We start from the raw sequence: 57,671 nt of genomic DNA, 5'->3' as shown, positions 1-57,671 counted from the left end.
TTCCGTATATAGTCCGCCACACTGTCGACATATCCGGTGATGATGATGGAAGGGTCCTTGTCCGCCAGAGCGGCAACCTCCGGATGCACATCCCGGCCGACGATATACCATTTGATGCCCGGAACCTTGGCTTTGATGAGCGGATAGATCTGACGGTAGAAATAGGTAGCTGCATTAATGTTCGGGAAGTAGTTCATATTGCCCGGGAGAATAATCCACGGCTCTTTCGGAAAAAGCGTATTTGTCCGATAATCGCCCATACGTATGAAGTTAGGAATCACGTGGACCTTAAAGGAATTTTTAAAGGAAAGTGCCTTGAAGCTCAGCCCGTCCTGTTCGGATGTTGTAAGCAGCAGATTGGTCTTGTCCATCAGCTTAAGCTCATCTCTGCGCGTCCATACCGCATTAAGGGAATAAAAGAGTTTGGCGATCCCCCTCTTCCTGCGGGCAAGCTGTGCAGACAATCCGCTCTCGAAGTTATGCGCGTCCGTGATTATAACAGTGCCAGGCAGGGAACGGCGCACAATGTCAATGCAGCAGCCGAGCAGACTGTGCGAAATAAAGACATGGCTGTATGCATGCTGTACGCAGAGCTCTGTAATCTTCTCCTTCATATCCACATCTACATGGCTCATATAAGAGCAATTGCGCCATTTGTACAAGGAGCGAAGCATCGCCCTGCGGTAATTCATTGTGCGCTTCACCTCATGCACGGTAAGCGACGGTATGGCTTCCGTGTCTTTGGAACCTGAATACGTTAAGAGATCCACATCGTATTTGGCGAGTAAAATATTCAGAATATTGCCCGTTCTCAGCTTGCCACCGCTATCCTGCGGAAATGGATTCTCTGCAGATATGAACAGCAATTTTTCCCTCATGGCTTCTTCTCCTACTCTCCATTTATCTGTCTGTGTCTGGCAGTGCCAAGTATCTAGCATATATTACCCCAAAGTTCAGCGGAGTTTTGTCGTTTCTTGGCTAATGCAAAAATAATTTCAAAAAACTGTCATTTTACGAAGCCCGGATACAAAAACAGCGCTGCTCCAGTAAAAGGAGAAGCGCTGTTGTTCCTAATTTTGTGATTTTATTTAAATTGCAGTTTAGACTTATGGTCAGTACACTCAGGAATGTACTTCAAGCTCCCTCGCTGCATAGCCGTGGCTTCGGACCACACAATTGCGTCCGCGCTGCTTCGCCTGGTACAGAGCGGTATCGCTCAGCTTGTACAAAGTATTGAGCGGGACGCGCTCGCCCGAGACGATCGTAATCAGACCGATGCTCACTGTATAAGAGAGCGTTATCCCATCAATGGTGGCGTCCAGCACGGACCGGCGCAGCCGCTCAGCCACTTCCTCACTCGCTTCCTCATCCGCCCGGTGCAGCAGCACAGCGAATTCTTCCCCGCCGAACCGTCCGAACAGGTCCCCGTTGCCAAGCTCGCGCTCAATTCTGCGGGCAAAGTCGCGCAGCACCTTGTCACCCGTGTCATGGCCATAGGTATCATTCACCTGTTTGAAATGGTCCACATCCAGCAGCAGGAAAGAGAAGGGCGCCATCTCCTTGGCAGCCGCAGCAATCAGGGGCCGGGCACGCAGCACGAAGGCTCTGCGGTTAAGAATGCCGGTGAGCTCATCGTATGTGGCTGCACGCTCAAGTTCCGCATAGGACTGCTCCCTGGAGAGCAGCATGAAGCCGGCGGTTCCGAGAAACATCAGCAGGTATATTCCAATATAGAAAAAGACTTGCATCCACTCACCAATGGGTGAGCCCTCAGGCGGAGGATATACCAGTCTGCTTGCATTGCAGAGCATCGAGAGGATAACAATTCCGTAGAGCAAGCCCATAATTTCCTGAAGCGGTGTTTTTTTCACTTTCCAGCATAACATATACGCAGGATAGATCAGCAGCAGTGCCCCGGCAAGCGAGGCAGCTGCAATTAGCCGCGGTACGTCCGGAGACAGCAGATACAGGAGGAGCAGAGCAAGTGCGGCACATCCGGTTAGTGTATAATAAATCCGCTTTATCCGTTCGGAATAGACCTCCAGCATCTTGAGCAGTGCGAAGATTTCTGCGGTTCCACCGGCCAGATTCAAGAGAATAATGCAGGGAAGGACAACCTTAAATTCACGATATTCCCTTAACAGCAGAAGGATCATAATCACCAGCTGCAGAATTTTGGCGGTCAGGAACAGCAGGGATGTACCATCTTTCGGATAACGCGACCGGTAAGCCAGAGTGAGCATAACCGTAAAGAAATTACCAAAAAAGAGACACGCCAGCAGTGTCTTGAAATCCAGACTGGCAGCCATAGCGTCCACCCCCTTGCTCATCGATGTCATATGTATGATGTGTATAATCCCGTTCTTTTACCCGGCTCTGACCACACGGTCCCGTCCGTCCTGCTTCGCCTGATACAGGGCTCTGTCACTAAGCTTGTACAGGGTATTCAAGGCTGTCTGCTGATCCGGAAGCACTGTAATCATTCCGATGCTTACGGTGTACCCGCCGGCAAGACTGTCTCCCGAAGCCTCCTTGACGGCTTGGCGCAGTTCTTCCGCCTTGCGGCTGCTGTTCTCCGCATCCTGCCCATAGAGCATAATGGCGAATTCTTCGCCGCCAACCCGGCCGAACAAGTCACCGATTCCCAGCCGGCTCTCAATGGTAAGCGCGAAATCCTGAAGTACTACATCGCCTTTGTCATGTCCATATGTATCATTCACTATTTTGAAATGGTCCAGATCCAAGAGTAGCATTGAGCAGTATTCCCGCTTTCTTGCCGCCATCGCCAGCTTCAGCTCAGCCTCTATCAGAAAAGCCCTGCGGCCAAGGATTCCGGTAAGGCTGTCATAAGCGGCTATGCGCTTCAGCTTCTCATATGAATGCTCATTGGAGAGCAGGATGAACGCCGCAATTCCCCCGACCAGCATCAAAAACATCCCCAGGTAATACAAATACTGTGCCGGATTAGCTGTCAGCGGTCCCATTTCCGGTTCCAGAATCAGCGCGACAAAGGACCGCAACAGCATCACGGCAGCAATGGTATAAAATACGCTTCCCATTATTTTCTGGAGCGGAGAACGTTCTTTACCCGCCGTCAAACGGTAGCCGGGGTAGATCACAAACAGCATTACCCATAGCGAGGTCGTGGCCACCCGCAGGTTCGCATGGTTGAAGAACAGGGCGATGATACAAAAGCTCAGAACACTGCCCGCAACCAGCCCCGAATAATAGAGCTTCGCCTTACGGTCCATCATCCCCATCATCATCAGCAGGGCCGAAATTTCCAGACCTCCTCCAGCCAGAATGAGCGCATTGCTTAGAGGTACGGCGATCCAATGGGGGATATAATCCCATAGCAGAATAGAGCCCCAGAAGACGACCTGAAGCCACTTTGCAGTTATAAAAAGGACCGAGGCGGTATCCTTGGCGAAATGGTAGCGGTAAAAGGTAATCAGCAGGCCGGAAAACAAGTTCCCCAAGATGAACAAGTACAACAATGTATTAATATCAAGCTGAAAGCTCATGAGTACACCACCAAATATGCGGGAATACCTTCTCTTTTAAGGACAATATCATTCACAAGCTATATCGGCAAAATGTTGGTTTAATTTCACTTCTAATTTCTCAGACCGCCAGATACCTCCTGACATAAAAAGAAGAAACGGCTTCGTTGTCCTTATTCAAGGAACGGAAACCGTTTCTGTTAAAATACCTAGCTATCCTATTACTGTAAAGAGATATGTGTTATCTGCATAGAATGGCCTAAGCCCTATTAACGATTCTTCAGATTATCCGCCAGTGCATACCCGACCTTCCAGATATCACCCGCACCCATTGTAATCACCAGATCACCGGGAGCAATGCGGTCCTGCAGGTCAGCCAGCACAGCTTCCTTCGTCGGCAGATGCCGTGCACCGGCGTTGCTGTTCTGCACAATGAGCTCCACCAGCTTCGCGGAGGTGACTCCCTCGATCTGCTTCTCTCCGGCAGGCGAGTAGATATCGGTAATAATCACTTCGTCCGCTTCGCTGAACGCACGGCTGAACGCATCCAGCAGGAAGAAGGTACGCGTGTAGCGCTGCGGCTGGAACACGGCGATAATCCGTTTGCCTGTAGCCTTGGCAGCACTAATGGTAGCCTGAATCTCCGTTGGATGATGCGCATAATCATCAATGACGAGAATCTCGTTGATCTCTCCCAGCACCTGGAAGCGCCGCTTGGCACCGTGGAATTTCACAATTGCTGCAGCGATCGCTTCAAAGGCAATGCCGGATTTCAGACAGGAAATTACCGCCGCCATTGAATTATACAGATTGTATTGCCCCGGAATGGAAAGCTCAATACGGCCCAGAACCTCCGTACCGCGATTCATCGTGTACGACACCTGGCGGTCGCCCAGAACGATGTCGGTCGCCGTGTAATCTGCAGTCTCCGAATAAATTCCGTAGGTGATAACCGTACCTTTTACTTGAGGCAGCAGAGATTTCACATTCTCATCATCCGCGCACACAATAGCCGTTCCGTCCTCACGCAGCTGGTTCATAAACTGCACATAAGCTTCCTTCAGCTGGCCGAAATCACCGCCGTAGTTCTCCAGATGGTCGGCTTCAATATTCGTTACAATCCCCAGCCAAGGATGGTACTGCAGGAATGAGCCATCACTCTCATCCGCTTCGGCTACGACGAATTCCCCTTGTCCTGCCTTGGCATTCGTACCGACGTTCATGATCTCCCCGCCAATAATATACGTAGGATCCACGCCGCAGTCTTCCATAACCAGAGCAATCATCGACGAGGTGGTAGTCTTGCCGTGCGCACCCGCAACAGCCACACCCTTGCGCTCATTCAGCAGACGGGCAAGCATCTGCGAACGGTGAAGAATCGGTATTTTGAGACGCTCCGCTTCTACCCATTCTACGTTATCCGATGCAAGCGCCGTAGAATATACGACCAGATCTGCGCCTTTGACCTGTTCGGCCGTATGTCCAATGTAGACCTTGGCACCTTTGGCAATCAATTTCTCCGTTAACTCTTGGGCAGCTACGTCAGAACCCGTAACTGTATATCCCATCTCCAGCATCACCCGGGCAATCGCGCTCATACCGTAGCCGCCGATCCCTATAAAATGCACACGTTCAGTAGTATCCAACAGTTCGTCACCAGCCTTTTTCAGAATCGGGTTGCCGTAAAAGCGTACTGCGTACATCAGAAATCAAATACAGCGTTCCGGACACGACCGCAAGGTCATCGTCCGCTGTGATCGTCTGCAGCAGATGCAGCGCTTGGCCCCAATTACGTTCTACTATGATTTCCAAGTTTTCCTTGGCATATTTATTCCGCAGACTTTCTGCGATGGCCTGCAGATCTTCCGCGTCCATTTTCTTCCGGAAATCCGGTTCGGTCAGGATGAGCGTATCCACTATAGGCAGTATATGCTTGAGATACGACTCGTGATGCTTATTTGCCAGCATCCCCATGAGCAAATTTAATTTACCGTATGGCCCAAACTGCGGAAGACTCTTAGCCAGGCTCTCTGCACCTTCCGGATTATGCGCTCCGTCCAGAATAATTCTGGGCGAAGTGCCTACTTCCTCCAGCCTTCCGGCCCAGAAGGTACCGCGGAATCCCTCCAGCACATCCTCGTCCTCCAGCATGAAGGCCATATACTGACGCAGCACCTCAAGGACCATCATAGCTCCCGCTGCATTCTCCAGCTGATGTTCGCCTTTCATAGCTATATCCAGCTCTAACGAGCGGAATGGACCCTGGAAGGTGAAATGCTGGTGGCCGTCCCTGAGCTCTACGCCACTATAGCTGAAATCTTCTCCAGCCAAATATAGAGTAGAACGGGTAGCCGCCGCTTTCGCCTTAAGCACGGCAACGGCCTCCGGCTGGCTCACACAGCTGACTGCGGGAACGCCCGGCTTAATAATTCCGGCTTTCTCACCGGCAATCAGCTCCAGCGTATCTCCCAGCACATCGGTATGATCATGCCCCACATTCGTGATTACAGACACAACCGGGGTAACGATGTTCGTTACATCCAGCCTTCCCCCAAGACCAGTCTCCCATACGACTACATCCGGATAACAGACTTCGCCATAATAGAGAATGGCCAGTGCTGTCGACACCTCGAACATTGTCGGCGAACCCAGCTCACCGCCCGCGATCTCTTGAACCAGCGGACGCAGTTTATTAACCAGTTCCAGCAAAGTCTCTTCGGAAATATCTGCTCCATTGTACTGGAAACGGTTCGTGAATTTCGTGATATAAGGAGAAGTAAAGGTCCCCACCGTGTAACCGCTCTGAATAAGCACACGGGTCAGAAAAGCACAGGTAGAGCCTTTGCCGTTCGTCCCCGCTACGTGAATGAACTTGAGCTTGCGGTGCGGATGACCCAGCTTCTCCATCAGAAGCTCTATCCGTTCTAGACCCGGCCGGATACCGAAAGGAATCAGGCTGTTAATCCAGTCTACTGCTTCTGTATAAGAACTTAAGGGAGCGGCACTGCCGCTCCGTGTGATCTCTTCCATGTCCCTTATCCTCTCAGCTCTGCGATACGGGCCAGCACTTTCTCGCGTCTATCGGAATAGTCCGCCTGCTTCGCCCGCTCCTCTTCGATGACTTTAGCTGGCGCCTTGGCGACAAAGCCCTGATTGCCGAGCTTTTTCTCCACGCGTTCAACTTCGCTGTTCAGTGTCTGGACTTCTTTTTCCAGACGGGCAATTTCCTGTTCAATGTCGATCAGTCCTGACAACGGCAGAAGCAGCTCGGCTCCTGTAACCACAGCGGACATCACTTTATCCGGTGTCTGCGGCGCAAGTCCTGCTTCGAAGGAAGAGGTGTTGCAGAAGCGCCCGATGTAATTGTCGTTGCGGGAAATAATGTCCAGGGTTTCCTGACCCCCGGCTTTGATAATCAGTTCTACCTTCTTGCTCATCGGCACGTTCACTTCCGCACGGATATTACGAACGGCACGGATAACATCCATCAGGAGATTCATTTCTGCTACTGCCTGCGGATTCTCAAGCGCAGAATCATACTTCGGCCATTCGGCCAGCGTGATGGTGTCGCCCTGATGCGGCAGATGCTGCCAAATCTCTTCCGTAATGAACGGCATGAACGGATGAATCAGGCGCAGCGTGCGGTCCAGTACATAGGCCAGAACCGATTGTGTCTTGGCCTTGGCAGCCGCGTCCGCTCCGTACAGCGAGAGCTTGGCGAATTCGATATACCAGTCGCACAGATCATCCCAGATGAAGTTGTACAGCAGCCGGCCGGTCTCACCGAACTCGTACGAGTCAATTAGACGCGTAATATCGCGGGAAGTTTCGTTCAGGCGGTGCAGAATCCAGTGGTCCGCCGTGCTGAGCTCACCTGTAATGTCAATATCTTCAAAAGAAAAACCTTCTAGATTCATCAGTGCAAAGCGTGAGGCATTCCAGATCTTGTTGGCAAAATTCCGCGCCTGCTCTACCTTTTCCATCCGGAACCGCAGATCCTGACCGGCTGTGCTGCCTGTAGTAATCATATAGCGCATAGCGTCTGCGCCATACTGCTCGATTACATCCAGCGGATCGATACCGTTGCCGAGTGATTTGGACATTTTGCGTCCTTCAGCATCGCGTACGAGACCATGCATCAGCACGTCGGAGAATGGCTTCTGTCCGGTGAATTCCAGAGCCGAGAAGATCATGCGGGCTACCCAGAAGTAGATGATATCGTAGCCGGTAACCAGCACATTGTTCGGATAGTAACGCTGATAGTCGCTGCTGTTCTCATCAGGCCAGCCCAGTGTGGCGAACGGCCAGAGGTTCGAGCTGAACCAGGTGTCCAGAACATCCTCATCCTGCTTCAGGTCGGACAGTCCGCTGATGCGGCGTGCTTCTTCTTCATCATGTGCAACTACAATCTCCCCGGTAGATTCGGAGTACCAGGCCGGGATGCGGTGGCCCCACCACAATTGGCGGGAAATACACCAGTCGCGTACATTCTCGATCCAGTTCAGGTAAGTCTTCTCGAAGCGGTCCGGTACGAAGTTAACACCGCTACCATCCTTCTGCGCTGCGATGGCCGCTTCTGCCAGCGGCTGCATCTTCACGAACCACTGGGTGGACAGGTAAGGCTCAACTACGGCTCCCGAACGCTCGCTGTGTCCAACCTGATGTACGTGGTCCTCAATGGATACAAGCACACCTTGCTCCTTCAGGTCGGCAATGATCGCCTTGCGGCAGTCACTGCGGTCCAGTCCCTGGTATTTGCCTGCTTCCGCATTCATAATTCCGCCTTCATCCATCACATTAATCTGTGGAAGACTATGGCGCACGCCCATCTCAAAGTCATTCGGATCATGTGCCGGGGTAATCTTCACCGCGCCGCTGCCGAATTCCTTATCTACATAATCATCAGCGATAACCGGAATTTCCCGCAAGGTAATCGGCAGGATCAGGGTTTTGCCGATAAGATCCTTGTAACGGTCATCTTCCGGATGCACGGCTACCGCAGTATCGCCCAGCATCGTTTCCGGCCGGGTTGTAGCTACAGTAATATAGCCGCTGCCGTCCTTAAGCGGATAGCGCAGATGGTACAGATAGCCATTTACCTCTTTATATTCAACTTCGATGTCCGACAGAGCCGTGCGTGCAGCCGGATCCCAGTTGATAATGCGTTTGCCGCGATAGATCAGGCCCTTCTGGTACAGCTCAACAAACACCTTGCTTACCGCCTTCTTCATTCCATCATCAAAGGTAAACCGTTCGCGGGAGTAATCCAGAGACAGGCCCATCTTGGCCCATTGGTCATGAATCGTCTCTGCATACTGGTCTTTCCAGGCCCATACCTGCTCCAGGAACTTCTCGCGTCCCAGATCATGGCGGGAGATTCCCTGCTCGCGCAGCTTCTGCTCTACCTTGGTCTGCGTAGCGATTCCCGCATGGTCCGTTCCCGGCAGCCACAGCGTATCATAGCCCTGCATCCGTTTGGTACGGATCAGAACATCCTGCAGTGTGAAATCAAGCGCATGCCCGATATGCAGCATTCCTGTTACATTCGGCGGGGGAATAACAATGCTGTAAGGCTGCGCATCCGGACGTTTGCCTGCTTCGAAGAAGCCGTTCTCCATCCAGTAAGTATACCATTTCTTCTCCGCCGACCCCGGATCATAGGTAGTCGGCATATCGCTTTGCTTGTGATTTGCAGTAGCGGTGTCTTCTGCCGCTTCCAGCTGGTTCGTCAGCTCTGCTGCTGTATTGTTGTTATCAGCCATTGTGAACCCTCCATTAGAGAAAATGATGAGAAGCTTTTTGTATTCTGTAACAATCTGACAAGTGGAAACGGCTTTGCCGTCCTGTCTAAGGACGGTACCGTTTCAGCGAGAAATATAAGGATAATTGATAGAGTGAAACATATAAATCCTTATATTTAAATACAAAAAGACCCTTCGTCTCAAAGGACGAAAGGCCATTCTTTCGCGGTACCACCTTTGTTTCGCGCTAACAAAAAATAAACCCCTGCCTCAGACCCCTTACAGGTCCGGAAGCTTAGCGCGACACTCATGCAGATAACGGCTGCGTCCGGCCACATCCTAACCTGGTCTCCATATATATGGAGGCAAGCTCAGAAGGGCGACTCCGGGGCGACTTCGGGGGCTGCATCCTGCGGAAATTCACAGCAACTACAATTCCGCTCTCTGAAGGGCTGACCGCCTACTCTTCCCGTTCCCAGTCTTTATGCTAGTTATTACTTATGTCAATAATACATTCAGTCCTATTCCTAGTCAACCAGCATACACACAAAGGGCAGAGTTTATACCGCCCGGTTCAAAAAAATATCTTACTTCCCGCTCCAGATCACGTTGACGATATTGTAGCCTCCATAGCTGCCAGTTCCCAGGTAGGCGTCCAGCGTAACCGAAAACGTGCTTCCGGCATCGATAATCGAGAAGGCTTCCGCGGAGATCTCCTCGGATTTGGCGGTGGCGCCTTTGCGCACAAAATACTCTTTGTACGTATTGCCAAGCGTCTCCAGGTCCTGCTTCGTCAGATAGCTGAACGTCGCAGACGGCGTGCCGGTCGCCGAGCCTTCGATCAGATTGAATACTTTGGCATCGGACGGAAGCGGGAAGTCGGACGGCAGGCTCTTCGGACGCTGTACCGGTACCGCGGCCGGTTCCGGAGAGGACGTGCCAGGAGAAGCGGAGCCGCCGATGACGACCCGGCTGTTTGCGGCGTCATAAGTGACAGAGGTGTTCAGCGCTTCACTGATTGAGCGTACAGGAAGGTACGTTGTGCCATTGTATGTGATCGGGGCAAGCGTTTTACCGTTGCCGTCTTTCATCGCATAGACCTGACCGTTCACGATGATCCCGAGCTTGTAATTCAGCGATGCCCGAATCTCCTGCAGGTTGCCCGCGGCATAGACGCCGGCTGAAGCAGTCAGCGCCACGCCCAATGCGATCGCAGCTGCCGTCACTTTTTTCTTCATAAATATCCCATCCTCCCAAGAAGTAGTGTATACCGGCGCACAGCTGGTTGAATCTGCAAGTACATAAGCCGATAGTGACCATTAACCCTGCCTAAGCAAATATGAACCCGCAACAGGCCGGGCCAAGATATATATATCCTATGTAAAAAAATAAGGCTGCCCCAAGCAGCCATGTCATGGCTTGTGGGACAGCCCCCCGCAACTTCCTGCCGCATTCCCCTGTCCATCCTAGGGAATATACAAAACCTGGCCTTCTTCTACATTCTGTCCGGAGAGCCGGTTATACATGGACAGCTCTCTGGTACTGAGCTGATATTTCTCGGCAATCGTATCCAGCGTTTCTTCCCGCTGGACGATGCAGAGCCGCACTTTGCGGAATAGCTCTGTACCGCCAAGACCGCCGATGAACCGGCTTTTCCATTCGGTATCATTCCCTGCCTCAGGAATAACCGCCGCTTTGGAGGCTACCTCCTCGGAATGGAGAATCTCCTGCTCCTTGCGCGCACGGCTGGAGCTGAGCAGCGAAGAGAAGGTCAATGGCTCCTGCTCGGCAATTGCCGGATCTTTTTTGCTGCCCAGCGCAATCTTGAGATCCTGCTTCTCCTCCTGGGGAGGTAAGAATTCCTCGGACACGAAGCTCTCATTGTCTATAGCCTGAACCTCTTCAGGCACTTCTTCATTCTCGGCCAGCACCGCTGCATCATCACTGGCTGCGGATGTGAATACCGGCTCTGCCTGATTGACTGCATGAAGACTGGCAGTACCCCAATGATCCACAGTATTCAACGCGGCTGTCCCCGTCTGGAAACCGGGCTCCTCCGTACCTGCCTTGAACGAATCATTTACCGCAGCAGGCTCTTCTGTCTTCTCCCGGGAAGGAAGAAAATGACTGGAGACCGGCTCAGCCGCAGATTTGCTGTAGCTCTGCCCGGAATCCGCTGTTCCGGATGGAGAGGTTGCGGGTGAGGAATCCAGGCTATGCGTTCTTACCTTGGGTTCCTTGTCCTTCAACTGAGCGGATACTAAGGCCGAAGGCTGAGTGTATAAAGAGCCTTCCAGGAATAGCGGATTACCCGCGGCTTCCACGGAATCCGCATATTCCTGATCCTCCACTGAAACCTCCGCGACACCTTCCCCGTAGGTCCAGAGCGAATTTTCATATAGCGCATCATTCTCCGGCCCGCGGTTATCCGCTTCAGCCTCAGGGGAGTAGGCTACTGTATATTCCTCCTGCTGCCAGGCCGGCTGGGCATCCGCGTTTCCGATTCCGCGCAGCGAGAGTACCCCTGTTATGTTGACGGTTCGCATCGTAAGCAGGTCAATATCGAAATTCTCGATCTCAACCCCTATGTCTTCAAGTGAGCTGACCCGGGTCAGCGGGACTGTGATTTCAACAGGAATCGCATGCTCCAGACGCTGTGTGCGATCATCTTCCCCCCGGTAGAGTCCGGTGAGCAGCAGTTGCCCGTGCAATTCCGCCCGGTCCTCCCGCTGGATTACCTGGATGTCGGGAATCAGCTCGACTTCCTCCAGCTCAGCTATTCCCGGAAGCTCTTCCGAAAGGTGAATGCGTTCATAAATATCAAACCGCAAGCCGTGTGACTGGTCAAACACGGGAAATGTCCTCCTTCTTGGCATAATCTATCCCTGAGACAAGCCCAGAGCATAAGCCCAAAATGTTACTCCACTCATGTATATGCTTCAATCAGGAAGGCATGACAACTTTGCCGCCTACTTCGGCGGACAGGAATTTATTTCGGATCGGTGAGTACCGTAAGAGGATCAGGAATGGAATAATCCTGCGGGAGCCTTGCCCGCATGCTCGCCGCAAGCGGAATGCCGGGATACATCGCATTCAGCACATCGGCCGGATGGAAGGCTCCGGGAACGGGTCCTGCCGCCGGCTCTGCTCCCAAGGTGGAACGGACTGCCGGGCTTTGTACGCTCTCCCGCATACTTATGGCTTTACGGTATACATTCAGCGTTCCGGCCGCCATGACATCCAGTGAACGGCTGCGCTGCGCCCACTCCCTTGCCTGGAAGCCGGTACGTACTCTCAGCTCCTCATTATCCAGCAGCTGTTCCAGCAGCCCGGCCAGCCGGGCGGCATCACCGGGCGGAACGATCCAGCCCGTCTCCCCGTGGCGGACCATTTCCGGCATACCTGAAGTGCCGGCAACAATCGGGGCAATGCCGGCAAGCTGAGCCTCGGTGACCGAGAACGGCTGAGTATCCTGCAGGGAAGGCTGTACATAAATATCAGCCTCGCTTAGTGCTGCCGGAATATTATCCAGCTTCCCGGCAAATCGGATATGCTCCAGAATCCCAAGCTGGCGCGCCTGTTCCCTGAGCTCTTCCAGCAGGCTGCCTATGCCGGCCACTACACAGGTCCAGTCTGTGCGGTGCTTCTGCAGCATTCCCAGAGCCTCGATCAGCACATGTACACCTTTGATATATTCGAGGCGTCCGGCATACATGATTACTTTGGTTCCGCCTCCGATCTTAAGCGGTGAAGGCTTCGCCGCCCTGGCCGCATACTGCTCCAGATTCACTCCATACGGCAAAGTATGAATCCGTTCTCTGCTTACACCGAGCTCCTGGGTCAGCTGACCAATCCAGTTCGAAGAGACCATAATCAAGTCAGCCGACCGGGCCGCGAGCGCCTCCATCCGCCGGAAATACCGCCAGATCGGCCGGCGCTCATATTCCTCGCGGGTAAGTTCAGGCTCAAGCCCTTTGTATTCATAATAAGCTTCCCGGGACAATGCCCCGTGCACACTGGAGACGAGAGGAACCGGACGGCGCATAATCCGCCGCAGCGCGTAGGAGGCAATGGGGTCCTGGGCATGAATGACATCGTAATTCTCCAGCCCCAGAACCGCCGCTCCACCCTCAAATACATAACGCCCCAGCTCAAAGCTGAATATCCCATGCTCCAGATGCAGATGCGGGAATAAGGTAATATCGAGGTGCGGGAGCAGCAGGGTATAGAAAGCTTTTTTATCAAAAGAAGCATTCTGCCCGAGCAAATACAAGGTGTTGTTCTCCACATGGCTTCCCATGAGTGTAACGGAGTGTCCCTGTTCGCTCAGCTTATCAGCAAGCTGTTTCATATACGTCCAGATCCCGCCCATATTGGTAAGGCCCCAGTAGGTAACCAGCAATATTTTCATAACTTCCTCTCCCCGGCTTATAGATTCACTTCTGCACGAGAGCAGACGGCTCCACATTAACAAAGTATTATATGACCGCTGCCGGATATAGGACATGGGTGTATGGTTCAATCTATAAAAATTCCAAAATAACTTTATAATCAAAAAACGTCTTTTCGGTTATAATCGGTATAAATCCTGAAAGGAAAACTTCTGTCATGTCTAAAGCACGGGTATTTGACCTTTCCCTGTTTGCCGCTTCCGTTGCTATAGCCTTCATTCCCAAACATGCTATAGCTCTGGACGATACATATATCAAAGCGCTGGTGCTCTATACGATCTTCTCCAGCTTCTACTTTCAATTGCGCATCGTGACCCGGAGCGGGAATTCTACGATAGATTATGCTATCAGCTATACCTCTTCGTTCGGAATTTTCGCCGGACCGCTAGGCACCTTTCTGTTCGAAACCGTATACCGCTTCATTGTGTTTTTCTATAAAAAGAAGACAAAAACCGCCGATCCCGGCGAATTTCTCGATACCTTCTACAACATCGGGTCCTTCACACTGGGCGGCTCGGCCGCGTATTATCTGTACACTGTGCTTCACCCTTTTGCGGAGAGATTTCCGCTCGGATACTGGCTCCTGTTTCTCCTGGTCGTCTGTGTCACCACATTGCTGTCCTCCACGTTCCTGATCATAACCTTCGCGCTCTCTGGAGACATCAAGACACGTAAGGAAGCCCGTCACCTGCTGTTCCGGAGCCGTAACCTGCTTGATTTCAGCAAGGTAGCCCTGACCAATGCGCTGCTCCTGCGCCTGCTGCAAATGGAGAAATGGGAAATGCTGATTGCCCTCTTCCTGCTCAATTACATCGTCAGCCTCTCCTTCTATTCCAAATCGCAAAGCGCCCAGCACAAATATGAACGCGACAAGTTCGAGCAGATGGCTTACCGCGACTTCCTGACAGGAACCTATAACCGGGCCCACATGGACAAGATGATGAAGGAGCTGAACCAGAGCGGGGAATATATCGGAATTGTAGTGGCGGATATCGACCGTTTCAAAAAAATCAACGATTCCTTCAACCACGCCGTCGGTGACCGCGTCATTATTGATTTTGCCGATACACTGAAGCAATTTCTGCAGGAGGAAGACATCCTGTTCCGCAGTGGCGGAGAAGAGTTCACCGTGTTTCTCAGGAACAGAACCTTTGAGGAGTGCCAGTCACAGATTCAGGCAATCCTGGACAGCCTTCACGGACACAGCGTAGCCGCAGAATTCGAGGAACAGATGATCCGCGTGCCGTATTCCGCCTCTTTCGGACTGTACTATTACAAGGCAGACCCCGGCCAGAAGACTTCTATGGAAAAAGGCTATGTCTACGCCGACCAGCTTCTGCTTGAATCCAAAAAACTCGGCCGCAACCGGCTCTCGTACCGCAATGACCTTCGTCCGTAGCCGGACTTTAGAACGGTGAAGATCAGGTACGGGAGCGCTGTGCATTGCAAGCAAGAGGGAGCTGTCCCAAAAGCCATGAAATGGCTGCTTGGACAGCTCTTATTTTGGAGTAGGATCAACGTGAGCACTTGGGCGGACGCTCCGCTGTTTAAGCGGGAAGTAGTTTCTTCAAATCTTTCTAAAATCACAAAAGAAACCGTCCTTTGGTAAAATGGAGTTACCACACAACCTCCCGCCAAATGGTCAAAGCGGCACGTTAGAATATCCCTAAGCAAGCCGCAAATGAAAGAAATCACCCTAACGGGTGAATCAGCCCGAGCTATGCAGCTGATGTAGATTTTAAGCCCATCTCACATTGTTCTATTCTGACTGCTTTGTTTGGGGCAGCCTCCGGTAAAATCAGGGGCACTTTTGCCCCTCATTCCCACCTGCCGCCCACTTTTGGCGGATTCAGGGGCACTTTTGCCCCTCATTCCTGCCTGCCGCCCACTTTTGGCGGATTCAGGGGCACTTTTGCCCCTCATTCCCGCCTGCCGCCCACTTTTGGCGGATTCAGAGGGATTTATCCCTTTGTTTTTCCAAGCCTCCGACTTCCGGGAATTCTGTGGAATTCCGGATACAAGAACACATTCGTCTTTCAGACGGACCTGCTCCAATTTCCAGAGAAGCTTATCCACAACAGAGGAATATCGTAATTTCCTATACAAGAACAAAAACGCAAAGCAGCGATCCTCCAATGACCAAGAGAATCGCTGCTTTATTACATTTAAAGCTTTTGAGAAGACAGAGGGCCTGTCTTCGCCAGTAAAAACCAACATTGGGACGGATACGCTTGCCTCTACCGTTCAGTATCTACAGCTTAGCCTCTACAGCTCAGTGGCATTAAAAGTATCTCCACCTTCAATGGTGCCGGAGTTGAACCCTTTGTAGAACCAGCGTTTGCGCTGCTCGGAGGTGCCGTGAGTGAAGCTGTCAGGCACCACATAGCCTTGTGCCCGCTTCTGGATCGTGTCGTCCCCCACTGCGCTCGCTGCGGTTAAGGCTTCCTCCAGATCCCCTTCCTCCAGCAGGTTCATTCCTTGGGCATGCTTCGCCCATACCCCGGCATAATAATCGGCCTGCAGCTCAAAGCGGACCTGAACTTTGTTGAATTCGGTCTCGCTCAGGCTCTGGCGCAGCGAATTCAGCTGCTCGGAAGCCCCCAGCAGTGTCTGCACATGATGACCCACCTCATGGGCAATTACATAAGCCATGGCGAAATCGCCCGGCGCATTGAATTGCTGCTGCAGCTCGTCGTAGAAGCTGAGATCGATATACAGCTTAGCGTCCCCGGGGCAATAGAACGGCCCGACTGCCGAACTGGCGGTTCCGCAGGCAGAGTCCACGCTGCCGCTATAGAGTACCAGCGTAGGATCCTGGTACGTTTTTCCCTGCTCCTGGAAGACCTCGGACCAGACATCCTCGGTATCTGCGAGTACGACAGACACAAATTCCGACAATTCCTTCTCCTGCGCTGTCTGCTCATATGGTGCGTTAGAGCCGGTGCTGGAGCCTGTGGAAGTCAGATTGCCCATAATGTCACCGATATTCCCGCCGCTCAGCAGCGTAACGATCACCACAATAATAATCCCGCTAATTCCGCCGCCAATCAGCTTGCCGCCTCCGCCTCTGCTTCCTCTGCGGTCTTCTACATTCGAACTGCCTCTTCTGCCCTGCCATTTCATGGCCCAACCCCCAGTTATGAATTCCGGTTTACAGGATGTATTTCATCTTAATACTGTTATACCCATAAACGCAGGGGTCCCACTCGCCTCTCCCCGTAAAGCGGACATAAAAAAGACTCCCGCACAGCCGCAGCCGTGAAGGAGTCCCGTAAGCAAATATTAAAAGGGCAATTATTTGGCAGCTTTAGCAGCGTCCAAAATTGCTTTCAGATAGTTAGAGGTATCCACCAGAGTAGCACCGCTTACAGCATCAACTACTTGCTCTGCGGATTTCTTGCTAAGCGTCATTTCAAGGGATTTGATTGTTTTGCCTGTAGCGAATTTCTCAACGGCAGCAATGTTCTTGTCATAAGAAACTGTGGAGCCTGCTGCTTCAGCCATATGCTCGCTGTAGTATTTAGCGTTAGCTTTCTTGGAAGCCAGAACTACGTTAGGGTCTTTGTAGCCGTTCAGGCCAAAGTCTTTGTCGGAGTTAGGAACGCCAGTTGCTACATCTGTACCCAGGAATTGATAATCATCCAGCGAAGCTGCAACGATTACACCGTTCTGTACTACAGCAACAGCTACTGTGAAGCATTTGGTACCATGGGCAGCCGCTTCCACCCGGCCTACCTTAAGTGGTGCGCTCGCTGCAGATGTTACACTGTTCAGGGCGCCGCTGTTGCCTACCCCTACAAGTGCCAACGAGATACCAGCTACGAGCATTAGTTTTGTTACTTTTTTCACAAAGATTCCCCCAGTTAATGTTATGAGATACGCTTACATACTATATTTATCAATATATTGGATATCCGTCTGTTACAAATGTTACTAGTAAACTGCAAATAATTGGGATATGTAATTTTAACAGGGAAATGAAGGGATAACTGGAGGTGAAACGCGCTAAAAAGCAGATCGCCCCCATAATATCAGCAACAATATCAGCTGCAATTCTCTTTCACAGTCACTTTATTATTCGTTATCGTAACCTTGGAATATCCGGATAAAGATTCGGTGTAGGAGCATATTCCAACAGTTTGAGCTACCTCCGGCGCCCTTGGATCTGTATATTTCAGATAAATGCCCCCTTCGCCGCTTAAGCTAAGACGGGGTCTGATTTTGATTGTTTTTCCGCTGCTGAGCGTTTTCCCTAGTTCATCTGTGGAGGCACCGGCAGCTGCGTTCGTAACCACACCAGTCTCAAGGATGCTCAGATCAAAGTCTGACTCATTGTTTACTGTCACCTTGAAGCTCTGGAACTGGGCAGCCATACTCAAAATGCCGTATTTGCTGTTCAACTGTGCGGCCAGTATCAGTCCGGTGGCAATAACCGCTGCACCCAGTGCTGTTGCCAGGATTACTCTGCGACTCTGTCTCATAGACTCATCTCCTTTACAGTAAGACGAACAGCAACGCGGAAATGTATCAGCGGGACCCTGCGCTCCGCCGGAATATTTACAGCCGGATAGGCTTGGGTAACAGACCAGCAAGAGCTGGAGAAGAAATAGCGGCGTTGGCCTCGTTCTGCCAATCTCTGTCACTTCTATCAGACTGTTCTGCAGAAAGCAAAAAAAAGCAGCAACCTCCTATGGGAGAATCGCTGCTTGGTTAATTTACATAGCTTCGCGGATGACGATCAGCTGCTATATGAAATTCCATTTCAAATGGAAACTCGGTGATAGTTGTATTATGTACAATTAAAAACAGCGAAAAGAGCTGCTTGCCGCTTATAACTGTATTCTGTACAACTAAATTCGCACGAATCGGTGAAAATCTTCTATAACCGGCAGTTTAATTGCACGAAATACAACTAAACGGATAACCGGTTACTATTCAGCCGATTTAGTTGTACAAAGTGCAATTAAGCATGCCGCATACTCCTAAGCGTTATACTAGTTCAGCGGCTCCCCGCCTAATTGCATGCGAAGCTTCCGCATATCCTCCGGCCATGGATCGGATACTTCAACCCTGCTTCGGGTCCAGGGGTGGGCAAAAATAAGCTTCTCGCCATGCAGCGCCTGCCGGTCTGCACCTGCCGGCTTCGCCTTGGCCTTAAGCTTAATCTCCGGCCGGCCCGGACCAGCCAGCTTGCCTGGCTCCTGAAGTCCCGGTGTAATGCCCGCCTTCTCCTGCTCTTCGAACCAGGCTGTAATCGCCGACTTCACCTTACCCGGCTCCGTACGCAGCGGCAGCTTGTCGTTCTTGCTGCCGCCCGCACGGACACTGGCCGTATGCCAGCCGGGTCCGCCGTAGAGGTCATCCCCGTACAGCGGATGGCCCGCATGACTAAGATGGACACGGATCTGGTGCGTGCGCCCCGTCTCCAGCTGCACCTTCAGCACAGTTCCGCCAGGCAGCGCTTCCCGCCCTATGATTCGCGTGACTGCCGCCTGTCCTCCCGGAGAGACCCGCCGGCGCGCCGCATGATGGCGGTCACGGCCGATCGGGGCATCAATCACGGTAAGCTCAGGCGGCACAATGCCTTCCACAATCGCCGCGTAGAGGCGGGATACGGTTTTGTCTCGCATATCCTCGTCCAGCACAAGCTGGGCGTATTCGTTCTTCGCATAGAGCACAGGTCCTGTTGTATCCTTATCCAGGCGGTGAATATGGCGGACGGCTACTCCTCCGCCGGAAGCGGCGTAATGCGCTGCGACGATATGATCCAGCGTTACGCCTGCTCCGCTGCCATCCGGATGAACCGCCATGCCGGCCGGTTTATGGACCACGAGGCAGAAGTCATCCTCGTACAGTACTTCAAGCTCCTCCCATACCGGCTCAATACCTGCTTCCCGGTAAGGGAACAGGGATAGCATCAGCCGGTCGCCCTTCCACTGGATGCCGCCTTCGCGGCGCAGCCGTGCGTGCAGCTTCTCCGGCATCCCGGCCGTGCCGAGCAGCCAGGCGTCAATGGCTGCCTGCCTGTCGGCCGCAGCCGTAATCACCCGGCCCGGCATGACTTGAAGCCACTCTCCGCGCCGGATCCATTTGCCGCCGCCGGTGATGTTCCTGATGACCGCGCCAGTATTCCCTGCGTCTGCATCCGCTCCACCAGGGATACTTGTGCCGGACAACTCCTCCGGCCCGCCTGTCATAGCGACTTCAGGGCATTATAATGGCCCTCAATCGTATCATCAATATCCTGCTCGCTGTGCACAGCGGATACGAACATGCCTTCAAACTGGGATGGGGGAACGCTGATGCCCTGATCAAGCATTTTGCCGAAATAACGCTTGAACAGATCCAGGTTGCTGGTCTTGGCCGTCTCGAAGTTGACAACCGGTCCTTCAGTGAAGAACGGGCAGACCATAGAGCCCACACGGTTAATCGTGAGAGGGATGCCAGTTTCCTGCGCGTTACGCTTAAGGCCCGCTTCCAGACGTGCACCCAGCACCTCCAGACGGGTATATACTTCAGGTGTCAGCAGCTTCAGCGTGCTGTAACCAGCCGCCATGGCCAGCGGATTCCCGCTGAGCGTGCCTGCCTGGTAGATCGGACCAGAGGGAGCGATCTGCTCCATAATCTCTCTTTTGCCGCCATAGGCACCTACCGGGAGACCGCCGCCGATAACCTTGCCGAAGCAGGTCAGATCAGGGTCCAAACCGTACAACCCTTGCGCACAGCCGCGGTCCACCCGGAAGCCGGTCATCACTTCATCAAAAATCAATAGCGCGCCATACCCGGTCGTCACCTTGCGCAGACCCTCCAGGAAGCCCGGAAGCGGTGGCACTACGCCCATATTCCCGGCAATCGGCTCAACAATCACAGCGGCAATCTCATTGCCGTAACGTTCGAACGCGATTTTGACCCCTTCCAGGTCGTTGTAAGGTACTGTTATGGTATTGATGGCTACACCTTCAGGCACACCGGGGCTATCCGGCAATCCCAATGTGGCAACCCCGGAACCGGCTTTGATCAGCAGACTGTCGGCGTGGCCGTGGTAGGAGCCTTCGAACTTGAGGATTTTGCTGCGTCCGGTATATCCGCGGGCCAGCCTTATGGCGCTCATCGTAGCTTCTGTTCCCGAGTTCACCATGCGCACAATGTCCACCGATGCTACACGTTCCACGACAGTCTTGGCCATTTCGGTCTCCAGGAGTGTCGGTGCGCCGAAGCTTGTCCCTTTAACCGCAGTCTCCTGCAGCGCCTTCACCACTTCCGGATGGGCATGCCCCATAATCAGCGGTCCCCACGAGCAGACGTAGTCGATGAAGCTGTTGCCGTCGATATCGTAGATACGTGAGCCTTCGCCTCTGTCTACATAAACCGGGGTCAATCCTACGGATTTGAACGCCCGGACCGGGCTGTTGACCCCTCCCGGAATATACTGTTTCGCTTCTTCAAAAGCTGTGCGGGAAGCCTCTTCCCTGCGTGTAAGCGGCACATTGCCCATGCTTCTTCACTCCTGCTCTGCTGAATTATACAGCTGAATATAGTCTAGCCGCGCAGCCAGCGGGCTGCATCCTTGGCGAAATACGTAATAATAATATCTGCTCCGGCGCGCTTCATGCCGGTCAGCATTTCCAGGACAACTGCCTGCTCATCGATCCAGCCCTGCTGTGCAGCCGCTTTTACCATTGAATATTCACCGCTCACGTTGTAAGCCACCAGTGGCAGATCGAACTGGTCGCGGATCGTCCGGATGACATCCAGATAAGCCAGCGCGGGCTTAACCATCAGCATATCAGCGCCTTCCAGTACATCAGAATCGGCTTCGCGGATCGCTTCCCGCAGATTGGCCGGGTCCATCTGGTACGTCTTGCGGTTGCCGAATTGCGGTGCAGAATCTGCTGCTTCACGGAAGGGGCCGTAGAAGGCGGAGGCGTATTTTACCGAATAGGACATAATCGGCACATGCTCAAAACCATTCTCGTCAAGGCCGCTGCGGATCGCCTGCACGAACCCGTCCATCATATTGGAAGGCGCGATAATATCCGCACCGGCCCGGGCCTGGGATACCGCCGTGCGGATCAGCAGCTCCAGTGAAGCATCGTTGATAACATCACCGTGAACTACGCCGTCTACCGTATGGGTATGCACCATGCCGCAATGGCCGTGGTCGGTGAATTCACACAGACAGGTGTCGGCGACAACCAGCAGCTCGGGATACCACTGCTTAATCAGCCGGGTAGCCTCCTGCACAATGCCGTCCTCAGCGAATCCGGAGGAGCCGATGGCGTCCTTCGTTTCGGGAATGCCGAACAGCAATACGGCCGGAATTCCCAGGGAGGCAATCTCATCCACTTCCGCCTTCAGGGTATCCAGCGAGAAGTGATACACGCCGGGCATGGAGCCAATCTCATTCTTCACACCGGTACCGTAGGTTACAAATATCGGCTGGATAAAGTCCAGCACGTTCAGGACAGTCTCCCGCACCATTCCGCGGATTCCGGCTGTACCGCGCAAGCGGCGGTGTCTAGTTATTGGAAAGCTCATTGCTGTTTCCTCCTGTACAGTAAGTATTTAAACACATCTATCTGTCTCAAGCCTTATTCGAATATGAAAACACAAAATGCAATATTGAAATGCATTGTTCAAAATTGCAGGGCCCAGACTACATTAGCGGAAACCAGGCCGCAGGTTATCTGAGCCTCGTTGTTTCATTCCAGCGGCAGAGCTCCTGCACCAGCCCTTCGATCGTCGCTTCGTCCGGGAGCAAGCCCGGAGTCAACCCGGCCTCCACAGCAGTCTGTTCGGTTACCGGACCTATGCAGGCGATTTTGACCCCCGCCAGCAGCGTCAGCGGATCTTCCAGGCCCATCCGTTTCAGGATAGAGATGAAGTTGCGCACCGTGGAAGAGCTGGTGAAGGTGACCGCATGAATCCGTTTCTCTTCGAGCAGCTTCACCAGTTCAATATCATCTTCACCAGTAACCACAGTCTCATACGTATCCACTTCAGTCACTTCCAGCTCCAGCTCCTTCAGCTTGCCGGGCAGCCACTCGCGCGCCAGATCGCCGCGCGGCAGCAGCACCTTCTGCCCCGGCTGCAGCTGATCGCCGAAGGCTTCAATCAGTCCTTCTGCCTGGAACCGTCCAGGCAGCTCTTCGGCAATCAGCCCGCGCCCGGCAAGCGCCGCAGCTGTACCGGGTCCCACCGCGCATATCCGCGCGCGGTGCAGACCGCGCAGATCCGTCTTCAACTGCGCCAGATGGCGCATGAAGAAGTCCACGCCGTTCGGACTGGTGAAGAACACCCAGTCGTACTCTGGAAGCCGGCCAAGCGCTGAAGCAATCTCAGCCTGCTTGTCCGCATCACGCTGCATAACCGTCTCAATGACAGGGAACTCATATGGTTCGCCGCCAAGCTCCTCGATCCGGTCTACCAGTTCGCTGGCCTGGCTGCGGGCCCGCGTCACCACAATCCGCTTGCCGAACAGCGGCATCGCTTCAACCCACATGAGGTGCTCCCGCTGGAGCACTACATCGCCGACAACGATAACGGCCGGCGGCTGGAAATCCGCCGCCTTGACCTTCGCTTCAATGTCGGCAAGCGTGCCGGTTAGTGTCTCCTGATCGGCACGTGTCCCCCAGCGCACCAGCGCCACCGGCGTTTCCGGCGGACGCCCGTGCTTCATCAGCTGGGCGCTGATATATCCGATTTTGGCGACGCCCATCAGGAACACCAGGGTTCCCGTGGCATTCGTCACCTTATCCCAATGAATGGAGTGATCCAGCTTATCCGGACTCTCATGCCCGGTAATGATCGACAGGGAAGACGCAGCCTCCCGGTGGGTTACCGGAATACCGGCGTACGCCGGGACGCTGATAGCCGAGGTAATACCCGGCACAATCTCGTAGTAGATGCCATGCCGCCGCAGCAGCTCCGCTTCTTCACCCACCCGGCCAAAAATCACCGGGTCTCCGCCCTTAAGACGCACTACCGTTTTGCCCTCCAGAGCGAGATCGACAAGCAACTGATTAATGTCCTCCTGCTTCATCGTATGGCGGTCCGGCAGCTTGCCTACGTATATTTTCTCCCCGCCCGGCTTCATCCACTTCAACAGCCTTGGACTCGCCAGCCGGTCATAGACCAGCACATCTGCCTTCTGGATACACTCCAGACCTTTAACCGTAATCAGCTTGGCATCCCCCGGACCTGCACCTACAAGATAAACCTTCCCCGCCATCTCCGTCATCCCCCTATCACCTTATCCCTAAATATCCTGTCCCTTTACATCCGCCAAAATCTTCTCTGCGCCCCTGGCAATCAGCTTGCGGGCAACCTCCGCACCGAGCTGCACCGGATCCTTCCCGGTACAGGTTTCTTTAAGGATTACCGATCCGTCCGGTGTTCCCACCATTCCGGTTAAAGTGATTGACAGGCCGCCTTCTCCAGAAGTCCCGCCGGAATGAATAGTCCCGGTTGTTCCCGTTGTCACGGCTTCCTCCGTGTCCAGCACAGCGTAGGCGCCGATCGGCACCTGACAGCCGCCGTTCAGTGCGCCGAGGAATGTGCGCTCCGCCGTCACCGTAAGAGCGGTGCGCTCATCATTGTAGAGCGCGAGCAGCTTGCGCAACTCCTCATCGTCCTCACGGCATTCGATGCCGAGTGCTCCCTGGCCTACAGCAGGCAAGCAGACCTCCGGCGGCAGATAAGCCGTTACCCGGTCTTGCCAGCCCATCCGCGATAAGCCTGCCGCTGCCAGCAGAATCGCGTCGTATTCGCCGTTCTCCAGCTTCTTCAGCCGCGAGTCAATATTGCCGCGTACCGGCTCAATTACCAGATCCGGCCGGAGCGCGGCCAGCTGGCTGGAGCGCCGCAGGCTGCTTGTGCCTACGCGCGCGCCCTGCGGCAGCTCCTCCAGGCCAGCTCCGCTGCTTGAGATCAGGCAGTCCCGCGGATCTACCCGCTTCGGTACTGCACCATTAATCAAGCCTTCCGGCAATTCGGAAGGCATATCCTTCATACTATGTACTGCCATATCGATTTCTTTGGCCAGCATGGCCTGCTCAATTTCCTTCACAAAAAGACCCTTACCGCCCACCTTGGACAGTGTGACATCAAGAATCCGGTCGCCTTTGGTAACAATCTTATGCACCTCAAAAGTAAAATCAAACCCATGCTCCCCGCTAAGCCGCTCCAGATCGGCAATCACATGCCCTGTCTGCGTCAGCGCCAGCGCACTCTGTCTGCTGCCCACAATAATCTTCCGCATGAACCATTCCCCCTGTTCAAGTTACCTGCACCCGCCCTGTTTCCTGCACGATACCTCTCATTTGCTCAATTGTGTCACTATTGCTGGAATCAAGGGCACTTTTGCCCTTCATTTGCTCATTCGCGCTACTATTGCTGGAATTAAGGGCACTTTTACCCTTCATTTGCTCGTTCGCGCCAATTTCGCTGGAATCAAGGGCACTTTTACCCTTCATTTGCTCATTCTGGGCCACTATTGCTGGAATTAAGGGCACTTTTGCCCTTCATTTGCTCATTCGCGCCAATTTCGCTGGAATCAAGGGCACTTTTACCCTTCATTTGCTCATTCTGGGCCACTATTGCTGGAATTAAGGGGATTTATACCACTAATTTGTTCATTTCGGGCGGTTTTGCCCGAATTAGAGGGATTTATCCCTCTAATTTGCTCATTTCGGCGGATTTAGCCCGAATCAAAGGGATTTATCCCTCTATTTTACCGCACAACAGTCAGCTTTGGTCATTCCAGTCACATACCCGCGAATCCGCCCAGTTCAACGTCATAAACACATCCACTTATTCTACTTATTCGTCCATTTCTCTAATCATTCGGCGTTCGGCCGTTCGTCCATTTAATCGTCTATTCAATATGTGGACAGTCAGCATCGGCATCAGCCCGCCATTTCGTTTGTAGCAGCTTCAGCTGCACGATTCTGTCGGCAGCTTGAGTCAATTTCTGCCGCCGCTTAAGTCTTTGCAGACTTAGTTTTGAAGCAGTCTTAATGATTGATGAATTAGTTTTGAAGCAGCCATAGCAGATGCAAACTTACTCCACAATCGCAGCAGTTGTACTTGATGCTTGCTCTATCCGCTTGTTCGATCTACGTCTCCTGATGACCTGCTGCACCCGATCAATCGATCTACGCCTCCCGATGACCTGCTCCACCCACTCATTCGATCTACGCCTCCCGATGGGCCGACTCCACCCGATCATTCCGCCTACTCCTCACGGTTACACGCAATCCATGATTCTATAACCTCTGATGTCCATGGTAAAAAGGTGCCCTGTCTCATCTTATTCAACACATCCAGCTTCCCCAGCTTCCGGAGCAGCCGTGCGCGAACCTCGGGCGATGGCTCCAGCCGCTTGATTTCGGTGCGCAGCTCATACAGGAAATCCAGATAAGGCTCGTATTCCTCGCCTAGCAGCCCGGCGATCTGCGCCGTGATCTGTGCAGCAGCGGACGGTCCCGCCCCGGAGGTCGAGACCGCAACCGTCAACCGCCCCCGCCGGAGGATACCGGGCGTGATGAAGCTGCCCGCCTCGGCGTGGCTGGCCACATTGACCGGCAGGCCCAGCATCCGGGCCTCCCCGGCCACCGCTTCATTCACCGCCCTGTCGCTGCTGGCGGCATAGACCAAGACAGCTCCCTGGAGATCTCCGGGAGCATAGGGGCGGCTGACCCATTTCAGCCGCCCCTCCGCAGCCGCTGCGGACAACGTCCCGCTAAGCGCAGGACTGACAATCACCAGCTCCGCTCCTGCCTCCAGCAGCGGAGCCGCTTTACGTTCAGCCACAGTTCCGCCGCCGATCATTACCACCAGTCTGCCCTGAACATCCAGCATAATGGGCAAATATTTGCTCATCCCGCCTCACTCCAGCATCCGAAAATTAACTATACTCCACACCACAATACCCAGCTTGCTCAACTAAGAAATCAGTCCCCGGTTGCCACTACAGCAGGACAGCAGGACAGCGCACTAGAAAAGCTTTCTCATTAGGCCCATAGCACTTCAGTACAATAACTCGCTCATTAGCCACCATAGCACTTCAGACAATTGCCTGCGCTCCATAGCCGCCACAACCTGCCCGTATAACTTCCCGTTTCTTGCCTGTACATTCCAGCATAACCCCTTGCTTCTCATCCACCTGTGCTCTCGAGCACAATTCAGGCCACCACTGCACTTCAGCACACTACCGCCTCTGCACTTCAGCACACCAGCCACCACTGCACTTCAGCACACTACCGCCTCCGCACTTCAGCACCCAGCTTACAGCCCTACTACCCGCCCCATCCATGGAACTCAGACCATGAATTTAGCAGGAAATTAAGGATGATAAAGCCATAGCCGGTGATCGCCCAGCGTGCCATCGCAGTGCCGCTTCTGCGGCCGGAAACCTTCAATACTATATAGAGTATGTAGACTCCGAGGCCGATAAGCGTAGTCAGCACCTTCAGATCCTGAAACAGCGGCGTCCGCCCTTCCGCAATAATCGATAAGCCTGCCAGAATGAGCGAGGCCAGCAGCAGCGGCACACCGGCAAGGATAGCAGTATACGAATATTTGTCCATTGTCTCCAGGCTTGGGAGCCTGCGGACACGGTCATCCCACTTCTTATTCTTAAGCTTGGTATGCAGAAACAAATACATTATCGCAAATACGGTCCCCAGTGTCAGTGCGGCAAAGCTCAAATTGGCCAAAATCACATGCATCGCCAGCCAGCCGTGCACCGCACTCCAGCTCTGCAAGGCATGATCCTCTGCGGTCAGCCATACCCGGTTCAGCAGAAACACGCTGAACCCTGCCATGCTGAGCAGCAGAATCGTAAACTCGCCGCCCCGCGTGTACGCAACGGCAAGTGAGATCACCACCATACTGAAGGAGAACCAGAACAGGAAGTCGTACGGTGTGAAGATCGGCAGACCGCCCTCCTGGGAGAAGCGGATCGCCAGCCCTGCGAGCTGCAGCAGGCCCACAACAGCAAGAAGCCCTGTGCCCAGCCGCTTTCCGCCCGGATTGCGCCGAAGGCAATCCGAGAAAACAAACAGCAGGCTCAGGGCATATAGCAGCAGAGCGGCATCATATATTCCGTTCAGCAGTTGCATGTCGCTCACCCGCCCAGCAGGCCGGCCGGAGCAAACACCGCCCCCGGCACCGCGAACTTTCCGCCGGAGGATATTTCAGCAGGCGCCTCCTCAACCGGTACAGCACTACGGTCATCCGGACCCGGGTCCAGCTGCTCCTGCAGTGCAAAAATCTGGGTGAAGTACTCCAGAGCTTCATTCCCCTGCTTCCCGCCGGACAACTCCTTGATGACATTAATCGGATCATGCATCATCTGGTTCACAATACTTTTGGTCAGGCGTCGGATGACCTTACGCTGATGCTCATCCAGTTCAGGCAGCTTGTTGAACAGACTGTCCATCGTTTCTTCATAAATCCCGTTCGACTTGTCCTGCAGCGCACGGATCACCGGTCTGACACCGAGCGTCTTCAGCCACAGCTGGAATTCATCCATTGCCTCACTGATCATCACTTCAATCTTGGCCGCTTCACTGCGGCGCATTTCCAGATTGCTCTCCACAATGCCTTCCAGATCATCGATATCATAGAGGAAGACATCCGGCACACTTGCCGCAGCCGGGTCAATATCACGGGGCACGGCGATGTCGATCATGAACAGCGGCCGTGACGGCCGGCGCTTCATCCCTTCAGCCACTTGGGCAGCCGTCAGCACATAACCGTCCGCTCCCGTGGAGCTGATCACAATATCCACTTCATCCAGACGCTTCAGCGCTTCCTCAATCGTACTCGGCTTGCCCGAGAACTTCTCGGCCAGTTCCACCGCCCGGGACAACGTCCGGTTGGCGACGATAACCTCAGCCGCGCCGCTGCTGTACAGATGCTTCACCGTCAGCTCGCTCATTTTGCCGGCGCCGAGAATGAGCACTCTTTTGCCGGTAAACATCCCGAAGATCCGCTTGCCCAGCTCCACCGCTGCATAACTGACCGAAACCGCACTTTCGCCGATAGATGTTTCGCTATGTGCACGTTTGCCGAGTGTCACGGCCTGCTTGAACAGCCGGTTGAACCACGTTCCGGTTACACCCTCCGCCTGGGCAGTCAAAAAAGCACTGCGTACCTGTCCCAGGATCTGCGTCTCGCCGATCACCATGGAATCCAGGCCACAGGTTACACGCAGCAGGTGGGCAATCGCCTGCTCGTCTTCATATATATACATATGCTGCGCAAATACATCACTTTTTACACCGAACCACTGCTCCATGTAGCTGCGGATGAAATATCCGCACATATGAAGGCGGTCCACGACCACATAAATTTCCGTCCGGTTACAGGTGGCGACTACGACCCCTTCCAGAACGCTCTTCGTCTGCATCAGCTGATGAAGCGCAGCAGGCAGATCCTTCTCGGCAAAAGCGAACTGTTCTCTCACCTCTACGGGAGCCGTACGGTAATTCAGGCCAACGACGACAATATGCATCGCTTGTTCACCATCCTAATCTCTATTCATTGGTGTAGGCACTGTTACTGCTTGTTAGCATGTATTAGTATCAATTTCACAAGATCTCAAATCGCTGTGTTAAGTATATCACATCAAAATACGGCTTTTTACAAAACCTTTGAACTATTTATGAATTGCAGATAATAATTATTATAAATAAAAATCCACCAAAGCACCATGCTTTAGAATGGGTTATTTAGAGTTTTTTTATGAATCCGCAGGTTATCTGTATTAAATATAATCCGGTGAGGGTCCGGAACAAATAAACCGGCTTAAAAATCATTTCGATCACACGCACGTCACCTTACATAACATTAAAACAAGATGTTGACACACATTATTGCGGATGATAGCATATAACAAATGAACCGCGTAATATTATATAACACAGTAGTCGAAAACAATCATTCATAAACTATCCGAGTCATTAATATGTCATATTATCTAATTAAATATCTCTTGTATAAGCTCGTTAATTTGGAATGAGCGTATCTACAGGCAACCGTAAATTGCCCCAGGCTACAAGAGGCCAGACAAGACACTGGAGCAACCAGTGAAGGGAACACGGCTATGCCCGGCTTCTCCTCCTGACGTACCAGTCTTGTCCTGCGCCTCTTGGTCCTGGGGTTTTTGGCATCTATAATAGAAGGAGTGAGGGCAATGAGTGCATCCTACGCACGGTTAAGTGAATCGATCAGCCAAGCCAAGAATGTGAGGATCTACAAGAATAAAGATACCGCCTATGACTTTAAGCTGTACCCTTTCGGAGAACGCGGAACTTACATTGCCCCTGAGCTGATCAGCGAGATTACCGACAGTCTGGCAGAGGCCGTTACGGAACAATTCCCGGAGTTCGATTACATCGTATCGCCTGAACCGGGCGGGCATACCTGGGGCATGCTTGCAGCCTACAAGCTGATGAAGCCGATGAATATCCTGCGCCTCAGCACGGAGCTGTATGAGAATTACGAGGTCAGCATCAAACGCGAGACGGCGTATAACGAAAATTATATTTATTTTGACGGATTCTCCGCCGGTGACCGCGTGCTGCTGCTGGATGATGTGATTAGTTCAGGCGCTACCATCCGCTGCATCGCTGAGCAAATGTCCGTTATGGGCATTGAGCTTGTCGGTGTGCAGGCAATTCTGGCCAAAGGGGAACACTACAAGCAGCTGGAAACGGACATCGGGGTGCCGGTAAGGTTTCTATCCAAGGTATGAAGTGTATAAATCAACAACCGCAGAATTGATGAAACTTTAGCAGGGGAGTGACAAGCCATGGCTTATTATTATGAGCAGCCTTCAAGAACCTTCAGTGAGTTCCTGCTGGTGCCCAGTCTGACCACCAAAGATTGCATCCCGGGGAATGTCGATCTCCGGACGCCAGTAACCAAATTCCGCAAGGGCGAGACTCCGGCGCTGACCATGAATCTGCCTGTTACCTCAGCGGTCATGCAGGCCGTATCCGACCATAACATGGCGATTGCTCTGGCCAAAAGCGGCGGCATCTCCTTCATCTATGGCTCGCAGTCGATCGAGCAGCAGGTCGAGATGGTCCGCCGGGTCAAGAAGTTCAAAGCCGGCTTCGTCCTCAGCGACTCCAATCTGAAGCCGGAGGATACACTGCAGGATGTACTGGCGCTGAAAGCGCGCAGCGGCCACTCCACCATTGCCATTACCGACAACGGGGAACCGACAGGCAAGCTGATGGGCATTGTCACAAGCCGTGATTACCGCGAGAACCGTCTGCCGCCGGAGTGCCCGATCACTGAATTTATGACGCCGTTATCTTCACTGATCTATGCCGAAGAAGGCATCACCCTAACCGAAGCCAATGATATGATCTGGGATCATAAGCTGAACTGCCTGCCGATTGTTAATGCCAGCGGCCATCTCGTCCACCTTGTGTTCCGCAAGGATTATGACAGCCATCAGGAGTATCCGCTGGAGCTGCATGATGACAACAAACAGCTCATTGTCGGCGCGGGCATCAACTCCCGGGATTACAAGGAGCGCGTACCGGCGCTGGTGGAAGCCGGGGCGGATGTCCTGTGCATTGATTCCTCTGACGGTTATTCCGAATGGCAGGCCGAAACCATCCATTATATTAAGGATACTTTCGGGGAGAAAGTGAAGGTTGGGGCGGGCAATGTCGTCGACAAGGAAGGTTTCCTGTACCTCGTGGAAGCCGGGGCGGATTTCATCAAAGTCGGTATCGGCGGCGGCTCCATCTGTATTACCCGGGAGCAAAAAGGAATCGGACGCGGCCAGGCCTCCTCCGTCATTGAAGTCGCGGCCGCCCGCCAGGAATATTATGAGCAGACCGGCATCTATGTCCCGATCTGTTCCGATGGCGGGATTGTCCATGATTACCATATTGTGCTGGCGCTGGCGATGGGTGCTGACTTCGTGATGCTGGGCCGCTATTTTGCCAGATTCGATGAAAGCCCCGGACGCAAGCTGCTGGTCGGCGGGAACTTCGTCAAGGAATATTGGGGTGAGGGGTCGAGCCGCGCCCGCAACTGGCAGCGTTATGACTTCGGCAATGCCGACAAAGAGAGCAAGCTGGAGTTCGAGGAAGGCGTGGATTCCTTCATTCCCTATGCCGGCCGGCTTAAGGATAATCTGGATCTCAGTATCAGCAAAATCAAATCAACCATGTGCAACTGCGGCTCGCTGACCATTCCGGCACTGCAGAAGCAGGCGAAGATTACATTGGTTTCCTCCACAACGATCTTTGAAGGAGGCGCACATGATGTTATGCTTAAGGAAAAGGACAGATCATCCTCCTGATCACATCCTAATCCATAAGGAGCGTCAACCATGACACAAATTACCAAAGTTCTGGTCAGCAAGGACCAGCTGCAGCAAAGAGTTCAGGAACTGGGCGCTGAAATCTCGCGTGACTATGAAGGCAAAGAGCTTGTACTAATCGGTATTCTTAAGGGCGGCGCTGTATTCATGTCCGACCTGATGCGCGAAATCACCCTTCCGGTCGGCATTGATTACATGTCAGTTTCCAGTTACGGGGCAAGCTCCACTTCCTCCGGAGTGATCACGATCAAGAAGGATATCGATACCGATATCCGCGGCAAACATGTGCTGCTCGTCGAAGATCTGATCGACACCGGCCTGACTCTGCAGCATCTGAGGCAGCTGTTCGCCCTGCGCGAAGCTGCAAGCGTCCGTATCTGTACCATTCTAAGCAAACCTTCCCGCCGCCTGGTCGAAGTTCCGGTCGAATACTGCGGCATTGACATTCCCGATGAATTCGTTGTCGGCTATGGTCTGGATTACGCCGAGCAATTCCGCAATCTGCCTGAGGTGTGGATTGTGGAGACGGGCGATTAAACTAAGCTTGCTTCATAAGTTTAGTCCTCATCACTGTTGGATTTTAAGCTAATTCCTGTTTGTCATTGAAACACCTTAAGCGCAGCAAAAACACCCGCAGACTGGAGATCGGTTATCTCTGGCTGCGGGTGTTCGGTTAATTATGTTTATTCAGCTTGCCCTGTGGTCAGCCCTTTGGCGGAAAAGGATCATTGCCATAGCTGACCGATTCGGAGATTCTGCCATCCTTGTTGTGAATCTTCAGCTCGGTATGAGCCTTCTTCGCTTCTGCTCTACCGGCGCGTTCAACTTCTTCCTTGGTGTGGTGATGGCTGAGTTTCCCGCCTCCGCTCCCCTGAATGTCCCAGCCTCCGTCTTCCCCCGGAGTGATGTGGATGTTATGTTTGCGCTTATCTTCCATGGAGCCGCTCCTCCTCTCATACTTCTTATCCCCTGAGTTCATGCATGCCCTTTATTAACCGCATTAATTCTTGTGCAATCAACAAGACGCTGCCAGGGGATAACAAATTCAAGCCGAAGATAGCAGGCGCTCCTGCCGCCGGGCGCTAGTAACTGCGGCTGTCCTGAACATGAATATAGTTAACGCCTTGTGCGGTCAGTTTAGAGCCGCTCGTATTCGCAACGCGGACTGCTTTTTTCCCTTTGCCGCTGAGGGAGAAACTGATATTATTGGCCAGCTTATTCTCCACAATCTGTTCCAGTGCACTATGATATCCCCCGATTGTTATACCCTCCAGGTTCTCCAGCACCGGTTCTTTGCCCTCTTCAATCGTCTTGAGAATTTGATAGATCAACGACTTGCTTCCGTCCATCTTCCATTCGCCTCCCGGGTCTATTGTGAGCGTTTACATTCCTTTCAGCTGCGTACACAAAGTGAATACTTTTGTATATGTATGTCTTATTCGACAATGTATACCCATTACCTCTTATTGGAAAAGCGGAAAAAAGCACCGGTTAAGGTGCTTCTCTCATTAAAACGCGCTTATGCATTCTGCCGGTAAACCGGTGCACCCAGGGGAGAGCTGCCCGCTCCGCCGTCTACAGCGATATCGGCACCTTGGATATAAGAGGAATCATCCGAGGCCAGGAACAGCGCCACCTTGGCAATCTCTTCCGGATCACCCGCACGGCCCAGCGGAATGGAAAGCGACATGCCTGCTTCCACCTGGCTCCAGTTATCCATCGCGGATTGCCCCCAGATGGGTGTGCGCGTCACGCCAGGGGCAATGTTGTTAACCCGGATGCCCAGCGGGGAGAGCTCCGAAGCCAGCACTTTGGTCATGCTGCTGACCGCCCCTTTGCTGGCGGCGTATGCGGAGTTGCCAGGTCTGCCAGCCTTCGCCAGTACGGAGCCGGTCAGAATAACTGATGCCCCGGCCTTCAGATGAGGCAATGCGGCCTGAACGGTGAAGAAGACACCGGTCACATTAATCTTGAGCACTTCCTCGAAAGTAGCCAAGTCTGTGCTGCCGAGTGGTGTTGAAGCCGCTATGCCTGCATTGGCATAGACAACATCCAGTCTGCCGAATGCCTCCATGGCTGCATTCACAGCCGTCACAGCACTCTGCGGATCTGTCGCATCGGCCTGAACCGCAATGGCATGCTCCGCGCCCAGTTCTTCTACCGCCGCCTGCAAAGATACCGGATTGCGGCCGGTAATAACGACTCTAGCACCTTCAGCAACAAACAATTTGGCGGCAGACAACCCGATTCCGCTATTCCCTCCTGTAATCAAGGCAACCTTACCCTCAAGCTTCCCCATCGTGAACACTCCTTAAGTTATAAGTTTATTTGTTGTTACTTGTTACTGTGTAATCAGGCTTCTGGTTGTTTTTGAGACCGAACGTTCTACTATTATCAAAAAAAATTTATCCGCCTCACGTTTGCAATCTTAGCATATCGAGAACGAACGGTAAAGTATTAATTTCACCGTGTTCCCAATAAGCCCCTCGCTTAACTCTCTCCATGAATTTGCCTGGTCACCGAGACCTCCAGCTTCTCAATAAAGCGCAAAGCCTGATTGCTGCCGGGCTCAAGCTCCAGCAGTTTACGGGCTATTCTTAGTGCCATCTCATAGTCTTTCAGTTTAGCATGGCAATAGATGATGCCGGTCATGCACTCCGTTTCATCCGGCTGGATTTTGGCCGCCAGCCCGAATGCATCCAGCGCCGCCCTAAATTCACGCATTTCCAGAAGAACAAGACCTTTATTACGCACAGCATCATAAAAGGACGGATCCAGTTCAGAGGCTCTCTCAAACTCCTTGAAGGCCGACTTGGAATCAGACATCCTAACGTAACACATTCCCAGGTTCAGATGCGTTTCAGACTGCGCTTCATTGAGCTTCAAGGATTGTTCATAACATTGCTGCGCCTGGACATAGTCCTCAACCTCATAATAATAGGTTCCCATATAATATAGAGCATCTTCACTGGCCGGATTCATTCTCAGAGCTGTCTCATAATAATGGAACGCTTTGTCCAGCTCCCCCAGTCTGAAATACACCCGGCCGAGATTAAACACTGGTCTTTCCCACTCCTCCGTGAACAGTGCAAGCGCGCGAACGAAATCCCCGCTGGCATACGCTTCTTCACCCTGATCGTAATGACTATCCACTTCCATCCCCTCCCTTTTATCCAGCTCCTCTATATAGACAGCCATGCAAAAAGGAACAGATATCCCGCGATCCACAGCAGCGCAGCAATAATAATTAAAGCCCCTAAGTACCCCACCCAGCTGGCCGGTTTCCAGTTAAATTTAAAAATACAAAGCGAGACAACAATCAGAGCCGCCGATGGAATTCCAACAATTTGCAGCACTACCGTACTGATGATATCCATGACCCATCCCTGGGTAAGCCAATGATTCGTCAGCATGAAAAAGAACACGATTGATGCGATATTCAGCACAACAGCGCTGATCCATAGTATTTTAACGGCTTTAACCATGCTCCACCTCCCACCTCTATCTCATTACCCAGCATACGGGTAAATTTTTCACAGCACCAGATATTCTGCAAATTGGATTGAAACAGGGCATCTGCTATTTAACCCCCGTAACTACATTTGCCCCTACTCTAACTGTACTTTCTGCAACTAAAAGTGATTTTTAATCACTCTTGAGAACTTTAATTGCAGTTCGTACACTTAAAAAATCCACTTTTGCCATAAAGGTACACTTTCCTCAATTTTAGTTGTACAGAATACACTTCGCCCGGTAAATCGGGTTTTTCTTAGTCTTTTAATTGCAGGAAATACAGTTATCCATTGACGCTGAACGGATGCCGAACGAACCGCTTTATAATCTCCGTACGCAGGCTTCCGCTTTATAAGTCATGTACATTTTTCAGTTCAATCAATATATATATATCTATGGTGTACAAAAAAAACGGGTCCGCCCCTCGCCAGGACGACACCCGTATCTTCATTCATGAGAAATCTTACCGCCCCGTAGTCTCAAAAGAAAACTTGGACGTCCAAGTGGCACCTGCATCCTTCGTCACATAAAGTGTCGAGCTGTTCAGGTCTCTCACCGCAAGCCAGCCTTGATTATGATCGGTGAAGGAGATCGTTCCTTCGAAGCCGGGAACCGTCATCTGATTACTCCAGGCCTGCCCGTTATTCTTGGTGAATCCGATCCCCACTTGTTCCGCTGCAGGCTGGAATCCCACCAGGAAAGCCGTTGTTTTGCCGATCACCACCAGATTGCCGGGGCTGCCCGAAGCGGGCCCCTTCTTCACCTTGGCCGCGCCGCTTCCCGGAGCCGGACCGCCTCCAGCCGTCTCTTGGGCAATCACCCGGGTCCAGCTGCCGCCGGAGTTAGCGCTGCCGTAGAGCGAATACGAAGTCTGAGACATTCCGTAACCGCCGTACAGTACGGCATACACCTGACTGCCGTTCGCATAGATTTGTCCGAATGAGGGTTCAGCGTAAGAAGATTTCAGCATCAGCTTCCAGTTCGTTCCGCCGTCTGCCGTCCGCATCACCTGATACCCGCTGCCCGGTACAACGACCACGGCCCATCCGCTGCTCAGGCTGGTGAAATACGCTCCGCGCGTATTCGCAGGGGTCTTAATCAGACTCCAGCTTTCTCCGCCGTCATTCGTATAATAGGTGGACGCACGGTTGTAGCCGAATCCTTTGCTGCTGTCCAGAAACTCCACCCGCTCAAAGGTCACAGCCCTATTCGACAGCCTTTTCCAGGTAGAGCCTCCATCCGTGGTCCGGATCAGATATTTAGCCTGACCGTCATTGACCGCGGCAAGCGCCCAGCCATGGATATTATCAGGGAAGTCGATCTGTTGAAAGCTCCACTGCCCTTCATAAATCTTCTGGAAATGGCAGCCTCCGTCCGAGGTTCCAATCAGGAATCCGTTCCCGGCTGCCCGCCCCGTATCTGCACTCAGAAACTCTACATCAGAGAAGCTAAGTGGGATCGCATCTGCTCCGCTGTGTGCTGCCTGCAACTCCTGAAGCAGCCCATGATCTCCCGTGCTGCAGGACGGATCCGGGGTTGGCGCCGGCGCCGCCGCCTGCACCGGAGAAGCCGAGGTCCCCCAGCCTAGAGTAAGGAGACTAGCGGTAAGGAGAGTTAATGTGATCTGCTGCAATCTGGTTGTCCAATTCATTGGTGACACCTCCTAGAATATATATACCCTGTATGCGGACTGCTACTCTGCGCTGTGTAATTGCTTTTCCGGCACAAATCCATTAAATGGAGAAACAGCTTGCGTTAATCCCGGACCCGGATAACAATAGGCTTACATTAGCCCTGTCTATGCAATAAAGTCAAGTTGAAGAAAGGGAGTTGCACATGAGCATTCAAGATGAGATTGTTGCTTGTATGGCCATACATGGCGGCGATGTACTTACACAGGAGATTCAGACTGCCCACCGGCTGAGGCTGGCAGAATTCTGGGGGATATCGCCTGGAGACCAGATTCTGGAGATCGGCTGCGGGCAGGGGGACACCACAGCTGTTCTGGCATATATGGCCGGTGAGAACGGATATGTTCATGCCATTGACCAGGCTTCCCCGGATTACGGCGCTCCCTTGACCCTGGGTCAGGCAGCGGCTCATTTACAGCAGTCACCGCTTGGCGGCCGGATTCATTTCGAGTTCGGGAAGGATCTGCTGTCACCGGAGGTGGACTATCCTGAACATACATACGATCTTGTGGTATTGTCTCATTGCTCGTGGTATTTCCAGTCCTCGCAGCAGCTGGCGGCTGTCCTGCAGAAGGCGCGGAGGTGGGGCAAGAAGCTCTGTTTCGCCGAATGGGATACCCGGATCACCGACACTGCACAGCTGCCGCATTTGCTGGCTGCTCTCATCCAGGCCCAGATTGAAGCATTCAAGCAGGGGAGCAGCTCCAACATCCGCACTCTTTTCGTGCCAGCTGATCTTAGAGACCTTATCGCACAAGCCGGGTGGACAGTGACCGCCGAGGATACCATCCATTCCCCCTTGCTGCAGGACGGACGCTGGGAAGTGGGCTTCACCCTGCAGGAGAGCCTGCAGGAAGCAGCAGAGGCTCCAGGGATCCCGCCCAAGCTAACCGAACTGGTGCAATCGCAAATCCGGCTGCTGCAAGAAGTCTCAACCGTTCCGAATGTTCCCCCGATGCCGACGTTTCTATTGGTTGCCGAGTAACAGCAGAATAAGCAGAGAACGCTTGCTAAGACAAGCGTTCTCTGCTCCCATGGACCAGGGTCCAAGACCTGCGTTCAAGACGTGAATTCAAGCAAATCCGTATCAGGGCCTCTATACTTGTACACGCTGAGTCAGAATGCAGTATTGCACAGTCAGTTCCCGCAGCACAGACTTCAGCACGCCTTCCAGCGAATTCTCCCATACATACGTATCCTGCTTCAGGTAATTCAGCACCGTCTTGCAGCTGTGATCGAAGCTGTTAATATGGCAATGATTATCCTTGTCCTCGAAATCCAGGCGCATTCTGGTAACCAGTGTCATATAATCCTCAATTAGAGCTTCCCTTACACCATCGCCTGCCCGGACAACCTTGTCCCACATGTAGATGCCGCCTTCAATCATCTCAGAAGAATTCTCCACCAGCACAAGCCGTGAACTCACTCCGATCAGCAGCTTAATCCGCTCACTAATCTCCCGGTAATCCTCTTGTATCCCTTGTATTCCTTCTATTCCTTGTATCCCTTGTATTCCTTGATTGTTACTCACGCGTATTCCCCTCTCCGACTCCATAATTCGAGAAATCTACCTGTTAGCCTAACCTCGGAGGGTTGCGGGTCTATGTTCACTTTTATGAGTGTATTAAGAGTAAACCTCCTGTAATTCAATGTATATAATAAATGGTACAAAACTGTAACCAATTGAGCTGTTACATTATTGCTCTGCGGTTTAAATAATAAGTACAGAAGCTTACTAACATACAGCAACTAAGAGCAACTAAGGAAGTGAACGAGTATGATAAAAAAGGACATTCAACATGCGCTCCTCTCCAATCTGTGGCAACGCGTTCACTTGATCAGCGGAGAAACCTACACCGGAGTATGTAAAATAGATCACTCATCAGACGCACTGCATATCGCAACGAACCAAGGCAGCTTCACTGTCCCTTACTGGACAATCAAGCGTTTCGTTTAAGGCCTAGTTTCCGCGAACTGTCACCAAAATAAAGTATCTACCTCTGTTTCCTTCGCCGGACTCACTTTTGGCGGAATGACTCAGGGGTATTTACGCTTCTGATTCACGCCGGACTCATTTGGACGGAGTCCGGTGTTTTTCTGCTTCTCTTTCCTGCGCCGGACTCACTTTGGACAGAATCAAGTAACCATGTTTCCTGCAAGTGCGGAATTCTGACGGTTGGGCGGCTTCAGATCCGGTATTGTTGTACTTTTTGCAGGATTTCTGGCGGTCGAGCGCTTCAAATCCGGTATTGTTGTACTTTTTGCAAGATTTCTGACGGTTGGGCAGCTTGAAGCCCTTTATTGTTGTATTTTCTGCAAGATTACTGCGTATCGGCAGTTTTGAGTCCGGTATTGTTGTATTTTCTGCAAGATTCCTGGCGGCGACCTATACTCCCTCTCATTCCCGCGTCCTTCCCGCCTTATTCCCGCGCCGACGTATCCCGCTCCCGGCCAGCCCGCTTTCACTCCCCTTCCGGGGGAGTAGTTCCATATACAACAAAGACCCCATCCTCCACATGCGTGGATAACGAGGTCTTGTTGTCGTCAAAGTCAAACCACCGGATTCGGCACAATGCTGCCTCCGCGGCAATTCTTCAAATAATTCAGGGCATGTACCTGGCCGGTCATCTCCAGCTCATCACGGTAAACCGGATCATGCCAGCCTTCGATGTCGATCGTGCCCTTGTAGCCGCCCTGGCGGAGAATGGTGATAATATCGGTCCAGTTGGTATCGCCGAAGCCGGGCGTGCGGTCCCATACATAAGGCTTCGGACCATGAATCCCGTATTCCTTGATTATATCCCAGCCGACAGTGACATCCTTACCGTGCACATGGAAGATCTTATCCACCCATTTGCGCAGCTGCGGGACCGGGTCAATCAGCGCGGTCAACTGGTGGGCAGGCTCCCATTCCAGGCCGAGATTATCTGCCGGAACGCTATTGAACATCTTCTCCCAAGCTGTAGGGTTATGCGCGATATTCCAGTCGCCCTTCTGCCAGTCCCCGCCCATCGCACAGTTCTCAAAAGCAATCCGCAGACCCTTGTCCGCGGCCCGCTTCGACAATTCTCCGAATACTTCGGCGAATCTCGGCAGGGACTCGTCAATTGAAGAGCCGGGCAGCCGCCCGGTGAAGCCGCCGACAATGTCCGTGCCGAACAAGTGGGCATGTTCAATCAGCTGTTCCCAGCCGGCCAGTGTATCTGCGCTCTCAACGTTGCCGCCTAGCGGGTTGCCATAGATCCCCACGGCGGAGATGACGAAATTATGCTCGGCAGCAAGCTCGCGGAGCCGCGCAGCCGTCTCCACTAAATCTGTATCACCTGTCGTCTGCCAGAAATTCAATTGGAAGGATTCGAAGCCATGCTTCACAATCTGCGGAATGACCTGGACGGCTTCACCGCCCCGGACCAAAGTGCCTATTCTCAAAGATTCTTGCATCCTGGATATCAACTCCAATACGTTTATAGTCAGCGCCCTGCTGTTATCGGCTCTTAATCATTTTGCAGGAGCCCCGTTTTAGCAAGACTGCATCATAGACAATATGCTGATGGTTCGTGCGATTCGAAATAAGATCAAATAATACCCCTACACTGGATAGAGCCATTTCCGTACCCGGCTGGCTGATCGTATCCAGCGCAGGATGATAATATTCTGCCATCTCAATGCCGTCAAAGCCGATAATCGAAATATCATCAGGGATGGACAAGCCGGCGGTAAGCACAGCCTTGGCCGCACCGATGGCAATGGTATCGGAAGCAGCAAATATTGCGGTCACCGCTCTGTCCCGGTTAAGCAGTCTGCGTGCAGCGTTGAAGCCCGAGCTCGGACTGTATTCACAATCCTCTACAAGCCCGGCATTGTAAGGCAGATTATTTTCTTCTAATGCCAGCTTATATCCCATAAGCCGCCGGCTGCCCGTAGTTTCATCCAATAAAGGTGATTTGGCCAGAAAGCCAATGTTCTTGTGTCCAAGTGAGATTAAATAACTGGTTGCCTTGTAGGCCTCTTTCGATTCATTGATGGTTACGCTGGAGAATATGGCCGGGTCCACTTCCTGGGATGTAGTAATCGTCGTCAGTACAAACGGAACCGTCAGCTGCTTGAACTTCTCTTCGGAATGGTTATACGTACCGCCCATGAAAATAATCCCGCTTAAGTTCTTCTCCTTCACCAGTTGAATCGCCGCATTGATCTCATCGGTTCCATCCTCTACCTGATGGATGAGAAACGGATAGCCGCGCAGATTGACCTGCCGTTCAATTTCCTTGATCATGATGGCGAAGAACGGATTGGTAATTCCCTTGACCATGAGTGCAATGTTCTTGGATTGCGTGGTTTTTAAATTCCGTGCGTTGGAATTCGGAATATAATTGTATTCCTTCACGACACTCAGAACCTTCTCGCGGGTCGCATCACTCACCAGTCCCTTATTGTTGATGACCCTGGATACAGTCGAGATGCCGACTCCGGATATCCGCGCGATATCCTTAATATTAACGTCCACACTACTCCCCCATTTATAGGTAAGGGAGCTATAGACTATAGCTCCCAGGTACCTCTACATTCCTTTAGTTGACGGGTACAAATTCTGCCAATTGTTTCTCTACTTCGGCAATGACCTTGTCAATTCCTGCTTTTGTCAGCTGGTCGCGGTAATCTGCAACGGCTGCTTTTGGATCTTTGCTTGTTTTACCCAGCATCAGCTGAATACCGAGCTGTGCATTGACGTTCGAGATCGAAGCAATTTCAGTTGTTACATTCGAAGGATCGAAGCTGAAGCCGTTATACGGATCATCGATTGCTTCTTTATCCCATTCAGCAAACAGGTCTTTACGGATCGGGTTCTCAGTATCACTCGGAATCACGAACTTGTCGTTTCTGAGGGACCAGGCTGCGAAGCCTCCGCCGTCTGTTTTTTCATTGAAGCCTTCAGGCTGCTTCTTAACACCATCTTCAATTACATAATGCTTGCCTTCAATACCGTATTGCATCAGGTTGTAGTAGCTTTCATCGGTCATGAATTTCTCAATTACCATCAGAGAGCGCTCTGGATTAGAGGAATTCGCGCTGATTACTGTCGAGTTGTCTACACCCATTTTACGCTTGATTTTCTTGTTCGCTTCAGCAAAAGTATAGAAGCTTGTAGGAGAGTCAGGCAGTGCCTTGATATCTCCGCCGTACTGCCCGATCCAGTCCTGGGCATGAGTCAGATAACCCGCAGAGTTCGCTGCTCTGAAGTTGTCCTTGCTGCCGAGGGAAGCGGACAGAACGTCTTTGCCCCAATAGCCCTTGTCGCCCCACTCACGCATTTTCACAGCCCAATCTTCGAATTCCTGGGTGAAGGCTGGATGGAATACGGTCTTGTAATCCTCCGGGCTCTTGGTGACCAGATTCAATTCATTCAGCGAGATACCAGGTGCGTTCAGCCACATGTCTGTAGTATCTACGAGCATTCTGTACATGTTCTGTGCATCCTCAGCCTTACCGTTAATTGGCGGGAAGGATTCGTTGGCAACCACATTATCCATGTATTTAACCATGTCATCGATTGTCTTAATTTCGGTCATGCCGTATTTCTTCAGCAGATCCGTACGGTATGCATAACCGGCAGGCGTGTATTCACTGAACAGACTCGGTACGCCGTAGATTTTGCCATTGACCTTGGTGTTCTGCCAGGAGGCTTCAGGAATCTCCGCCTTCAGCTTAGGCGCCACCTTGTCCAGCATGTCGGTAATGTCAGTCAGCGCCCCTTCAGTAGCCAGGGTGTAGTAAGACACAGCGGCCCCCGGAGAAGCATGCGACAGATCGAACGATTCGCCGGAAGCGAACAGCAGCGGATACTTGGTAGCTACGTCCGGCCAGTCAATGTACTTGATTTCAAGTGTAGTATTCAGATCGGCCTTAAGCTTCTTATTGATCTCAGCCAGAATTTCTTTATTGGTAACTCCTTCACTGCCCCACAGGTAGTACACCAGCTTTGCTTCCTTAGAGGTGTCTACTCCTCCGGCATTAGTGGAACTGGATGGAGTGTTGGACGAACCTGAATTATTTCCATTTGCATTATTGCTTGACGAACAAGCGGATAGCACTCCAGTAAGCATGAGGACAGCAGCTAGAGAAGAAGCAATCTTTTTACCTTTCATTCGGTAAGCCTCCCTTTTCTTTTCTATATTATGGATTTTGCATCTATAACAAACACCCTTCGATTGAAGCAGGCGTCTATTAACCCTTAACAGCACCGACGGTAAGACCGGTTACGAAGTAACGCTGAATGAATGGATACAGGAGAATGATCGGGCCTGTGGCCAGCACGGCTGTAGCCATTTTAATGGATTGAGTTGGCAGATCGGCTGTATTAATGACCGCTCCCGAGTTGATGAGACTGCCCATATTCGCCTGGTTGATCATGCGCTGCAGGAAGTACTGGAGCGGGAACTTGGTCGGAGAGTCCATGTACAGCATCCCGTTGTACCACTCATTCCAGAAGCCCAGCGCCGAGAACAGCCCGATAGTCGCCAGTGAAGGAACCGCCAGCGGCATGAAGATCCGCCAGTAGATGCGGAAATCGCCTGCGCCGTCAATCGTGGCTGATTCATACAGGGAATCCGGGATCGCCTTCATGAAGTTACGCATCAGGAAGATCGACCACGCCCCTACCACAGCCGGCAGAATCATGGCGAACAGGTTGTCTTTCATATGCAGATGCTTGACCATCAGAATATAAGTCGGAATCAATCCTCCACTGAACAAGGTTGTGAAATAGATCAGGAAGGAGAAGAAGTTACGGTATTTGAAATCCTTGCGGTTCAGGACAAATCCGGCCATGGACATCATGAACAGCCCGAGCACCGTACCTACGACTGTGATAAAAATCGTAACCTGATAAGCATCCACCAGCTTGGAGGAGTTACTGAGCAACAATTCGTAGGCCTTGAAGGAAACCTCATTCGGAATCAGCTTATATCCCTCGCGGACAATCTCCTGCTCATTCATGAAGGAGGAAGAGATCATCAGCGCAAAAGGAAACACACAGAACAGTGCAAAGATCGTGATGCAGATGTAACTGATCACTTTTATGAAAACACTGCCGGAATCCTGTTTGATTTTAATAGATGTACTTGCCATTTTCATCACCCCTGTTTCGTGTCTTGTCTTAGAACAACGCGCTGTCCGGTTCAACCTTGCGTACAATAAAGTTAACCACAAGCACCAGGACCAGGCCGAATAAGGATTGGTAGAATCCTACTGCAGCACCCATCGAGAAGTTAAATTGTCCCACCAGGGAGCGGAAGACATACGTATCTATGATATCCGTCTGCGGATACAGCACGGAGTTTGTGCCAATGAGATTGTAGAACAGGTCGAAGGAGCCTTTGAGAATCCCGCCCATACCGAACAGCAGGAGCAGTATAAAGGTCGGCTTCAGAATAGGCAGGGTCATGTAGCGGATCCGCTGCCAGGTAGTAGCACCATCCATGTAGGCAGCCTCGTACAGATCATGATTGATCCCTGTGATCGCAGCCAGATAGACAATCATACCGTAGCCGGTACCCGCCCAGATCTTGAAGGCCACAATAATGTATTTCCAGATTCCCGGATCGTTATAGAACTCGTAACGGTCCAGCCCTGCCCCCGAGATCATCGTATTGATGAATCCGGAGTTGAAGTTGAAGAGATTGTAAGCAAACACACCAACGATAACCATCGAGATAAAGTTTGGCAGGAGAATAACGGACTGGGAGATCTTCTTGAACCATTTCCCGGTTATCTCCGACAACATGATGGCAAACACAATCTGAATAATATTACCTAAAGCAAGGAATACCAGATTGTAGAGCAGCGTATTCTTGGTGATATTCCAGAGCTCTCCGGTCTGCACCAGGAATTCAAAGTTCTTCAGACCGATGAAATCACTGCCAAAGATACCTTTGTTGAGCTTGTAATCCACGAATGCAACATAAGCGCCGGGCATTACCGCATAATGAAAGACCGCGAAATACACAATGACAGGCAGCAGCATGAGATACAGCACTTTGTTCTTAAACAGTTCCCGGACGATATTTCCGCCCGCATGTACAAATCTTGCCAATGAGCCCACCTCCAAATTGAACGATGCATTCTTACAACATGCATATCTTTGTTTCACTTCTTGTCCTGCAGCCGGAATGACAACTGCGTGCATACCTTTAATAATTAACCGTATTGGACAGTATAGAAACGTTTCCATTATTTCTTTGTGTTTCCCCTTGCTCAGAGCATACTCCCAAGTTGTATACGCTGTCAAACATTTTTTATTTTCGAATTACAAGTAAAAAAATTACATTCAGCGTTACAAAAACGATAATTCGGTCGTTTTTTCGCAGATAATTGACTTTTTTTCGTCTTCAGACTAATATCGAGATGTATCACTTATGGAAACGTTTCTATTTATTCTTTACACGGACATGTCACCTTGTTCTTGTGACATCTGATGATGAATTCCCCCTAACTAATTCATGTCCCAATCACGTACTGGAAAGAGAGGGTTATTATGATTTTCAAACAACAATCAAACATGATTACCTTAACCCGGGATGACCTTAGTTATACGTTCCTGCCAACAGGAGACATCTTCGAGTTCACCCATGAGTCTACTCTCATTAATCAGTTCCAAGGCAATCCTGTAGATGGTTCAGCTAATAATATCTATCTGCGCGTGCATACGGAGCAAGGAATCAGCAGCTATCCTTTACTCGGAATCCGCTCGGGCTCCAAGCTGTCCCATAGTCAAGACCAACTGATTTTTGAAGGTTCTATAGAAGCTATCAGCTACCGTGTCACCTTCGCGCCCGCCCGGGACGGAATCTGGTTCTGGCATATTCAGCTCTCCGGCAGCGGTGAGACCGTGGATGTGATCTACGGACAGGATATCGGTGTCGCAGGCAAAGGCGGCGTGCTGGCCAATGAGCTGTACATGAGCCAATACCTGGATCACAGCATCTGGGAAGGCACGAACGGCTATGCCGTATGCTCCCGCCAGAACCAGCCGCAGGGGACTGCCTTCCCTTATCTGCAGCAGGGTGCAGTGGGTACCCGCGCAGTAGGTTATTCTACTGACGGTATGCAGTTCTTCGGCGTGTCCTACAAAGGCAGTTACGTGCCTGAGGTGCTCAGCGGCAATCTGCAGAACCGCAATTATCAATACGAGCTGGCCTATACCGCGCTGCAGACAGAGCTTATAACGCTGTCCGCTCCCGCTGAATTCGCCTTCTACGGGCTCTTCCGCCCTACTCATCCGGCTGCTGTAACAGAGCTAGAGTTCCAGGCCGAGCTGCAGGCAGCTTACGATGAAATCGACTGGAGCGCGGGTGAGGCTGCGCCGGCCAGAGATGTGCCTGTGCTAAGTACTGATATTGGCGCACCTTATGTCTCTGCACAGTGGTCACAAGCTGAGATTGAAGCGGCTTACCCTAACCGGAAGCTTGAAGAAATTGAGAACGGGGAACTGCTCTCCTTCTTCACTGAGGAGCATGTCCATGTTGTTCTGCAGCCCAAGGAGCTGCTGGTTGAACGTCCGCACGGCCATATCATCACTACGCTGCTCGATAAAAGCCAAGTCGATAACAACCTAATTTCTTCCACTAACTATATGTACGGAATCTTCAACGGCCAGACGGTTGTCGGCAATACCTCTTTCCATAAACTGCTCTCCACACCACGCGGCCTGCTGAATATTCAGCGGAACAGCGGACAGCGGATCTATGTCCGTCTGGATGGGGTCTACCGGATTCTTACGCTCCCGGCAGCTTACGAAATGGGCGTTAACTTTGCCAGATGGCATTACCAGGTTGAGGATGATCTGCTCACGGTTACCGTCTTTGCCGCAGCAGGCCAGCCGGATGTTGCCCTGCAGGTTCAGTCGAAGCTCGGCAAATCCTATGATTATCTGATCACGAACCAGCTTGTTATGGGTGAGCATGAATTCCAGCAGCCGGTAAGAGTTGAAGCCAAGGACGGTATTCTGCAGGTTCTTCCTGACGAAGCGTCTGTACAGCAGCTTCCTTATCCCGGTCTGCATTTCGATATCCAGCTTCCGGGAACTGCCTATACGTACAGCGATGACCGGATATTCTATACGGACAGACAGCCGCGCAACGGAACGCTGCTGACGATTTCCGTCACGCAGTCGGCAAGCTTCCAGCTTGTAATCCAAGGCCGGCTCACACAGGCCGACAGTCTTCCCCTGGTCTCTCCTTACACTCCGGAAACCGAGGAAGCGCTGTTTAAAGGCTTCTATGAAGCATTTACTTCGGGCTTCCACCTCCAGCTTGAAGGAGAAGAGCAGTCACGGATTGATATTCTGAACGAAACTGTATGGTGGTACACCCATAATGCGATGACCCATTTCATTATGCCGCATGGCCTTGAACAGCCGGGCGGAGCCGCATGGGGCACACGCGATGTATGCCAGGGGCCGATGGAGTATTTCCTGATGACCCAGCATTATGAGCTGGCCAGAAATGTACTGCTGAAGATCTACTCCCATCAGCTGTGGGAGAGCAAGGAATGGCCGCAATGGTTCATGTTCGACCAGCATCCGGTACAAGCCCATGAATGGCATGGCGATGTCGTACTCTGGCCGCTGAAATGCATCAGCGATTATATTATGGCTACAGGAGACTACACGATCCTTCAGGAACAGGTAGCTTACCACCATCTGGCAGATGCCCTGCCAAGCCAGCAGACCGAAACGGTGCTTGAGCATGTCAAAGCTGCTGTAGAGACGATCCGCGAACGCTTCGTACCGGGCACTTCCCTGATCAATTATGCCGGCGGCGACTGGGATGATACCCTGCAGCCTGCTGATGAAGCCTTGAAGACCAAGCTCGTAAGTGCCTGGACTGTCGCTTTGGCCTTCCAGGTCATCCGCAACCTGTCGCAGGTCACTACAGCCGATGCCGAATTCTCCGCCAGCCTTGCTGTAATGGCCGAAGAGATGAAGGAATCCTTCCGGACGCTGCTGATCAAGGATGGCGTAATCGCCGGCTTCGCCTACTTCCAGGAAGACGGAAGCATTGATTATATGCTTCATCCGCTGGATCAGCAGACGGGCATTAAGTACCGGTTACTGCCGATGACACGCAGTATCATCGCTGAACTGGTCACCCCTGAACAAGCGGTTGCCAATTTCCGCCTGATTGACGAGTATCTGAATCACCCGGATGGCGTGCGGCTGATGGATCGTCCCGCCCGCTATGAAGGCGGCGTAAGTACGATCTTCCGCCGTGCCGAGCAAGCCGCCAGTGTCGGCCGCGAGATCAGCCTGCAGTATGTGCATGCCCATATCCGCTATCTCGAAGCTTCCGCCAAGCTTGGCGAAGCTGAGCGCGCCTGGGAAGGCCTGTTCCAGATCAACCCGATCAACATCCGGCAGAGCGTCCCTAATGCCCAGCTGCGCCAGAGCAATATGTACTTCAGCAGCTCGGACGGGAATTTCCCTGACCGTTACAGCTATCAGCAGAACTTCGATCAGCTGCGCGACGGCAGTGTAGAAGTCAAAGGCGGCTGGCGCCTGTATTCCAGCGGTCCCGGAATCTATCTCAACCAGCTCATCTCAGCAATCCTGGGTATCCGCTTCAGCGAAGAAGAGCTGATCATTGATCCGGTACTGCCGGCCAGTCTTGACGGACTGCGCTTCACTTATGAGTGCTTCGGCCGTCCGTTAACCTTTGTTTATCACATCGGCTCAGGCCCGGCTCGTACTCCGGAGCTGCATGCAGCGGGAGTTGCGGTTACCGGCCAGGTCCTGTCCAATCCGTACCGCCCGGGTGCCGTAAGCATCGCCAAGAACAACCTGCTTACACTGCCTGGTGATGAACTGCATATCTATTTGGCACAATAATATATACAGACGATAACTTTCAGTACGCTTAACGAAGGAGTTAGCCATGACTAAACCGTTTATCCAAGATCTCGTGAACGATATGACACTAGACGAAAAGATGGCCCAGCTAACCCAGCTCGGTCCTTACTATTGGGGTCTGGATGATACCGTGGATTTAACGGGTCCATTCAAAGAATTGAACATCAAGCCGCAGGTGATGGAGAACATCGGAAGCGTTCTGAACGGCATTGGCGCACGGAATGTCATTGAGCTGCAGACCCGGCATCTGGAATCCAGCCGCCAGAAGATTCCGCTGCTCTTCATGGCGGATGTCATTCACGGCTACCGGACCATCCTGCCGATTCCGCTGGCGATGGGCAGCAGCTTTGACCTTGAAGCCATCGAACGCTTCGCTGAAATCGCAGCCAGAGAGAGCGCCGCTGCCGGTATTCACGTCACCTTCTCCCCTATGACTGACCTCGTGCGCGATCCGCGCTGGGGCCGGGTGATGGAGACCTCCGGTGAGGACCCTTACCTGAACGCCCGCGTGACCGAGAGCATGGTCCGGGGCTATCAGGGGACAGACCTGAAGGAGCCGGGGCGGATCGCAGCCTGCGTGAAGCATTTCGCCGGCTACGGCGCGCCCGAAGGCGGCCGTGAATACAACACGGTGGATATGTCCACCGGTGTACTGCGCGAATTCTATCTGCCGGCTTATAAAGCTGCAGTAGATGCCGGTGTCGCAATGGTCATGGCCGCGTTCAATACCATTGACCGGATTCCGGCCAGCGGCAACAGCAAACTGCTGCGCGGAATTCTGCGGGAGGAATGGGGCTTTGACGGCGTTACCATCGCCGACTTCAACTCTGTGAATGAGCTGGTGCCCCATGGCGCTGCGCAGGATGGCCGCGAAGCCGCCCACAAAAGCCTTGCCGCAGGTCTGGATATCGAGATGATGTCCACCCACTATCTGAACCACGGGGCCGCACTGGTCGAAGAAGGGCTGCTCGATATCAGCCTGATCGACGAAGCGGTCACCCGGGTACTGGAGCTGAAGGATGCCCTCGGGTTGTTCGACAACCCGTTCAAGGATGCCGATCCGGTGGCAGACGAAGCGGATAAGCCCAGCGCTGAGCACCTGCAAGCTGCACGGGAACTCGGTGCAAGCTCGGTGGTGCTGCTGAAGAACGAGAATGAAGTGCTGCCGCTGAAGCGGGGGATGAAGATCGGTCTGGCCGGTCCATTCGCCACCTCTATTCATGTACTGGGCGGCTGGGCAGGCGCCGAGAAAGATCCGGCAGTCTCCCTCTACACCGGCATCACCGGCAAAATCCCGGCAGCAGATATTGTTACAGCAATGACCGGCGAGCTGGGAAGCATGCTGGAGGGTGTCTTCGATGTGGAAGACCACGCTGAGGAAGCCTTCGAACAGCTGAAGGATTGCGATGTCATTCTAGCCGCTGTCGGCGAGAACCAGCATGACACCGGGGAAGGCGGCAGCAAAGCCAGCCTGCGGCTGTCCGCGAATCAGGAGAAGCTGATCCGGCGTCTGAAGGATACCGGCAAGCCTGTCGTCACCATCGTATTCAGCGGCCGTCCGCTGGAGCTTGCGCCAGTGCTTGATGCAAGCGACGCGCTGGTACAGGCCTGGTTCCTGGGCAGTGAGTCGGGGAATTCCATTGCGGATGTGCTGTTCGGCGATTATAATCCGTCCGGACGCCTGTCCATGAGCTTCCCTTACTCTGTGGGACAGATTCCTGTGTACTATAATGCTTATCAGACGGGACGCCCGTATGATCCCCAGTATCCGAATGTGCGTTATGTAACCCGGTATCTGGATATCCCGAATGATCCGCTGTTCTGCTTCGGCTATGGCCTGAGCTACTCCAGCTTTGCTTACAGCAGCTTCAACGTTGAAGCTGCGGCTGATGGCCGGGTGCTCGCCTCCATTGAGGTAGAGAACACTTCGGAGGTTACCGGCAAGGAGACCGTCCAGCTCTATATCCGCGATGTTACCGCAAGTGTGGTCCGTCCCGTGAAGGAACTGAAGGGCTTCAAGCAGGTTACCCTCGCCGCGCATGAGAAGCAGGTTATCACCTTCGAGATCACCCGCGAGATGCTGATGTTCTACGGCCAGGACGATGAGCTTGTGTTCGAGCCCGGAGACTTCGATATAATGATCGGCCGGAACTCCGGCGATCACGCTACGCAGCGGATCTGGATCGGCTGAGATGCTGCTAATGGCTGCACTTAGCCTCAGGCAGGTGAGTACAGCTTCAGTTAGCTGCTTATAGCTTCAGGCGGGTGAGCACAGCTTCAGATCGCTTCATATAGCTAGCTTCAGGCGGGTAAGCACAGCTTCAGATTGCTATCCATAACCAGCTAGCTGTACACCAGAAAGCCGCCTATAGCTGGCGGCACACCAGAAAGCGCCAATCTTCCTCACCTTAGGGTGTAAGAGGATTGGCGCTTTTTTTGATTTTCTATGCGGCTTCTGTAAGTTATGCTCCTGTATGTTATGAACCTGTCAGCAGCTCTATATCCAGCCGGGCAAAGGTATCCTTCCACTCCCGGGTGCAGCCGCTGTCGGTCAGAACCATGGAGATATGTTCCATCGGGGCAATCTGCGCAAAGGTAGTGACTCCGAATTTCGAATGGTCGGCGACCAGAATCGATTCTTCGGCCCGTTCCATCATTTTGCGGGAGATGAGTGCTTCTTCAAGATGATAATCGGTAATTCCTTCCGAGAGTGACAGACCTCCGGCAGAGATAAAAGCCTTATTCACCTTGAACTGGCCCAGCAGCTCATGAGCGGTGATGCCTACAGCCGCCTGATAAGCGGCATTCACCTCACCCCCGGCAAAAATAATCTTCCCCTGAAACTGTTCCAGCGCACAGTTCAGGACCGGAACCGAGTTGGTAATGACCGTCACGTGGGCGCGGTCTGTAAGCTGGCGCATAATCTCAAGCGTGGTCGTCCCGTTATCAAGGATTACTGTCTCGCCATCCTGAATAAGCGAAGCCGCGAGCCTGCCAATGGCCTGCTTGTCCGTCAGATTCATCTGGGAGCGCTTCATGAAGGTGGGTTCATTATTCCCGGAACGAATCCGCACGGCTCCCCCATACACCTTGCGCAGACGCCCTTCCTTCTCCAGACGGTCGAGATCGCGCCGGATCGTCTCTGTGGTTACAGCGAACCGCTCAGCCAAAAAATGCACCTGCACTTTCCCCTCCAGATCCAGCTGGGAGAGGATGGTCTGCCTGCGTTCTTCATAGGTCAGGGACATGTATGATTCCTCCAGTTATAGTGAATTCGCGTTCGCGAATGCTAATTGCCTTATCCGATTTAGGTTACCCATATGTATATGTAATGTTGTTTTGAGTGTATTGTTGTTGATTTCCTCAGTATATGGAGCCGAATCCCACTTGTCAATGCAGCTGCTTTTATCAAAAGATTTCTCTAGTGGACGAGTGTATCTGCTTACGCTTACGCATCAGAAGCCTTAAATCCTTAAATCCTTAATTCCTTAAATCCTTAATTCCTTAATTCCTTAAGTTTCTTTACTCCACCAATGCTCCCTGCATTTAGCGTCATTATCTTCTGTTCACACACATGCCTGCGGTTTGCGTACGTATCGAAGGTGGCGATGAATTGAATAGTTGTATTTCGTACAGTTAAAAGTTAGCTAAAGCGTGAATTTATTGCGATAAATGTATTCTGTACAACTAAACATGGCGTGTAGCGATCATTCAGGGAATGGCGGTCTATTTAATTGTATAGAATGCAGTTAAAATGCTCTGGCGCACCTATCCGGCAACTTTAGTTGTACAAAATACAGTTAAAGCCTGCGAAGCGAGAAATCGCTCTGCTTCAAGCAGGAGTAAAGTTCCGCACCGGTTATACTTCCAACTATAGTTCTATTGCACTCTGTACACTAGAATTTTGTAAAAGGAGTCTTTTGGAGTGAAATGAGAGGAACCAGTTGTATGAAATACAGCAGAATGAGATTTCACACCGGTTTGAGTGAATTCTATTGCAGAAAGTGCAATCCATCCAATTATAGATTGACAGAAACGGATTATCATCCTAAAATCAACATGAAACAACATAATAAAATACAAAACAACACAAAAGCACTTTAACACCTAATGAACTAAATTCATAACTTTATTCAGGCAGAGAGGGGATTTTCACATGAAGCACAAATTATCATTCCGCCAGGACGGAACCTTTACCATCGTACAATTCACCGATCTTCACTGGATGGATGGAAGAGCCGAGGATCAGCGAACGCGGGAGCTTATGGAACGCGTGATGGAAGCGGAGCAGCCGGATCTCGTTATTTTCACAGGAGATCTGATCTATACCGGACCTGTCCCCGAAGGAGAGAAGGCATGCGAGCAGCCCAAGCGGGCGTTCCGGGAGGCTGTGGCTGCTGTAGAGAAGAGCGGTACTCCCTGGGCCTTCGTCTTCGGCAATCATGATACCGAGCAAGGTGTCTCCTATAGTGAGCTGATGGATATTGCACTGGAGCACCCCCACTGCCTGGCTGAAGCAGGTCCGGCAGAGCTGGCCGGTTCTGGCAATTATACGCTTGAGATCGCGGGCACCGGCACCACGGCGGGCGCCATTCTCTATATGCTGGACACCGGCGCCTACTCCGTGCTTGCGCAGATTCCCGGCTATAACTGGGTCCGGCAGAGCCAGATCCGCTGGCTGACGGAGCAATCGGCCCGGCTGAATCCCCAGGCAGGTGAGGACAAGCTGCCTGCACTGGCATTCTTCCATATCCCGCTCCCGGAATATGCCGAGATGTGGTCCACGCAGACCTGCTACGGCCATAAATTCGAGCAGGTCTGTGCTCCGGTGCTTAATTCGGGACTCTTCACAGCTATGGTGGAAATGGGCGATGTGGCAGGTGCTTTTTGCGGACATGATCATGTTAACGACTTCACCGGCAGCCTGCATGGCATCCGGCTCAGCTATGGGCGGGCCACCGGCTACAATACTTACGGGCGGGAAGGCTTCATGCGGGGTGCACGTGTCATCCGGCTGACTGAGGGCGATAAGCAGTTCGAGACTTGGCTCCGGCTTGAGGATGGCTCGGCTCTGCTGGAACAACCCTCCCATCCCCCTGCACCTGCCGCTGATTCAGAACACTAATCATTTCTTAAGGGGTTGAAATTTAATGCTGCTGCCAATTCTTTTGGTTCTGGCTTCCGGGATGTGTCACGCGGTGTGGAGCATGTTCACCAAAAGAAGCCGGGACAAAAGCATCTTCCTGTGGTCGATCATGATGATCTCTACTATTCTGCTGCTCCCTATCCTAATAACCGAGCTGTGGACTCACCCGCTTGCAGCCGGAGCTTATGCCCTGCTGCTGCTGTCTGTAGCGCTGCAGGCCTTGTATTCCTGGCTTTTATCCAGAACCTATGAGATGGGTGACTTATCACAGATATATCCGGTGATGCGGGGGACGAGCACGCTGCTCATCCCGCTGATCGGTGTTCTTTTTCTGGGCGAATCGCTGTCTGTCTATGGATGGGCCGGCATTGCCTTCATGCTCGGCGGATTCGCAGTGCTCAGCGGACTGGGCTCCAGAAGCTCATCCGCATCCCTATCTGCATCCACATCCGCCGCCTCCCGGAAGTCCGGATATACGCCGATTCTTATGGCGCTCTGCGTGGGACTCTGCACAACCTGCTATGTATTCGTCGATAAGCTGAACCTCCAGCATATGTCTCCGCTGGCGCTGCTTGAGGTCACCAATATCGGTTTTGTCGCCGGTCTGACACCGGCAGTCCTGAAATCGCGCAAGCTGCTGGAGGAGTGGAAGAGCAACAAGTTCACCATCCTGCTGGGAAGCGTGCTGAATCCGGGCTCGTATCTGCTGTTCCTCTTCGCGCTGCAGCAGGCGCCGCTCGCCCATATCAGCCCGTTGCGGGAGATCGGGACCATATTCGCTACGTTCCTGGGCATCCTCCTGCTGAAAGAGCAGCAGGGCTTGCGGCGGATTCTGTGCTCTGTAGTCATCTTCGGCGGCATTCTGCTTGTCGGGGTATGGGGGTAAAGCAGGCACCCGCCATTTCCCGGCAGGATAACCTCGAAACATGTCGAATAAAGAACGTATGATGAAGACTAACTTAACGAAGCAAACCATGATCAATACCAAAAGCATATTGAATCTCAAGCATGCTCTGTTGCTGCTATTATATCTGACCCTCCTGATCAGCATACGTTATCTGTGGTTCAACGCGTATGCCGCGCCGGAGCACCCGGAAGTGAAGCAAGGTGTCCTGGATATGCGGGGCTGGGACTTCGAGAATTCCCGGTCTGTGCGGCTGGATGGTGAATGGGAATTCTATCCCGGCCAATTCCTCACCCAAGAGAGCTTCACCGGGCTTACCCCGGCTGCGCAGCATGTTGTGCAGGTTCCCGGCGACTGGAGCAGCGGTTTCCCTGAAGAAGGACATTCTTCCTTCGGCTACGGAACTTACAGGCTGCGCATTCTGGTTGACCAGCTGCAGCAGCAGCCGTATGGCTTCTGGATTCAGCGTATTCAAGCTTCCTCCGGCATTGAGATTAACGGACAGACTGAGGGCAGCTTCGGTCAACTGGCCGTGAGCCGCCAGGACTACAAACCTAAGGCTGTTTCCTATACGGCGGCCTATAATGCGGCAGGACAGCAGGAGATCACGCTGCTGGTCCGTGCAGCCAATTACGACCACCCGCTTGAAGGCGGGATTGTCCGCTCCATCCGTTTCGGCTCCCAGGCAGCGATTGATACAGAACGATTGTATTCTATCGGCTTCCAGATGGTCACTTTTGTGATCATGCTGCTGCATGCGATGTATGCGGGAATTCTATTCTTTTTCAACCGCCGGCAAAAAGCGTTCCTGGTGTTCTGCCTGCTGCTCCTGGCGGTAGGTGCTTCAATAGTGACCGATAATGATACCCTGCTGCTGCTCTGGCTGCCAATCAACTATACCTGGGCGCTGAAGCTCAAAATGCTGGCTTATCCTGCGATCTCCCTGTTCATGCTGCTGCTGACCCGCAGCTTCTCCGCACAGGAGCGCCCGGGCCGCTTGTTCAAAGGTTACCTCCTTGCCCTGTGCCTCTACACCGTCTATGTACTGGTACTGCCTGCGCAGTATGTTGTATATGCAAGGCCTCTCTTCTCAGTGCTCTACCTGCTTCCGGTCGCAGGCGTCGTATACTCCATTGGCCGTATGGTTGCCCGGCAGGAGCAGGACTCCGTATTTCTGCTGTTTGCCGCCGCGGCTATCGGCTCCAGTGTCCTTGGCGGATCCTTGGAATCGAGCAGCAAAGCAAGTATTCTGTATTATCCGGTAGATGTCATCGCAGCCATCATCGGATTCTCCGCTTACTGGTTCAAGCGGTATTTCCGCAATGCAGAAGAGAACCGGCTGCTTAACCAGCAGTTGAAGGAAAGCGATCATCTGAAGGACCAGTTCCTGGCGAATACTGCACATGAACTCAGAACACCGCTGCACGGCATCATCAGCATCGCCCAAACCGTAACAGCGAAGGAGAAATCCCTCCTGGATCATCAAAGCTACCAGGATCTGGAGCTGCTCATTACCATCAGCCGCCGGATGTCCCATATGCTGAATGATCTGCTCGATGTGACCCGTCTGCAGGAGAAGCGGATATTATTACAGCGTGAACCGCTGGCCATCGGGCCGCTGGTAACCGGAATTCTGAATATGTTTGAATTCATGACGGACAGCAAGCAGCTGCAGCTGCGTAACGAATTACCCGCTTCCCTGCCGCCCGTATGGGGGGATGAGAAGCGGATTGTGCAGATTCTCTATAACCTGCTGCGCAATGCCATCAAATACACGCAGGCCGGAACAGTCACCATATCTGCCGAGGTTACCGGCAAGACCGCAAAGATTAGCGTGTCCGATACCGGTATAGGCATCGACAAGGAGACACAAGCGAGGATCTTCTCCCCTTATGAGCAAGGGAGTAAAGGCATCAATGACGGAGGCGGAATCGGGCTCGGCTTAAGCATCAGCAAGCAGCTGGCAGAGCTTCACGGCGGAGACCTTACCGTGGATTCCGAACCCGGGAAGGGGTCCGTGTTCACCTTCACCCTTCCCCTCGCATCTGCTTCTGAGGTCCGGCATGCGCCGGAAGAGGCCGCTGCTGCAAGGATGAATGACAGCCCGGACATGGAAGACCTTCTGCTTGAACAGGGGAGACTGTTATTCAAGCAGCCTGATACCAGCGGCAGCGCTGCATCACAGGAGATCCCTTCTCACCCTCAGATACAGCTGCAGGAGACCTCCATGACGGCCAAGACTCTTATTCTCGCCGTGGATGATGATCCGGTCAATCTTAAGGTGCTCGCCAGCATACTCTCGGATGAACAGCATCAGCTAGTCACCGTCACCAGCGCCCAGGAAGCCCTGGAGCTGCTCGGCACCGAACCCTGGGACCTGCTGATCGCCGATGTCATGATGCCGTACATGTCCGGCTACGAGCTGACGCGGATCGCCCGGCAGCGCTTCTCCGTCTCGGAGC

43 protein-coding genes, 1 pseudogene, 1 riboswitch and 1 other annotated feature (2 of these 46 cut by a window edge) are annotated in these 57,671 nt (G+C 52.5%); of the genes and pseudogenes, 10 read left to right on the top strand and 34 right to left on the bottom strand.

The features are described from left to right. The 9 genes from MHI42_RS27780 to MHI42_RS27740 form a co-directional block, all read right to left on the bottom strand. Positions 1-878, bottom strand: the 5' portion of a protein-coding gene (locus MHI42_RS27780) for a glycosyltransferase family 4 protein (protein WP_342421281.1). Its footprint begins 295 nt before the window's first position; the window shows 878 of its 1,173 coding nt (coding positions 1-878); its start codon is at positions 876-878; its stop codon lies beyond the left edge, outside the window. Positions 879-1,121: 243 nt separating this feature from the next. Next, entirely contained in the window at positions 1,122-2,309 is a 1,188-nt protein-coding gene (locus MHI42_RS27775) for a GGDEF domain-containing protein (RefSeq protein WP_342421280.1), read from the bottom strand. Between the two features lie 57 nt (positions 2,310-2,366). After that, positions 2,367-3,479: a GGDEF domain-containing protein gene (locus MHI42_RS27770; protein WP_342421279.1), complete on the bottom strand. Its 1,113-nt coding sequence runs from the start codon at positions 3,477-3,479 to the stop codon at positions 2,367-2,369. A gap of 293 nt (positions 3,480-3,772) precedes the next feature. Then, positions 3,773-5,149: a UDP-N-acetylmuramate--L-alanine ligase gene (gene murC / locus MHI42_RS27765; protein WP_171718274.1), complete on the bottom strand. Its 1,377-nt coding sequence runs from the start codon at positions 5,147-5,149 to the stop codon at positions 3,773-3,775. A 7-nt stretch (positions 5,150-5,156) separates the two neighbouring features. Beyond that, entirely contained in the window at positions 5,157-6,533 is a 1,377-nt protein-coding gene (locus MHI42_RS27760) for a folylpolyglutamate synthase/dihydrofolate synthase family protein (protein WP_342421278.1), read from the bottom strand. Between the two features lie 5 nt (positions 6,534-6,538). Beyond that, on the bottom strand, positions 6,539-9,175 hold the full coding sequence (locus MHI42_RS27755; protein ID WP_342424816.1) for a valine--tRNA ligase: 2,637 nt from the start codon (positions 9,173-9,175) through the stop codon (positions 6,539-6,541). A 269-nt stretch (positions 9,176-9,444) separates the two neighbouring features. Next, positions 9,445-9,730: a binding site (T-box leader), on the bottom strand. Positions 9,731-9,831: 101 nt separating this feature from the next. Next, positions 9,832-10,482 carry a stalk domain-containing protein gene (locus MHI42_RS27750; protein ID WP_342421277.1) on the bottom strand — a complete coding sequence of 217 codons (651 nt, stop codon included), beginning with the start codon at positions 10,480-10,482 and terminating at the stop codon, positions 9,832-9,834. Positions 10,483-10,710: 228 nt separating this feature from the next. Further along, on the bottom strand, positions 10,711-12,096 hold the full coding sequence (locus MHI42_RS27745) for a LysM peptidoglycan-binding domain-containing protein (RefSeq protein WP_342421276.1): 1,386 nt from the start codon (positions 12,094-12,096) through the stop codon (positions 10,711-10,713). Between the two features lie 137 nt (positions 12,097-12,233). Next, complete coding sequence (locus MHI42_RS27740; RefSeq protein ID WP_342421275.1) at positions 12,234-13,655, bottom strand: glycosyltransferase family 4 protein; 1,422 nt, start codon at positions 13,653-13,655, stop codon at positions 12,234-12,236. A 197-nt stretch (positions 13,656-13,852) separates the two neighbouring features. Here MHI42_RS27740 and MHI42_RS27735 point away from each other — a divergent pair, with 197 nt between their 5' ends. Continuing rightward, the gene (locus MHI42_RS27735) at positions 13,853-15,094 is read left to right on the top strand and encodes a GGDEF domain-containing protein (protein WP_342421274.1); all 1,242 of its coding nucleotides are present in this window, start codon (positions 13,853-13,855) and stop codon (positions 15,092-15,094) included. Between the two features lie 866 nt (positions 15,095-15,960). Here MHI42_RS27735 and MHI42_RS27730 read toward each other — a convergent pair. From MHI42_RS27730 to hemA, 12 genes and pseudogenes are all read right to left on the bottom strand, one after another. Next, complete coding sequence (locus MHI42_RS27730) at positions 15,961-16,818, bottom strand: neutral zinc metallopeptidase (RefSeq protein ID WP_342421273.1); 858 nt, start codon at positions 16,816-16,818, stop codon at positions 15,961-15,963. 171 nt (positions 16,819-16,989) lie between these two features. Next, positions 16,990-17,544 carry a hypothetical protein gene (locus MHI42_RS27725; protein WP_042217062.1) on the bottom strand — a complete coding sequence of 185 codons (555 nt, stop codon included), beginning with the start codon at positions 17,542-17,544 and terminating at the stop codon, positions 16,990-16,992. 194 nt (positions 17,545-17,738) lie between these two features. Then, positions 17,739-18,176: a hypothetical protein gene (locus MHI42_RS27720; protein ID WP_342421272.1), complete on the bottom strand. Its 438-nt coding sequence runs from the start codon at positions 18,174-18,176 to the stop codon at positions 17,739-17,741. A gap of 864 nt (positions 18,177-19,040) precedes the next feature. After that, positions 19,041-19,802 (bottom strand): annotated as a pseudogene (locus tag MHI42_RS27715) (RNA pseudouridine synthase); the annotation flags it as partial. Positions 19,803-19,888: 86 nt separating this feature from the next. Further along, entirely contained in the window at positions 19,889-21,190 is a 1,302-nt protein-coding gene (hemL, locus tag MHI42_RS27710) for a glutamate-1-semialdehyde 2,1-aminomutase (protein WP_039300562.1), read from the bottom strand. 44 nt (positions 21,191-21,234) lie between these two features. Continuing rightward, positions 21,235-22,233, bottom strand: a complete 999-nt coding sequence (gene hemB, locus MHI42_RS27705) for a porphobilinogen synthase (RefSeq protein ID WP_342421271.1) — start codon at positions 22,231-22,233, stop codon at positions 21,235-21,237. A 145-nt stretch (positions 22,234-22,378) separates the two neighbouring features. Continuing rightward, positions 22,379-23,926 carry a uroporphyrinogen-III C-methyltransferase gene (gene cobA / locus MHI42_RS27700; RefSeq protein WP_340985612.1) on the bottom strand — a complete coding sequence of 516 codons (1,548 nt, stop codon included), beginning with the start codon at positions 23,924-23,926 and terminating at the stop codon, positions 22,379-22,381. 27 nt (positions 23,927-23,953) lie between these two features. Beyond that, positions 23,954-24,955, bottom strand: coding sequence for a hydroxymethylbilane synthase (gene hemC, locus MHI42_RS27695; RefSeq protein ID WP_342421270.1), 1,002 nt, complete (start codon positions 24,953-24,955; stop codon positions 23,954-23,956). A gap of 16 nt (positions 24,956-24,971) precedes the next feature. Next, complete coding sequence (locus tag MHI42_RS27690; protein WP_342421269.1) at positions 24,972-25,169, bottom strand: hypothetical protein; 198 nt, start codon at positions 25,167-25,169, stop codon at positions 24,972-24,974. 760 nt (positions 25,170-25,929) lie between these two features. After that, positions 25,930-26,577 (bottom strand): NAD(P)-dependent oxidoreductase, encoded by a 648-nt coding sequence (locus tag MHI42_RS27685; RefSeq protein ID WP_342421268.1) that lies wholly within the window; start codon positions 26,575-26,577, stop codon positions 25,930-25,932. Positions 26,578-26,993: 416 nt separating this feature from the next. Then, positions 26,994-27,818 (bottom strand): cytochrome c biogenesis protein CcsA, encoded by an 825-nt coding sequence (gene ccsA, locus MHI42_RS27680; RefSeq protein ID WP_039308088.1) that lies wholly within the window; start codon positions 27,816-27,818, stop codon positions 26,994-26,996. A gap of 5 nt (positions 27,819-27,823) precedes the next feature. Further along, positions 27,824-29,215, bottom strand: coding sequence for a glutamyl-tRNA reductase (gene hemA / locus MHI42_RS27675; protein WP_342421267.1), 1,392 nt, complete (start codon positions 29,213-29,215; stop codon positions 27,824-27,826). A 460-nt stretch (positions 29,216-29,675) separates the two neighbouring features. Then, positions 29,676-29,778: riboswitch (purine riboswitch) on the top strand. 118 nt (positions 29,779-29,896) lie between these two features. Here hemA and MHI42_RS27670 point away from each other — a divergent pair. Genes MHI42_RS27670 through hpt form a run of 3 tightly spaced genes read left to right on the top strand, consistent with a single transcriptional unit; the run spans position 29,897 to position 32,587 of the window. Beyond that, complete coding sequence (locus MHI42_RS27670) at positions 29,897-30,457, top strand: phosphoribosyltransferase (protein ID WP_171718288.1); 561 nt, start codon at positions 29,897-29,899, stop codon at positions 30,455-30,457. A 57-nt stretch (positions 30,458-30,514) separates the two neighbouring features. Further along, positions 30,515-32,029, top strand: coding sequence for an IMP dehydrogenase (locus MHI42_RS27665; protein ID WP_342421266.1), 1,515 nt, complete (start codon positions 30,515-30,517; stop codon positions 32,027-32,029). 30 nt (positions 32,030-32,059) lie between these two features. Beyond that, entirely contained in the window at positions 32,060-32,587 is a 528-nt protein-coding gene (gene hpt, locus MHI42_RS27660; RefSeq protein ID WP_171718289.1) for a hypoxanthine phosphoribosyltransferase, read from the top strand. A gap of 166 nt (positions 32,588-32,753) precedes the next feature. On the opposite strand, the gene MHI42_RS27655 is transcribed toward hpt, so the two are convergent. The 6 genes from MHI42_RS27655 to MHI42_RS27630 all read right to left on the bottom strand — a co-directional run bounded on the left by MHI42_RS27655 (position 32,754) and on the right by MHI42_RS27630 (position 37,214). Then, positions 32,754-32,987: a DUF2188 domain-containing protein gene (locus tag MHI42_RS27655; RefSeq protein WP_342421265.1), complete on the bottom strand. Its 234-nt coding sequence runs from the start codon at positions 32,985-32,987 to the stop codon at positions 32,754-32,756. 145 nt (positions 32,988-33,132) lie between these two features. Next, positions 33,133-33,399, bottom strand: a complete 267-nt coding sequence (locus tag MHI42_RS27650; protein WP_042139617.1) for a hypothetical protein — start codon at positions 33,397-33,399, stop codon at positions 33,133-33,135. A 170-nt stretch (positions 33,400-33,569) separates the two neighbouring features. Continuing rightward, positions 33,570-34,349 (bottom strand): glucose 1-dehydrogenase, encoded by a 780-nt coding sequence (locus tag MHI42_RS27645; protein WP_340985593.1) that lies wholly within the window; start codon positions 34,347-34,349, stop codon positions 33,570-33,572. A 191-nt stretch (positions 34,350-34,540) separates the two neighbouring features. After that, the gene (locus tag MHI42_RS27640) at positions 34,541-35,203 is read right to left on the bottom strand and encodes a tetratricopeptide repeat protein (protein ID WP_342421264.1); all 663 of its coding nucleotides are present in this window, start codon (positions 35,201-35,203) and stop codon (positions 34,541-34,543) included. Positions 35,204-35,232: 29 nt separating this feature from the next. Then, the gene (locus MHI42_RS27635; protein ID WP_342421263.1) at positions 35,233-35,535 is read right to left on the bottom strand and encodes a hypothetical protein; all 303 of its coding nucleotides are present in this window, start codon (positions 35,533-35,535) and stop codon (positions 35,233-35,235) included. 491 nt (positions 35,536-36,026) lie between these two features. After that, the gene (locus MHI42_RS27630; protein ID WP_342421262.1) at positions 36,027-37,214 is read right to left on the bottom strand and encodes a hypothetical protein; all 1,188 of its coding nucleotides are present in this window, start codon (positions 37,212-37,214) and stop codon (positions 36,027-36,029) included. Between the two features lie 185 nt (positions 37,215-37,399). Here MHI42_RS27630 and MHI42_RS27625 point away from each other — a divergent pair, with 185 nt between their 5' ends. Then, positions 37,400-38,239, top strand: coding sequence for a methyltransferase domain-containing protein (locus MHI42_RS27625; RefSeq protein WP_342421261.1), 840 nt, complete (start codon positions 37,400-37,402; stop codon positions 38,237-38,239). A 111-nt stretch (positions 38,240-38,350) separates the two neighbouring features. Here the strand turns inward: MHI42_RS27625 and MHI42_RS27620 are convergent, their stop codons facing one another. The 6 genes from MHI42_RS27620 to MHI42_RS27595 all read right to left on the bottom strand — a co-directional run bounded on the left by MHI42_RS27620 (position 38,351) and on the right by MHI42_RS27595 (position 45,346). Further along, positions 38,351-38,785, bottom strand: coding sequence for a hypothetical protein (locus tag MHI42_RS27620; RefSeq protein ID WP_342421260.1), 435 nt, complete (start codon positions 38,783-38,785; stop codon positions 38,351-38,353). Between the two features lie 1,019 nt (positions 38,786-39,804). Further along, positions 39,805-40,683 (bottom strand): sugar phosphate isomerase/epimerase, encoded by an 879-nt coding sequence (locus tag MHI42_RS27615; protein WP_342421259.1) that lies wholly within the window; start codon positions 40,681-40,683, stop codon positions 39,805-39,807. A 55-nt stretch (positions 40,684-40,738) separates the two neighbouring features. Continuing rightward, the gene (locus tag MHI42_RS27610; RefSeq protein WP_042139624.1) at positions 40,739-41,761 is read right to left on the bottom strand and encodes a LacI family DNA-binding transcriptional regulator; all 1,023 of its coding nucleotides are present in this window, start codon (positions 41,759-41,761) and stop codon (positions 40,739-40,741) included. Between the two features lie 64 nt (positions 41,762-41,825). Next, positions 41,826-43,400 (bottom strand): DUF3502 domain-containing protein, encoded by a 1,575-nt coding sequence (locus MHI42_RS27605; protein ID WP_342421258.1) that lies wholly within the window; start codon positions 43,398-43,400, stop codon positions 41,826-41,828. 79 nt (positions 43,401-43,479) lie between these two features. Further along, entirely contained in the window at positions 43,480-44,367 is an 888-nt protein-coding gene (locus MHI42_RS27600; RefSeq protein ID WP_042141583.1) for a carbohydrate ABC transporter permease, read from the bottom strand. A 43-nt stretch (positions 44,368-44,410) separates the two neighbouring features. After that, positions 44,411-45,346: an ABC transporter permease subunit gene (locus tag MHI42_RS27595; protein WP_231637716.1), complete on the bottom strand. Its 936-nt coding sequence runs from the start codon at positions 45,344-45,346 to the stop codon at positions 44,411-44,413. A gap of 465 nt (positions 45,347-45,811) precedes the next feature. Here MHI42_RS27595 and MHI42_RS27590 point away from each other — a divergent pair, with 465 nt between their 5' ends. Together MHI42_RS27590 and bglX are read left to right on the top strand one after the other, a co-directional pair. Then, positions 45,812-49,138 carry a cellobiose phosphorylase gene (locus tag MHI42_RS27590; RefSeq protein ID WP_342421257.1) on the top strand — a complete coding sequence of 1,109 codons (3,327 nt, stop codon included), beginning with the start codon at positions 45,812-45,814 and terminating at the stop codon, positions 49,136-49,138. Between the two features lie 46 nt (positions 49,139-49,184). Further along, entirely contained in the window at positions 49,185-51,350 is a 2,166-nt protein-coding gene (gene bglX / locus MHI42_RS27585) for a beta-glucosidase BglX (RefSeq protein WP_342421256.1), read from the top strand. Between the two features lie 286 nt (positions 51,351-51,636). On the opposite strand, the gene MHI42_RS27580 is transcribed toward bglX, so the two are convergent. After that, positions 51,637-52,407: a DeoR/GlpR family DNA-binding transcription regulator gene (locus MHI42_RS27580; protein ID WP_171718302.1), complete on the bottom strand. Its 771-nt coding sequence runs from the start codon at positions 52,405-52,407 to the stop codon at positions 51,637-51,639. 908 nt (positions 52,408-53,315) lie between these two features. Here MHI42_RS27580 and MHI42_RS27575 point away from each other — a divergent pair. The 3 genes in view from MHI42_RS27575 to MHI42_RS27565 are tightly spaced (at most 40 nt apart) and all read left to right on the top strand, a layout consistent with a single transcriptional unit that may run on beyond the window. Then, complete coding sequence (locus tag MHI42_RS27575) at positions 53,316-54,284, top strand: metallophosphoesterase family protein (protein ID WP_342421255.1); 969 nt, start codon at positions 53,316-53,318, stop codon at positions 54,282-54,284. A 25-nt stretch (positions 54,285-54,309) separates the two neighbouring features. Then, positions 54,310-55,191, top strand: coding sequence for a DMT family transporter (locus MHI42_RS27570; RefSeq protein ID WP_342421254.1), 882 nt, complete (start codon positions 54,310-54,312; stop codon positions 55,189-55,191). Positions 55,192-55,231: 40 nt separating this feature from the next. Then, positions 55,232-57,671 carry the 5' portion of an ATP-binding protein gene (locus tag MHI42_RS27565; RefSeq protein WP_342421253.1) on the top strand. It continues 785 nt past the right edge of the window, so 2,440 of the gene's 3,225 nt are visible here — the first part of the coding sequence; the start codon lies at positions 55,232-55,234; its stop codon lies beyond the right edge, outside the window.

This window comes from Paenibacillus sp. FSL E2-0178 (genome assembly GCF_038593005.1).
GTDB lineage: Bacteria > Bacillota > Bacilli > Paenibacillales > Paenibacillaceae > Paenibacillus_AQ > Paenibacillus_AQ phytohabitans.
The sequence above is the reverse complement of the archived record's forward strand: the minus strand, read 5'-3'. Positions and strand labels throughout refer to the sequence as shown.

Bases quoted from the DNA above. Each gene is read 5' to 3' on its own strand.
- MHI42_RS27665 (WP_342421266.1), top strand. From the start codon at position 30,515: ATGGCTTATTATTATGAGCAGCCTTCAAGAACCTTCAGTGAGTTCCTG.
- MHI42_RS27760 (WP_342421278.1), bottom strand. From the start codon at position 6,533: ATGGAAGAGATCACACGGAGCGGCAGTGCCGCTCCCTTAAGTTCTTAT.
- hpt (WP_171718289.1), top strand. From the start codon at position 32,060: ATGACACAAATTACCAAAGTTCTGGTCAGCAAGGACCAGCTGCAGCAA.
- MHI42_RS27730 (WP_342421273.1), bottom strand. From the start codon at position 16,818: ATGAAATGGCAGGGCAGAAGAGGCAGTTCGAATGTAGAAGACCGCAGA.
- MHI42_RS27750 (WP_342421277.1), bottom strand. From the start codon at position 10,482: ATGAAGAAAAAAGTGACGGCAGCTGCGATCGCATTGGGCGTGGCGCTG.
- MHI42_RS27635 (WP_342421263.1), bottom strand. From the start codon at position 35,535: ATGGTTAAAGCCGTTAAAATACTATGGATCAGCGCTGTTGTGCTGAAT.
- MHI42_RS27655 (WP_342421265.1), bottom strand. From the start codon at position 32,987: ATGGAAGATAAGCGCAAACATAACATCCACATCACTCCGGGGGAAGAC.
- MHI42_RS27575 (WP_342421255.1), top strand. From the start codon at position 53,316: ATGAAGCACAAATTATCATTCCGCCAGGACGGAACCTTTACCATCGTA.
- hemL (WP_039300562.1), bottom strand. From the start codon at position 21,190: ATGGGCAATGTGCCGCTTACACGCAGGGAAGAGGCTTCCCGCACAGCT.
- MHI42_RS27590 (WP_342421257.1), top strand. From the start codon at position 45,812: ATGATTACCTTAACCCGGGATGACCTTAGTTATACGTTCCTGCCAACA.
- MHI42_RS27570 (WP_342421254.1), top strand. From the start codon at position 54,310: ATGCTGCTGCCAATTCTTTTGGTTCTGGCTTCCGGGATGTGTCACGCG.
- MHI42_RS27630 (WP_342421262.1), bottom strand. From the start codon at position 37,214: ATGAATTGGACAACCAGATTGCAGCAGATCACATTAACTCTCCTTACC.
- hemA (WP_342421267.1), bottom strand. From the start codon at position 29,215: ATGCATATTGTCGTCGTTGGCCTGAATTACCGTACGGCTCCCGTAGAG.
- MHI42_RS27735 (WP_342421274.1), top strand. From the start codon at position 13,853: ATGTCTAAAGCACGGGTATTTGACCTTTCCCTGTTTGCCGCTTCCGTT.
- MHI42_RS27645 (WP_340985593.1), bottom strand. From the start codon at position 34,349: ATGGGGAAGCTTGAGGGTAAGGTTGCCTTGATTACAGGAGGGAATAGC.
- MHI42_RS27755 (WP_342424816.1), bottom strand. From the start codon at position 9,175: ATGCCGACTACCTATGATCCGGGGTCGGCGGAGAAGAAATGGTATACT.
- MHI42_RS27720 (WP_342421272.1), bottom strand. From the start codon at position 18,176: ATGAGACAGAGTCGCAGAGTAATCCTGGCAACAGCACTGGGTGCAGCG.
- hemC (WP_342421270.1), bottom strand. From the start codon at position 24,955: ATGCGGAAGATTATTGTGGGCAGCAGACAGAGTGCGCTGGCGCTGACG.
- MHI42_RS27685 (WP_342421268.1), bottom strand. From the start codon at position 26,577: ATGAGCAAATATTTGCCCATTATGCTGGATGTTCAGGGCAGACTGGTG.
- MHI42_RS27775 (WP_342421280.1), bottom strand. From the start codon at position 2,309: ATGGCTGCCAGTCTGGATTTCAAGACACTGCTGGCGTGTCTCTTTTTT.
- MHI42_RS27670 (WP_171718288.1), top strand. From the start codon at position 29,897: ATGAGTGCATCCTACGCACGGTTAAGTGAATCGATCAGCCAAGCCAAG.
- ccsA (WP_039308088.1), bottom strand. From the start codon at position 27,818: ATGCAACTGCTGAACGGAATATATGATGCCGCTCTGCTGCTATATGCC.
- bglX (WP_342421256.1), top strand. From the start codon at position 49,185: ATGACTAAACCGTTTATCCAAGATCTCGTGAACGATATGACACTAGAC.
- MHI42_RS27580 (WP_171718302.1), bottom strand. From the start codon at position 52,407: ATGTCCCTGACCTATGAAGAACGCAGGCAGACCATCCTCTCCCAGCTG.
- hemB (WP_342421271.1), bottom strand. From the start codon at position 22,233: ATGAGCTTTCCAATAACTAGACACCGCCGCTTGCGCGGTACAGCCGGA.
- MHI42_RS27605 (WP_342421258.1), bottom strand. From the start codon at position 43,400: ATGAAAGGTAAAAAGATTGCTTCTTCTCTAGCTGCTGTCCTCATGCTT.
- MHI42_RS27740 (WP_342421275.1), bottom strand. From the start codon at position 13,655: ATGAAAATATTGCTGGTTACCTACTGGGGCCTTACCAATATGGGCGGG.
- MHI42_RS27650 (WP_042139617.1), bottom strand. From the start codon at position 33,399: ATGGACGGAAGCAAGTCGTTGATCTATCAAATTCTCAAGACGATTGAA.
- MHI42_RS27690 (WP_342421269.1), bottom strand. From the start codon at position 25,169: ATGAAGGGTAAAAGTGCCCTTGATTCCAGCGAAATTGGCGCGAACGAG.
- cobA (WP_340985612.1), bottom strand. From the start codon at position 23,926: ATGGCGGGGAAGGTTTATCTTGTAGGTGCAGGTCCGGGGGATGCCAAG.
- MHI42_RS27625 (WP_342421261.1), top strand. From the start codon at position 37,400: ATGAGCATTCAAGATGAGATTGTTGCTTGTATGGCCATACATGGCGGC.